The following is a 48,038-nucleotide window of genomic DNA, read 5'->3' as shown; positions in this document are numbered from 1 at the left end:
TGATCCGAGAAACAGCTCCTAACCCGGCTGCGGCGCTTCGCGCGTGGCCGCGCCGAACCCAAAAGCCTCCTCCGTTCTCGACACCATGCTTTACCTTCCGGATGGTAAAGTAGATGTGTGAAAACTAGCTCAAAGCATCGGATTCTGGATGGAGCGCTAGAACTGCTCCGAGCGGAAGGAGGCGGTTCGATCACCCTGGACGCCACGGCCAGGCAGGTCGGCCTGACCAAGCCGGGGTTGATGTACCACTTTCCGACGAAGGAGGCGCTGATGCTGGCTGTCGTCGACCATGTCGCCGAGCGGTGGGAGGCTCTCCTGCGGCATCGCCTGGGCGGGCCTGCCGAGACGGCCTCGCCGTACCAGCGCATCCGCACCTACCTCGAGGTCGCCCTGACGGAACGATTCGACCGCGCCGACTTCGCGATCTTCGCCGACGCGCTGTACCGCGAGGCGCTCACCGACACCTGGAAACGGCGCCTGGCGCCGTGGCTCGCCCTGCCCGACGCTCTGCCGGAACCGGCTCGCGCCCGGCTCACCGCCGCGCGGCTGCTGGCCGACGGCTACTGGACGGCCGCCGCCACCGGCGTGTTCCCCGTCCCGGACCGTGACCGTACGCAGCTGCTCGCGGTCGCGGAAGAACTCCTGAAAGACGAGGCACCATCATGAGGAAATGGCTGCTGCTCACCGCAGCGATCCTGCTCGAAGTCACCGCCACGCTCTCCCTGCGGGCGGCCCTGGACCACCCGGCCTGGTATGCACTCTCCGCCATCGGCTACCTCGGCTCGTTCACCGGCCTCTCCCTCGTACTGCGTGCGGGAATGAGCCTCGGTGTCGCCTACGGCCTCTGGGGCGCCTGCGGCGTCACGCTGACCGCCGTCATGGCCACCCTCATCTTCGGCGATGCCCTGACGGCGTTGATGGGCGTGGGGATCGCCCTGGTCATCTCCGGTGTGCTGTGCGTGGAACTCGGCTCCCAGGCCGCCCACGCCCGCCAAGCCCTCGGGGAAGGGGCGAAGGCATGACCTGGCTGCTCCTGATCTGTTCGATCCTGTCCGAAACCGCCGCCACCCTGTCACTGCGCATGGCCTCCCGCGAGGGAGGCAGCAAGAAGTGGTTCATCGCCGTGGTCGCCGGGTTCCTGGCTGCCTTCGCCTTTCTCACCTTTGCCCTGGACGGGGGACTGGCTCTCGGCGTCGCCTATGGCATCTGGGCCGCCTCCGGTGTGGCGCTGGCCGCAATCGCCTCGCGCATCCTCTTCCATGAGCCTCTCACCAAAGTCATGGGGACGGGCATCGGCTTGATCATCGTCGGCGTCCTGTTCATCGAACTCGGCGCAGCGCACTGACCGGACGCCGACCGGTGACCAGCTCCGTTGAATGTCAGAAGTACCGCCCAGGCCGAGCGGCAGATCGACCGGTTGCCGCTGTACGGGCGAGACCCTGGCACGGGCCGGAACCCGGCTCACCCCCGCCCAGCACCACGCCGGGGAGAGCTGCAACCGTGCCGCTGACGGCGCTGACGGCATTCCGGGCAGTGGCCTCCGCAATGGCCTATTCGCTGAGCCACTTCGCCATCCACCCCTCGTTCTGTGCGGAGATGACCCGTTCGCACTGCTCGACGAAGGCATCGTCGGTGGCGGCGTCGGCTTCCTCGATGCGGCGGGCCGCCAGGCTTTCCAGTTCCGTGGCGGTACGGGAGAATTCGACCTCCTGGTAGGCGTACCGGGAGGCCGCGGCGTGCGCGGTGACCGCGGCGACCACGGTGGTGACCGTCGCGACCCACGCGGTGGCCCAGTCCGACCCGTAGGCGCCGGATGCCCCGCCCAGTACCACGGCGGTGGCGGCCAATACCAGTTCCGCCCGTCGAACCTGGGCGGACCGTCGGCTCATTTGCGCGGCCCGGGGCCGGTAGTATCCCTCAATCTGGCTGGCCACCCGCAGCTCCAGGTAGGACCCGACATCGGTGACGGCGGGCAGCGCGCGCGGGCGCGGGGTGAAGGGGAGGGTGCGGGTGACCAGGTCGGAGGTATCCGTGATGACCCGCTCGGTGCGGTCCAGGAGTACCTGGGGGTTCGCGTCCCGGTAGGGGGCGACGTGGGCGAGGTAGGTATAGATCTCGCTCTTGAGCTCCTCGCTGAGGGAGCGCAGCCTGGTCCAGTCGCGGACCTGTTGGGGGCCCGCCCTCTTGGTGGCCAGCGGCACGAGCCCTACCGTGACGGCCGCCAGGAACGCCAGGGCCTTCCCCGCCTCGTCGCTCCACGCCATGACCTGCGCGGCAGCGGTGCCGGCACATGCCCCCGTCACGCCCAGCACGAGGGCGACCGTCCTGGCCCGCTTGATCGCGCGCTTGGCCTGGTCGGCTGCCTGCGACCAGACGCTTTGGCGGTCCCATATCCGCTGCACGGTTGATTCCCCTGAAGCCCCCACGGGCGAATCTTCTCAGCACTACCGTGGTAAGGGCAGCGCGCACCGACCGATCTGTTAGGAGCGAGATGCCGGAATCACGCCGCACTGAGGGTGCGACGCTGTCCCGATCGAGCCGTCCGCCTCGTAAGGCGGCCGTGATCGAGCAAACTCCTCTACAGGGGCGCCGGTTGAGCGCCCTGGGCTGGGTCGCGCTGACCCTGGGCAGTGGGTGCCTGGGAATCCGCTACGGGAGCGCAACGGCCTGGGGAAGCTGGGGACTGCTGGCGGCCGGTGTGGCCCTGGTGGTAGCCGGGGTGTGGGCGGTACTGCGGGGACGACAGCATCTGACGCCCGTCCTGACCAGCCTCCAGGGCCTTCCCGCGGATGAGCGGGTCGTGTTGTTCCTCCGAGCGTTCTCCGACGACCCCGGGTTTTCCCGGGTGGCCGCACTGCGGTGGTTCCGCCTGCTGTTCACGTCATTACTGCCCACGCCCGCCCACTTGCGCACCGAAGAGGATCAAGTCGGCCGTGCGGTTGCGCCGTTCGGACGGATGGTCGCGCTCGGGCGCCCGTCCGACCGGCTGCCGCGGCTCGGCGCCGAGCGCAGTTACGCCTCGGACGAGACCTGGCGCACCGAGGTGCTCGCCGCGCTCGACCGCGCCGCGCTCGTCCTGCTGGTCGCCGGGGCGGGGCGGAGCCTGGCCTGGGAGGTCGATCAGGTGCTGGGACGCGACGCCCCCACCCGCCTGGTCCTCGTCGTCAGCCGCGACCGGAACCAATACGGTCAGTTCCGGGAGTCGCTGGGGGACCGCTTCCCCAACGGGCTGCCGGACTACCCGTCGGCGCGAATGCGTCACCGCCTCCTGCGGGGGCGCTACGTCCGTGCCGCGATCTGGTTCGACGGTGACTGGACGCCGCACTGGGAGATGCTGGACGGCAGGTTCCCGCTGATCGGACTCGCGCGTCGCACGCAGAGAGCGCTGCCACGCGCACTGCGGACGGTCTACCAGCGGGCCGACGTGCCGGCACGGCTCACGCCCACGACGCCGCGCCCGTGGGCGGTGAAGCTGAGCGTCCCGCTGATCGCCGCGTTCTGGCTGATCCCCCTGGCGTTGCCCGTCCTCGCCGTCATCCTCGCCGATGCCGTCAACGCCGCCCTCAGCGGCCCTTTCGGCGCTCCCGCGGGTACCGGCACGGACGCTTCCGGCGACTCGTTCGCCATCGGCCACAACAACGTCCTCGACCTCCTGTCCACGGCCTGGCCGATGTGGTTGTGGATGGCCGTGGTGGCCGCGTGCGGGTACCGGGTGTGGCGCGGCGGACCCTACGTCATCATGATGGCCCGCATCCAAGGCGTCTTCGTCCCCGTCTACTTGCTGGCATTCATACTGGCGACACTTCCCGCCTACGCCAGGCTGGCGTTCGTCACCTCGGGCCTGCTGGTGCTGGTCGTCCTGAGCATGCCCGTAGCTGCCATGCTGCTCATCCGCCGCGACGTGCGCGATTGGGTCGACTCGCGCCTGTAGCAGGAGAACCGCAAAGTCGCCCAGCCGCCCGTGGTAGGGCGCGGTACCGCAGCACCTCGCGCACCAAGGCCACCGATGCGGTCGACGTGGCCCACCAGCGGACTGCCAACGCGCGGGCATCTTCATCTGGTCCGCAAGCTGATCCGAGAGACACGCCCGAGCCGACCGGGTCGGGAGCGCAGGCCCTTCCGCCGGGGTGCCGAGCACTCCCCACCGAGCAACTCTTCGCGAGAGGCGAATAGTTACCGCTGGCAGCCCAATCCGTCGCCTCCGTACGCGAGACTGCACCTGTCGAGGGAACCCGACGGCGGGCCGGAAGGGCTGCCGTCGACTGCCCCGTGAACCGATCGGCGCTATCAGGGCTGTCCGTGGTCGCGCTCCAGCACGACGACAGGGATCCGCCTGCCTGAAGCCGCTTCGAACTCGGCGAACTTCGGGACGAGCGCCACCTCTTTCGCCCAGAGGTGCTCCCGTTCGACGCCCTCCGCGAGCCGGGCCACGGCCGGCACTCGTTCCGTACCCACCTCAACGGTGACGCGCGGATTCGCCATGAGGTTGCGGTACCAGACCGGATGGCGCGGGCTGCCGCCGTGGGTTCCGAAGACGGCCCAGCCATCACCGACCGGTTGATAGAACAACGGGCTGATCCGCTCGCGCCCCGTCCTGGCTCCGGTGTGGTGCACCAGGATGAGCGGCATACCCTGCTCGCCGAATCCGGGCACCCGGGGCGGGACGGGGCGGCCTGCGGCGAATTCCTCGTCGCTGCTCCAGGGGACGTACCCGGCGTTCGCCCGGAACTCGGCAATGATCCGGTCGTTCCAACTGCCAACAATAGAGGAGGCGTTGTCATCTGCGGGAGTTACGGATGGTTCGGACACGGTATCCCCTTCGCTATCCGGAGCACTCGCTCCGTAAAGTACCACGGCAAACCGGAGCACCTGCTCCGCATCAGCGGGTATGCTCGGACGCATGGCAATGGCTGGACCAGAGAGCACCCCCCGGCGCCGCGCTCCGCGCGCGGACGCGGTCCTCAACCGGGAATCGATCATCGAGGCCGCCTCCCGGGTGCTCGCCGAGCAGGGCACCGCGGTGGACGTGCGCGAGATCGCCCGCCGCAGCGGAGTGGGCATGGGCACCCTCTACCGGCACTTCCCGAAGAAGGAAGATCTCGTCCGGACGGTCCTGCGCAACGACTTCTCCAAGTGGGCGGAGTCCGCACGCCGGGCGGCGATCGACGCCGAGGACCCCTGGGCAGCGCTGGCCGACTTCTACCAGCAGGCCCTGACCGGCTACGCACGCCACTGCGCGATCATGGAGAACTTCGCGCTGACCTGGTCGGACCCGGACCTGGAGGGCATCCACCAACTTCGCCTCGTCATCGAGGCACTGCGCGCCCGCGCCGCGGCCCTGCTGCGCCCCGGCGTGACCACTGACGACCTGCTGCTTCTGCTGGTCTCACTGGGTCATGCCGTCCAGTTCACCGACGAGTGCCGCCCGCACATGTGGCAGAGGCTGCTGCGGATCTCGCTCGACGGCCTGCGCGCCGATCACTGCGAACCGCTGCCCGCCGACACTTCACCGGACAACGGCAGCCAACCGTCCGACAGCCACACCCTCGCCGCCACCTCTCGGACATCGCAGTCCGGGTGAGCAGGTGCCGTGCACTGATGCCGCTCACGACGAGCGCCCCGGGCTGCCGGGCATCGTCGTCGGTTCGGTGGCCGAGGCGGAGCAGTGCCGCTCGCACGCTGTCCGGGCCCACACATTGTCGTGCCGGCTACGTACTCATCAACGGCCCCAGCCACCCCTCAAGAAACGGCTGCCCCTGGCCTTCCGCTACGACAAGTCCGCCACCGTCTACCTGGCCGCACTCCACATCGCGGGCATCTTCATCTGTCCGCAAGCTGATCCGGAAGACACGATCTAGGTGACCAGAGCGTTGCCTCGCCCTGGTTCGTAGCCCCCGACGTGCCGAGCGCAGGCAGTTCGATGCTGCACTTGCCTGGCCATCGGCGGCAAAGCGTCCACCAGCATGAAGAAGGCGGCCAAGAAGACCGCAGGGAAGAAGGCCTCCAGCAGACGAGCCGGGTAGCAAGGCCGGAGCGCCCCACCTTGCAAAAGCGGCGAGGAGGGAGCTACCTGGTGTAGCGGAGGTATACCTTCCAGGCGCTCGCCTTGAAGTGGTATCGGTCGCCGGGCGTCAAGGAGAAGCCGGTCCACCGGCCCTTCCCGCACACCCTCGCGGACAGGTCGCTATCACGCAGCTGGCCATTCTTATACCAGCGAACCATGACCTGGACGCACCATCCGTCATTGGCGTTGTCCTTGACCCAGCCCCTGGCTCCGTATCCGTTGAGCTGGTTGAAGTGATAGACCGCGCTCGGCCGCTTGGCGCTCTCTGCGTTCTCGGCGACCGGTGAAGCAGCAGCAGTTCCGGCTCCCGTTGCGATCACCAGGGCGCTTGCCAACGCCATTCCCCGGACGGCCCTTTTCCACGCATTCATGAGTTGGACTCCTTCGTGCGCCGTATGCCCCAGACGGGTCACAACATCGCTCCTCCCAAGGACTTGGGAGCGTGATCGACTGTAGACGTCAAAGCAGCTCGTATGTAGAGCCGTAGACCGGCGTGCAGGATCGTCTAGGGGCGCACGGTCGGCGTGCAGAAGGAACGAACACGTGCCGCGCTGGGGCTCCGTTCCTAGGTGGCGTCAGAATTCATTGAAGTCTGCTGTTCAGCCCTGCGGTGCGCGACCCGTGGATTCTCCACGCTTCGGTGGGCGGCAGGGGCTGGCATTGGCGGCCGGCCGGCGGAGGACAGCTCGGGCTCAACTGTGCCGAGGCTGATGCCGCGTCGGAGGCGCTGGCCTCGGTTCGTGAAGCGGGACAGATCAAACGACCTCTAAGGGACTCCAGCCGGGCTCGGAGCTACAGACCGCTGATGTCAGGCTGTTGAGGGTCTGCCCGGCGGGGCGTCGTTGGGGCCTGCTGAGGGCGGCGTCGGGCTTTGCGTCAGAAGGCCAGAGGTGTCGCTCTGCTGGAGTGACGGTGCTGATCAGGCCGTAGGTCTGACCTGATCGCCGACCGGCTCGATATCACCGACGCCCGCGGAAAACCACCGACGCCGAAGCGGTCCTGGAACTCCGTGTGCTGATCAGCAACGGCGATCTCGGCACCTGATCACCAGGCTCTCTCAGCAGGATCTACGTTCTCCGCTGATGCTGTCGACGGCGTGATTGGGCGAGCTGTCATGATCCGGTGCGCCAGTGGATTTGCTTGCCACACTGTTTGAGACCGTAGCTCTTCGCGGCGATGTCGAGCCTGTCGAGTGCGGAGTTGGCGTCACGCAGCCGCCCGGTGGCGGGCCGGCGTGAACAGCTCGGGCTCGTCCTCGTCCCGCCACCCCCGCGCGACCAGCCGCTTCAGTTTCGAGCGTGTGGTCTCGATCTTTCCGACCTGCGTGGGCAGGCCGATCCTCGGTACGATCTGCTTGGTCCGCACCGGCCCCGGCGTGTCCGCGACGGCCTCCAGGATGTCCTGGTAGATCCGCGGCAGCACCTCGGCCCCGGCCCAGGGTTGCCACTTGGGTACGGCCGGCACCCCTACCACCCGGCGCTCCACACCCGCGTACGGCGACGTCGGCTCCTCATCGTCTACCGCGTCGGTCTCCGACTCCTCCACCGTCACCGAGGCATTCGCCGACATCTCGGCCATTACCTCGGCCGCCGTCTCCCGGGCGATCCGCAACCGCTCCAGAACCCCTTGGGCGTGCCTAACCGCTCTGACAGGTCGGCGAGTTCGGTCTCGATCTCCCCGACCTGATCATGGGCGGCAGTCTCCCGGGCCTCCAGCTCTTCGAACAGCGAACCCATCGGCCACCCCTCCTCCACCACGGTAGAGACGGCACGACCCGAGCACACCCCGGTAGGCCGTTCGGCAGAACGCTGTCAGGGCGTGCGCAGCTGGGCTGGGAACCCGGTCCAGCGCAGCTCGCTGGGGAGGTGGCTGACGTCGTTGTAGACGAGGACGGTTGCGGGCCGGGCCGGGGCGTAGCGGATCACGGTGAGTGCCGCGTTGCCGTGGTTGAGGCCCATCCAGCGCCAGGGCGGGGCGTCCATCGCGGCGCGGACCAGCCAGGCGATGAGGAACGCATGGGTGACGACGAGCTCGTGGCGGGGTGCATCCCCTTGGTCGACCGGTCCTTGGTCGACCGGTCCGGTGAAGTCCGCTACCGCCCGGCGGGCCAGCTCCGCACCACGCGCACGGTCTTCGGCCGACACCGGGGCCAGGCGCGGCAGCATGGCGTCGGCGATCTCCGAGGGAAGCTCATCTCGCTCCGGTATGTACGGGACGTAGTCCCCGGCCGTCTCGCACTCGCGCAGTGGCACCTGGCCCAGTTGCTCCGCGATCAGCCGGGCCGTCTGTGCCGCGCGGGGCAGCGGACCGTGGTGGACGGCCGTCAGCGGTACGCATTGCAGCCGCTTGCCCAGCAGCTCGGCTTGTCGTCGCCCGGCCTCGGTGAGTCGGCCCTCGTCGGTGGCCTCACCATGACGGGCGAGGTATAGGTATCGATCTTGCATGTCGAGGTGGACGCCTCACGGATAGCTGCCGGTTCCCTCAACCAGAAGTCAAAGGCCAACCTCGGCACTCAGCGGCTCATGTTCACTTCAGAAGAGCCGCACCCTTCGGGGAAAGCGGGCCGGGCACCCGCCGTGCCCAGCCGGCCTGCTCGGCTGTGAGCAGACAACACCGCCGACGGGGGGCGCGATCTGCTGGGCTGGTGGTCCGTCGTCCCGGCACACCGATGGAACGGGCGACGATCAGAAGGTGTCGTGGTCAGTGACCAGCCGCCGCCGGAGCTGCCGACCGAGGACGGACCCAGCATCACCGCGCACGTCACGGCCGCGGGCGCCACTGCGGATTACCTGCGTCAGCTGGCGGCGGCCACCGGCCAGTCGCCGGAGGCAGTCACCATCCAGGGGGTCGCCGGCCAACTCGTCGTCCCCGATACGGCACTGGGGGAAGAACCTGGCGTACCCGACTGGCCCGTCCTGTCCGAAGGCCCGCCGGACCTGAAGGCCCGCCGGACCTGACGGACGTGGTGCATCGGCGCCCCGAGAGCCCGCCCGATCATGCTGAACGACTGCCCTTCGCGCCGGCGTCTCCACACGTCGTCCTGCTGGGCCGCTGAGAACCCGTAGGCACGCACCTGTGCCTCCACGATCACACGATCACCCGTGAGTGGGGTGTTGATCACTTGAGGGTGCCACCGTTTGTCGACACTCACGAGCCGAACTCACGAGCCGATCGGCTACCTCGGGCAGATCGCGGCCTCGATGCGGGCGAGGTGGGCGGCGAGGATCTCTTCGAACGCGGCGCGGCGATCCGCTCCCAGGGGGCGGACGTCGCGGGCGAAGTGGGCCAGGGCGGGGAAGTGTTCGGGGTCGGCGCCGAGTACCGTGACGCGGAAATGCTCCATGCCCTGTTCGTACTCTTCCGGGGTGATGGCGCTGAATCCGGCCTCGGAGGCGATCAGTGCGGCGATGAGGACCGCGAGCCGGTGGTAGCGCGCCGGGATCTCCTCGTCGGGCAGTCCCGACGCGCGCAGGGCCTGCAGCACCTCTTCGGTGACCAGTCGTGAGCCGGCGCCGCCTGACGCGTACCGTCCCCAGACCGCGGCGAGTTGGGGCTGTCGGCCGAACGCCTCTCGCACGCGCAGGGCCAGGGCGGTGATGCGCTGCTTCCAGTCGCCCTCGGGGCGGTAGCCGTCCATGGAGGCCAGGAGGATCCGGTCGGCGACCGCACGCAGCAGTTCCGTCTTGCTGCGGAAGTGCCGGTAGAGGCTGGAGGAATCGGTCCCGAGGGTCGCGGCGAGCTTGCGCACGCTGAACGACTCCGTGTCGCCCGTGCGCAGCAACTCCACGGCCACATCGAGGATTTCCTCGGTCGACCAGCGCTTTCGGCCTGTCATTTCGCCCCTCTCGTCGGACTCAGTCTAACTTATGCACTTGGCAATGCACGCACCGCGTGCATACTGAGGACATGAGCGTGCCGAGCGACCCGGCAGCAGGCGGGCCGACGTGCCACGCATGCCCTGTCACCCGGGTCGGGCCACCGATGCGGAGCTCACCCCGGAGAACACGAAAGGACGCAGGACGTGAAGAACCCACTGGATTCCGCGGCGCTGAACGCCGCCATCGAAGACGTCCACCGCACCGGCATACCGGGCCTGTTCGCCGAGGTGCGAGACGGTGACCAGGTCTGGCGCGGCGCCGCCGGGGCCGCCAATGTCGCCACCGGCCGCCCCGTCACCGCCGACATGCGGCACCGCGTCGGCAGCATCACCAAGACCTTCACCGCCGCCGCGGTCCTGCAGCACGCCGAGAGCGGTCAGATCGGTCTCGACACACCGATCGGCCGGTACCTTCCGAAGCTGGTTCCCGGAGAACGCGGTGACGCGATCACGGTCCGCATGCTGATCAACCACACCAGCGGCCTCGCCGAGTACCTCCCGTACGCCTACCCCTCCCTCAAGGCGTTCCCCGTCGCCGCGGACACCAGGCCGCAGAGCCTGGACGACCGCCGGTATACGCGGTTCGACCCCGTTGAACTGATCGAGATGGGGGTCACCGCACCTGCCGTCGGCACCCCGGGCGGCACTCCTGGGGTGTACTCCAACACCAACTACCTGCTCCTCGCCCAACTCCTGGAAGAGGTGAGCGGCACAACGGCCGAGCTGTGCATCACCCGGAACGTCATCGAGTACGCCGGGCTCCGGGACACCGGATTCCCCGTCGGTCCGTACGTCGAAGGCCCGCACTCGCGGCTCTACGAGGCATGGTTTCGGCATGATCGACCCGCCGCGCGACTACAGCGTCTTCGACATGTCATACGCGGGACCGTCGGCCTCGCTGACATCGACGGTCACCGACCTCAATCGCTTCTTCGGCATGCTGCTGGCCGGGGAGATCGTCAGCCCGTCGTCGCTGGCGCAGATGCAACGCACTGTCCCGGTCGTCTCCCAGGAGGGAAAGACGATCGACTACGGCCTCGGCCTGTACCCGATGGAGGGTCCCGGGCAGGGCACCTTCTGGGGTCATGGCGGCACGGTCTGGGGTGGGGGAGCGCTGGCCATGACCCGTGCCGACGGCAAGCGGCAGATGGCCGTCGCCGTGAACCTGCAGAGGTGGAACAGGTTCGACTCCTCCGGCAAGCCGCAGCCCCATCCCATCGACGACGCGCTTACGGCGCTGTACCGCGTGGCGATGTACGGCTGACCGGGCCGGGCAGGCCGCGGTCCGGCCGCGGATCCGTCCGGCCCGAGGTGTCGCAGCGGCAGCTCGCCGAGCCCTGACCCCGTAGGCAGCCGGGCCAACCAGGCTGGCCCCAAGCCCTACACCTGACCAGATCAACGATCACCGCAGAATGGATGTGTCGGCATGACCGTTACCCCGATCGATCTCTTCGCCTCCTTCCTCCACCTTGATCAAGGCGGCCAGGTGCGCGCCGCACAACCCGTCTTCGACCCCGAACGGGACGGCTGGCAGCTGATGACCTTCCACGTGGAGACCGACGCCGACGTCCACGCCGATCACTGGGAAGTCCACTCCGCCGCGGACGAAGTCGTGTCCTGCCTCAGCGGCGGAATACGTCTCTGCCTCCGCCCGCAGCAGCCGGGCGAGAAGGAGGAGGAGATCAAGCTGACGGCGGGAACGGCGGTCATCGTCCCGCGCGGGCGATGGCACCGCATCGCACTGGACGCCCCCAGCGACATCATGTCCGTCACCCTTCCACGCGGCAGCCGCCTGGAGAAGCGGAGCGAAGCTTAGCCGGGCCCTCACATCCAGCCCGCACATCCGGCCCTCATCCTCAGAGACGCTCGACAGAGGCCGCCGCTCACGTCCGCGCCTACCCGTGGCTCGTCCGTGGCGCCGGGTGCGAGCGCGACCAGACATCGCACAGCGCTGCCCACGATGACCAGTAGCATTCGGGCCCCGGGGCTCACCCCAGGCCGAAGAACATGCCGGCCCGGCCGGAGGCGGCGATAGCGGTAGAAGGCCGCGATGGGCGACGCTGCGCAAGCTTGCCGCCGGCTGTCCAAAGACGACAATGTCCTTCACTTCGACGCCGTAGCCAGAGTCGCCCACCGGGGGAGGGCCGTCGCGTTGGCGAGCTCCGGACCGTGCGTACCCGGGTGGGCGGGGCCGCCCGACGGGACCGTTCGTGCGGTCGTGGGGATGGGCGGCAGCCGGACAGGGCGGTGCGCCGCAGCCCCTCGCCTGCGGCGCACCTGGAGTCCGGGCCGCCAAGGCAGCCCCGCGGGCTCAGTGGCGACCCCAGCGCTTGGTGGCGACACGCGACAGCCTCGCCGTCGACCGTCCGTACGGCGTCGTCACCGCGTGACGATGACCGTCACGACGCCGGTCAGGATCGCCAGGCCGCCCAGGCGGACAAGCAGCGGCTCGCGCAGAGCCGAGTGACGCAACGTCAGGTAGACCAGGCCAGCGAAGACCAGGGCGCCGACCAGGACCAGCAGCAGGACGATGGGCAGGGCGAGCGTGGACACGGAAGTCTCCTCTCGGGAGCGGGCAGCGTCCACCCCTTCAGCTGCGGGGTGGACACCTGACAGGACCCGGAGCATGGAGCTGTGCGGGGTCGGGGCGTTTCTGATGGCTCTTGGGCGGTGTCGCGGAGCCAGATGACGATCGCGGTGGCGGTGAGGGTGCCGTTGAAGATGGAGGCGCGGTTGATGCGGCTGGAGTACGCCGTGTCGCCGCGCAGACGGTCCGGGCGGCTGCGCGGGCGGCCGGGCCCGTGCCGCCGGATCATCAGCCCTTCCAGGTGGCGTTCGAAGAACCGGCGCCGGTTGCTGTACGAACGGTTGAGGTGGACATCGGTGAGCGGGTCGAGTCCGTTGATCAGGTCGGCGACCAGGGGATGGCGTGCCTGCCGGGCGAACGCGGTGAACTGGTCGGATTCTGCGGTGGGTTCGCCTCCGCGGGTGCCCGCCAGGGTGACGTGCCGGCGGCCCTGCTCTACGGGGGCGAGGAAGGCCATGCGCCCTGGGGTGGCCTTGCGCGGATCGGCCTGGAGGCTGCCGACCGGGAAGTTGCCTCCGCCGGCCGGCGCGCGAAACAGCCGGCTGGCGTAGACGAGTCCGGGATCGACCGTCTCCTCGTGGACAGGATCCAGGCCCAGCTCCGTGAGCCAACGCGGTGCACGGGAACCGCGGCCCGTCGCGTCGACTACCAGGTCGGCGAGACGTCTTCGGGTGACCGGCACTCGTGACAGCCGACGGCGGGGCAGGGCTGGCCTGCTCGTCCAGTTCGTCGCGCAGTGGGTGTACCTGCCCGTCTGGGCCGCAGCGTCGCTGGCGCTGTGCGTGGTGGTCGCGCTGGCCTCGGCCGGGTTGAACCCGCCCAAGAGCTGGTTCAACCCCGCCCGCGGGCTGTTGAGCTGGTCCCGGTTGAAGGCCGAATGGTCCCGTGACCCTGAAGCCTGGCGTACGTACGCGGACGACAGACTGACGAGCCGCCTGAGGAAAGCCGAGAGCAACCAAGCGCTCTACACCAGCCATCCCTCGGAAGGGAAGCAGCGGGAGGTGTCCGTCATTCTCCCCGTCAGGTTCTTCCGCGGCGTGGGAGCCGAGCACGCTGTCAGCACGGCGCAGTCCCTGGGGTGGTCGTCCGAAGTGCTGCCGACGGAGCGCGGGCAATGGCACCCGGGCGCCGTGCGGGCCTTTCGCAGCGCGGAACCCGGAGCATCGGCGGATCACGCATAGAGCAGCCGGCCGCTGTTGCTGCCCCACCGGCGGGAGGCCCAGCCCGAAGACCAGACGATGCCGACGCCGGCCATGCGCTTGAGGCAGGCGCCCTGCTCCGAACGCGGGGCCCCGGGCGCCGCAGCACCGCTGGTGCGTTCGACGTCGTAGCGGGCAGCCGGGCAGCCGGGCAGCCGGGCAGCCGGGCAGCCGGGCGGACGTCCGGGGCCGGGGCAGCTGCATTTCGGTGCACGGGCCGGTTGGGCGAGGCGGGGGGGAGAGATCGCGCCGGACGTGGGTCGGCGGGAGCGTCTTGTCGGGGCTGATGGCCTTCTCCCAACATGCCGCAACGGGCCATCAGGTCAACTGATGGCCCGTTGCCGGAAGATGTCCGGTCAGTGCTGGTTCACGTGCATGTCCCGACGGTCTGCTCGGTGGCGGCCCTGTCATGGGGTTCCGGCAGGGTGGAGGAGTCGGCGGTGCGGCGGGGCCGACGGGTCGGACCGGGGCCGAACACCCCGACGGCGAGAGCTACGACGGCGAGCGCGGCGGCACTCCACAGCAGCGGCGTGATGCTGGCCGCTTCCACGATGGTGCCGCCGAGGAAGGCGCCCAGGGCGATGGCGGCGGTGAAGACACCCACGTAGAGGCCGGTGATGTGTTCGATGCGGTGGGGTGCGGACTGGGTCATCCACAGCTGGCCGGCCACCGACAGCCCGCCGTAGGCCAATCCCCACAGGGCGATACTGACGCCGACGACGCCGGTGTTGGCACCGAAGAACGCGAGCAGCACGATCGCCGCGCTGATGCCGACCGCCAGACTCAGCACGGTGGCCCGGGCGCGCCGCGCCGCCAGGGCCCCGGCAGCGAAGTTGCCGACCAGTCCGAAGGCGCCGTACACCAGCAGGAGCAGGGCGATGGCACCAGGTGCCATGCCGGTGCGCTCTTCGAGGACCGGCCGCACATAGGTGTAGGCGGCGAAGTGCGCGGTGACGAGGAACACGATCAGTACCAGCCCGACGGTCACCGAGGCGGTGCGCAGCAGCGGCTCGCGGCGTGTGTGGGTGTCCGCGTCGACCGGGGAGGCCGGGCGGGGAAGGCGGGGCAGCGCCAGCAGTAGTCCGGCGGCGAGGAGGACCGCCGCGGCGGACAGCGAGGCGAACGCGGCACGCCAGCCGAAGGCGTTGCCGACGAAAGTGCCCAGGGGCACGCCGACCACCGAGGCCGCCGCGACCCCGCCGATCGCGAGCGAGACGGCCAGCGCCACGTTGCGGGGTGCCACGAGCCGCGTCGCGACCGCGGACGCCAGGCCCCACACGGCTCCCATGCCGACCCCGATGACGATCCGGGACACGACCAGCAGCCCGAAGCCGTTGGCCGCGGTGGTCAGCGCGTTGCCGGCGGCCAGGACCACCATCGCCACCGCCAGCACCAGGCGCCGGTCGAGCGGACCCACCATGCGCGGGACCAGCGAGGCGGTGACGGCGGTCACCAGGCCGGTGATCGACAAGCTGAACCCCGCGCTCCCCGGGGAGATGCGCAAGCCGTCAGCCATCGGCGTCAGCACGCCGACCGGCAGCATTTCCGATGTCACCACCACGAACGTACTCAACGACAGCACGGCGACCGCCACCCACTGCCACGGCGTGGTGCGAGCCGTATCGATGCCGGTGTCCTTGACCGACGTATCTGAAGCCATGAAGCCAGCCAAACAGCGCACCAGGTGACGATCAACAGCGATTTGTTCAACGATCGATGAGCTAGATTGATGGATCGGCTACCGGAAGGGATGCGATGAACCAGGTCCATGTCCAAGAGATCGAGTGCCTCCTGGCGTTGGCTGAGGAACTGCACTTCGGCCGGACGGCAGCACGGCTGGGCTATTCCCAGAGTCGTGTCAGCCAACTCATTGCCGCCCTCGAACGGCGCGTCGGCGTGCGACTCGTCGAGCGCACCAGCCGGCGCGTGGGACTGACGCGGCTCGGCACACAGTTCGTCGACGAGGTCCGTCCGGCCTACCGGTCCTTGGTGACCGTGCTCGCCCAAGCCCGGGACCGCGCCAGCCGCGGCGCTCTGTGTCAGCTGCGCATCGGCTTCAACGGCAGCATCTACGAAGAGGTCACCGAGGCCTTCCGGCGACTGCGCGCCCAGCACGGGGTCACGATGGCGCTGAGCGAGATCCCTCTGGGCTCGCCCTTCTCTGCCGTGCTCGACAGCCGGCTCGATGCCGCCGTGGTCGAACTCCCGGTCAGGGAAGCCGAACTGACCGTCGGCTTCCGCTTTCCGCCACAGGACCGCCTCCTCGCCGTCGCCTCTTCCCACCCCCTGGCCGACAGCGACCGCGTGCATGTCGAGGCACTGGCCGGCCTGGACATCCTCCACCCCACCGGAGACGCCCCCGACTACTGGATGGCCGCCCGCGTGCCACGCTCCACACCCGCAGGCGCCCCCATCCGCTCCACCAGGGGGATCGCCAGCGTCCAGGAGGGCCTGGCGCTCGTGGCCGCCGACGACCACGCCATGCTGGTCTGCCGCCCCCTGGCCGAGCGTGCCACCCGCAGCGACGTGCGCTACCTCGCGACGGACGGCCTCGACGCCCCGTCGCAGATGGGCCTGATCTGGCGTACCGACCGCGCCACCCCACAACTGGGCACGCTCGCGCAGCTCCTCGATGAGGAGGTCACCCGCGCAGAGTTCCCCAAGCCGCTTCCCGCGTGATCCGACCGAGCGAGCACCGGCCGGAGAGCTCTCTGCACAGGCCCACGTTCCGCCCTTCGGCCCAGCTCTGCCGTGAGGCGTCGCCACCTGACGAAGTGGGGCCCGCGCCTTGCGGCCGCTGACAACGGCCCGGCACGAGTCGGTCTCGTAAGCGCGGGAGACCGTGCCAGGCGGCCTATGAGACCGACCCAGGAGAAGTGTCATCATGCACACGACTTCGCCGGCTTACGGATGGGCGAGCCTCGAAGGCAGCCGGCACGAGCGGGGCCCGGCGGTGCCGGCATGAACCCGGCACCGCGGGCCGCACGGAGAACTGTCCGATCGGGGTGTTCGTCGCCGGTTGCCTCCGCCAAGGGCAGGGCGCTGGTGGACCGCGAGCTCTGCCTGCCCAGGTCCTGGACCGAGGATCCCGACCGGCGCCGTACCGCCCGGATCCCGGAGAAGAAGTCCTTCGCGACCAAGCCGGAACTTGCACGCGCCATGGTCCGGCGGGCCCTGGAATCGGCTCTGCCCATCGCCTGGGTGACCGCCGATGCGGCCTACGGGCAGGAGTGGCACTTCCGGCGGACGCTGGAGGAGGCCGGCGTCGGCTACGTCGTGGCGGTGCCCAAGTCGCAGCAGGCCGAATCGCCCGCAGGAAGCTGGCGCATCGATCACGTACTGACCGGCGCCCCGGCCGAAGCCTGGGAGCGGATCTCCTGCGGCGACGGCGCGAAGGGGCCCCGGGTTTACGACTGGGCGGCAGCCATGCTCCCAACCATCGACGGAACGGCCCCCACCCGCCACCGCTGGGGGGCACTGGCCCGCCGCAGCCTGGCGCGACCGGAGGAGATCGCCCGCTACCTCGTCTTCGCCCCGATACAAGCCACCGTTTCCGAAAAGGGGACGCAGAAACGGTTCGAGCAGCCTCGTTCCCCTCACCGTGGCAGAAGCCCGGCGGCTCCTGGACCTTGCCCGTCCCTTCGTAGTACGCGTACCCCTGGCGGACCGCCATCGAAGCGCTGCCCGCCTGACCGTCGGAGATCGACCGGGTGATCCTCCCGCGGCGCTGGCGCGTCGATGAAGGCCCGGCGCAACGTGCGGGAGTATGAGGGATTGCCGCAGGTCAGCGAGGCACACCTGACATGATCCCTGATCACGCTGATGACTCGCCGCATCACCCAGCGCCAGGGCCAGCCTCGCTGGACCGATGCACGCTCCGGCCGGCAGGCAGGCCAGCGGCATCCGTTGCCGCGGTGATGGGCGGTCAGGTGAGGCATGATCAGTGGATGAGGCGGCATCTGGGACTGGTGACCGTGGTGGTGCGCGACTACGACTCGGCCATCGCGTTCTACGTGAAGGTGCTCGGTTTTGAGCTGCGCGAGGAAACCTGGCTCGGCGAGGGGAAGCGCTGGGTGGTGGTCGCCCCGGCCGGGGCGGAGACGGCGGTGTTGCTCGCACGGGCAGTCACCGCGGAGCAGGAAGGCAGGGTCGGGAACCAGACCGGCGGCCGGGTCGGCATGTTCCTGTACACCGACGACTTCGACGGCGACTACGAACGCCTGCGTGCGGCCGGGATCAGGTTCGAAGAACCCCCTCGCCGCGAGCCCTACGGCACCGTGGCAGTCTTCCAAGACCTGTACGGGAATCGCTGGGACCTGCTCCAGCCGCAGGACAACGACGCCTCCGGCGGCATGCACGGCCAGACCTGATCACTCGCCTCCAGCCTCTGACGTGAACTCAGGTTCTCTGGAGCGCAGGTCGGAAGCCTTTGAAAGGGCGTCGAGAGCCGGCCGTGCTGACGAGCCATCAGCGCCGAGCCGCACATTCGCGAGAACTCGAATCCGTCGCCCAGCGGGTGCAATCTCCTTCCCTGCCCGGGGGCGTTACCGGGCAGGACCAGGGGACTTGCGCGGCTAACTGCCAGATGCCCCATGGTTCGTCCAACCCATTCCTCGCGTGCTGTGGCACGCACCAGAAGCAAAGGCTTGCCATGCCCACCACAAGTAGCGACCCCTCCGACGACCCGCAGGCGCACGGGACGCCGCCGACCGAGCCGGACGCGGTGCCCGCGGAACGCCCGCGCGAGCAGAGCGCCCTCGACTGGGGGAGGATCACCCTGTCCGCACTGTCCTGCACCGCTGGCGTGGCCCTTACCCTGACCGGCCACTCGGAGGCGGGTGTCGTTCTCATCGCCGCCGGATCCGTGGGAGGGGGCGTCCAGGTGCACATCAACGTACGGAAGTAGTGCACGCGGCACAGGGCCCGCGCTCCTGAAACGCCCCTTCGGCGTCGGTGCCGTGGCCCTCTCCACGACACCGACGTCCCCGTTCATGAGCACCTCCTGCACCACTCCAGGGCAAGGCGCGCAACCCCCCGTGTGCGCTCTAAGGTCGAGGCGTGCAGGAGTACGACGACGCGACGGCGACCTGGGGCGACGGGCCCCAGGTCGAGGTGACGCTGCCGTACGGGCAGACCGTACGGGCGGTCATCGTCCGGCGCCGCCGCGACCGCTCCCGGGTGTGGTGGTACGACTGCGAGCTGACGTTGCCCGGACGGGTGGACACTGCGCACAGCCCGAAGGCCGCGACTGTCGACACCGTCGCCGAGGGCGAGCAGCGCATCTGTAGCACCTGCGGCACGTGTCCGTTCCTACCAGTACCGCTGCCATCCGTCCGAGTCCTCGATGTTCGAGCGGTGCATCGGGTTCGCCTGGTGTCCGGGCTGTCGGATCTACTGCGGATCGATGGTGCACATTCCCCGAGAGCAAGTCCTCGTGGATGCTCTGGGACCGCTGCCCCGTGAACGACGCGAGCACCTCCAGCGAAGCGAAACCGCGTTGGTCGGGTACCTGGACAGCCGGGCCCGGGCCGGCAGCGTGCTGCCTGGACAGTGAACCGAGCAGAGAACAGCTGTTTTGGCGTCACCGATCTGGTTCATATCCTCGGGCAGCACCAGGTGCAGCTCGTCGCCCTCAATGACGGCGACGCCCTGAGAGCCATGCGCGATCTTCCGCAGCACTTCGATCGGGTTTAGGGGGCAGGTGTCTTCGTGCAGCCGGTCGTTGGCGAGCCGGAACCAGGGCATCGGCCGCGGCAAGGCATACGGTTGCGGACTCCTCGGCATCGCTCCCGCCCGAAGCGACGCATGAGGAACCGGATGTCGTCTGGTGTGGCGATGAGACGGCACCGTGGGAGGTGCTTCCTCGCTGGGGCGTCGAGGCAGGCGTCATAGTCGGCAGCCGCACGGTGAATGTCTTCCCCGCCGCGACGGCCGGGCGTCGGCCGTGCCTGGTAGCGGACCGGCACCCGACACCATCTCGTCCTGCCTTCCTCGCCAACCGCACGGCACAGGCTCGCTACCGGTGCTGGGCTGACCAGCCGTCTCTGGGCGCTCCCGTACGATGATCCGGAAAGTGATCGACGGGGTGGGGATCCACGCATGGGTGACATCAGCATCAACAGCCATGCTGTTCGGGCGACAGGCGGCGATGTGAGCGCGCTCTCCCGGGAGGCAGCCCGCAAGCTGAACAACTCCCTGGAGGTGAGCCAGACGACGGGTGTAGCGGATTCCGTCTGGGGCTGGGAGTGTGCCGAGCGCCTCTACTCTTGCGCGCTGACGTGGGAGGAGCACATGGCGGATTTGGCGAAGAGGATGGGGGAGCTGGGCGAGCGGCTGCAGGAAAGCGCCGGCAGCTACGACGCACAGGATCAGGAAGCGGCTTCGCGGCTGCGGCACGGCCTGAACGACCTGGGAAAGGCGTGAGTGGCCGGTGGTGAATTACGAGGCTGTGATCAACGCCCGGCCCGAGAAGTGGCACAAGGCCGCCGAAGAGTGGGTGACGCTGGCCAAGCACGCTTTGCGTGCCGCCCAGGACATCCGGGACAACGGCACCACGCCGCTGGCCGACAACTGGACCGACGAGGTGGGCCAGAAGGCCGCGAAGGATCTCGAGAAGCTGGCCGACCAGCTGGAATCGGCCTACGACATCCTGCTCGGCGGCAAGATGCTCTGCGAGGCCGTGGCCGAGAGCATGGAGACCGCGCTGAGCTCGGCGCGCGAGATCAACGAAGTCGCCCAGCGCTACAGCTTGCGTATCGGCGCGGACGGCCTGCCCGAGGGCGCGCCGATGCCCGGTGAGGACCCCGACAAGCTGCACGCGCGTGAGCGCATCGTGGCGCTGCGCGATCATGTGCTGCAGCAGGTCAGCGAGGCCGACAACACGGCCGCAGCGAAGTTTTCCCTGCTGACGGACAAGGTGAACGTCGCCGACCCCGGCGAAGCACTCAAGGTGCAGAACAAGGCGTCCCAGGCGGAGATGGAAATTCTCGGCGCCGAGATTCCCCGTGATGCCGGGCCGATGACCCAGCGCATGTGGTGGAACGGCCTGAGCGAGAAGCAGCGGCACGATCTGATGCTGGCCGACCCGGTCGCCCTGTCGAAACTCGATGGCCTGCCGGAAGGCGTGAAGCGGGAGATGCGCGGCACGGACGGCAAGTTCGACCGGGTCAAGATGGTCGAGTACGCGCTGGAGAACTGGGATCAGAAGGACGACGTCGACTTCGGTAACAACTGCACCAACTTCGTCTCCGAATCCCTGGCCCAGGCGGGGATGAAGGAAAAGGAGTCCATCTGGGGCACCCGGGCCGACGACACATGGATGAAGGGCAACCCGACCGAGATCGACCTGCCCGGCTTCCGCGATGTCGACCGGTCTTTGGGCTTCTCCAAGACGTGGGCGGGTGCGGAGAACCAGCAGAATTTCATGCTCGATCACGGCGGCGAGGAAGTCCCGCGCGATCAGGTCCGTCCCGGCGACATCATCTACTACGAGCAGGCCGGCGACAACGACGAGATCGGCAAGGGCAACACCCACCACGCCGCTGTCGTCACCGGCGTCATGCCGGACGGAGAGATCAAGTACACCCAGCACAGCGATCCGTATCGCAACGTCAGCCTCGACGGACGCCTGCCCAACACGGAAAAGGCCGAAGGCAAGCAGAACGTACGGATCGTCCGACCCCACCCGGACTGGTACTGATGAGCGATCCGCTGAGCGATCCGATACCTCGCACGACGCCGGCTCCCGGCGGCGCCGTCACCGGCCCAGCACGCACTGCCTTGTGGGTACCGGTCCTGGTCGCCCTCGGCATCGCAGGCATCATCGCCCACGACGCGGCCGAGAAGGCTCATCTGAAGGCCGAATGGGCACATTGCGGGGACCTGCCGCTAACCTGGCAGATGTACGTCTCCGCCTACGGGGCACTGGCCTGCGGCCTGGGAGCCGTCGCCCTCCTGGTCCTGCTGGCGCTGCGAGGGGAACGGCACGGCAGCGCACCACTGAGAGGCTGGCGTGGCGGCGTCGCACTGGCCTCCGCTCTCCTGGGGCTTCTGCCACTGCTCGCCGAGGCCATCATCGTGTGGCACCTCTACCAGCCAGCCCCTGGCGGCACCATCAGCTGTGTGTGACTCACCGCCGTACGGCGCTCTGGTGACCTCCCACTCTGCCCACGGACGGGTGAACCAGCCGCCGCATGTCACGGCCACGGGCGCTACCGCGGACAACCGCGTCAGCTGGCAGCGGTCCCCGGCCAGCCCCCGGAAGCTCTCACCGTCCAGTGGGCCGCCGGCCAGGTCCTCGTCCCCGACACGGCACTCGGAGACGACCCAGCAGAGGCGGTGGCGGCGGACAGCGGTACAGCGACCGCCGCGGCCCCGGCGGCGATTCCGACATCGAACTGATGGCCGTCGCAGAATATCGGAAAACTACTGACGGGCCCGGCGATTTATCCACACGACGATGGCTGCCCACAAGACGGTTACACCGACGATGAGTAAGGCAGCCGTTGCCGTTCCCTGATACACGCTCCAGGCCTTGTGCTGCAGATCGGTGCCTATGGCTTCGCCAGGCGTGTTGTTATCGCCGTCGTGATGGCCGCTTTGCATGTGGGTAGAGGCGAACACCCAGCACACACCGCGTACAAGGGAGGTGAAGAGCAGTAAAGCCAAGCCTGTTGTGAACACGGGCCACAGGCGCTTGGGGTGGTCTGTCAATGCATGTTCCTTTCAACACCACGTGATGCGGTGAGAGTTCGATGAGCCGTCCGACCAGGGCGCCAGCACACATGAGGACCGTACCCGTCAGGATCAGCACACCAGGCGTTGGGTAAGTCTCCTGCACAGAGCCGATGAGTGCGGCATTGCCCGCTAGGGCGCGTATCGGGTTGTGATCAATTTGCGGGATGTGCCTTCGCGGCACGGTCCGCTCCGATAGGCCGTCTTGTGTGACACGAGCGCAACTGGCTTACTCGGATTGGGAGTTCATCGAGTCGTACCTGCCGATCGGCGAGTACGGCCCGTACCCTGAGCGGCTGCGGCGGTAGTTCGAGGGTGTGGTCTGGCGGTTCAGGACGGGTGGACAGTGGCGGGAGATGCCGATTGAGTTCGGCGTCTGGGCGACCGTTCACAACCGCTTCCGGCAGTGGCGGGACGCCGGGGTCTTCGGGGCCCTGCTGGAGGGCCTGATCGCGGAGGCCGCGAGACGGGGCGAGGTGGACCTGTCCCTGGTCAGCATCGACTCCACCACCGCGCGCGCCCACCACGACGCGGCCGGGATGCACCTCGACGAAGACGTCCTGGCCGCCTTGGAGAAGGCTGCCGCCGAGACGGAGAAGGCCAGCTCAAAGGGGGTGGCCGTGAAGAGGGAGCCGGGCAGGGCGCCGATTCCGGGCGCGAGGAGCGGCGGTGCGTCCGGCGCCGGCGAAGGCTCCGGCTGAAAGCCGCTCTCCTGGGACGCTCCAGGGGCGGGCAGACCAGCAAGGTCCATCTCGCCGCCGACCGCAGGTGCCGGCCGCTGGCGTTCGTGCTGACCGTGGGCCAGGCGGCGGACGGCCCGCAGTTCATCCCGGTTCTGGAAAAGGTGCGGGTCCGCGGCCCCGCCGGCCGCCCCCGCATCCGGCCGGACGCCGTCGCCGGGGGCAAGGCGTATTCCTTCCGTGGTAACCGGTTCCACCTGCGCAGACGCGGCATAAGGGCAGTGATCCCGGAGAAGAAGGACCAGGCCGCCCACCGGAAGAAGAGGGGCTCCAGGGGCGGCCGGCCCGTCAGCCACGACGCCGGCCTGTCCAAGGAGAGGAACACCGTCGAGCGCCTGATCAACAAGCTCAAGGCCTGGCGAGGCATCGCCACCAGATACGACAAGACCCCGGACAGCTACCTCGCCGGCCTTCACCTGCGCGCCTCAATGATCTGGATCAGAGACCTCATCCGGACCACCGATTGATCACAACCCAATACGCGCCCCAGTACGGTGCACATGCCGGGGTGTGGCGGCGTCTGGGCCGCGCGGCGTGGCAGACGCTGCCCGAGGCGCTTGATAACCCTGATGGCGACCGGCTCCATGCCGAGCAGCTGCGGCTTGCCGAAGAGCGGCGGGCAGCAGAGCGCGAGGCCGGGCGGCCGGTGTGCGGGCGGTGCGGTGCGAAGTTCACCGACGACCGCTGGCAGCAGACCTCGCCGTACAGCCGGCAGGCCGGGGCCGGGGACCGGGCGCCGTGCGGGTCCTGTCACCATCATGATCTCGACTGTGCGCAGGCAGAGCAGGCAGAGCAGGCAGAGCAGGCGGCAGCGGAGGCGGCGCGGACGCCGCGGACGTGGCCGCCCGCGCGGCGGAGGCCGAGGCCAGGAAGGCCACCCGGCGGTTCGGCCTGTGGCGCCGGTAACACCACCGCCTGGACACCCGCCGCGCAACCGGCCCGCCCTGGCCCACTCATCGCTGTGGCGGGGCGGGCCGCTGCCCTCACCGGCGCTCCTGACCGTACGCGTCCGCCGAGTCTCACCCTGCTGCTGCCCATCTGCCCGTCCGTAGGAGGCGGCACCCGGGCGGCCTCCACCCCGGCCCGTCGGAGTGGTACATGTCCGGGGCCCAGGCGGATCAGCCCCGGTAGCGGGCGCGGCCCACCGCGGCGGCCACGGTCAGCGGGACGGTGAGGATCGCAGCCGTCAGGAACATGCCCCGGTAGGCGTGGTCTTCCGCGGGGCCGGCGGCAAAGGCGCTGGCCAGGGCGCTGCCGACGTAGAGTGCCACACCGAACATCGCGACGCCGGTGGCGCGGGCCGCCGGCGACAGCGCGGTGGCCCAGGACTGGATCGTGGAGTGCATGAACGACCAGCCGCCACCGAGCAGCAGAGAGCACCCGATCAGCGCGGGCACCGACTGACTGGCCGCGGCGAGGCCGAACGCCACCGCTATCTGCACCCCGCCGAGCACGATCAGCCGCACCGGCGTCCAGCGCCCGACCAGCCGCTTGACCACCTGGGCCGCGGCCATCGAGCCCACGCCGTACAGCGCGGACACCGCGCCGGCCAGCGTCGCCGAGGCGCCCTGGGCCTCCAGTGCCGGCGCGATGTACGTCAAGAAGCCCAGCAGGGTGGCGCCTTCGAGCATCGCGACGGCCATGACGTACCACTGCCAGCGGGAACTCAATACGATCTTGAACGGGGCGAGCAGCGCACCCGATGCGGCCCGCGGCGGTTCGGGCAGCCGGCGCAGCGCGACGACCAGGTAGACGGCCACCAGGCCGGGCAGGGCGAACACCAGCCGCCAGCTGACGTAGTGCGCCAGCGCCCCGGCTACGACGGTGGCCACGGCGGTGCCCAGCGCGAAGGCGGTCATCAGCTCGCTGAGCGGGCGCTGGCGCACCGCGGCGGGCACTGTGTCCCCGACGTACGTGATGGACGCGGCGATGGACGCGGCGAAGAACGCGCCGGCCGCGACACGGGCCACGATCAGCATCGTCGCGCCGGGCGCGATCACCGAGCAGAGCGCGGCGAGGGCGGCCCCGATCAGCGAGATCCGCATGACGCGCACCCGGCCCAGCCGGTCGCTGGCCAGGCCCCAGACCGGCTGCATCAGACCGTAGGCGAGGAAGTAGCCGCTGGCGGCGAGCATCACCGTGGTCAGCGGGACACCGAGCTGGACGCCGATGAGCAGCAGCATCGGGGTGATGCAGAAACGGTCGAAGTTGCTGACGAAGCCGGCCGTACGCAGCAGGCGCAGGGACGCGGCGGGCAGCGGCGGGGCGGCGGGGCCGGTCTGACCGGTGGGGTCAGCGGATCTGCTGGGCCCGGTGGTAGCGGTCGGCGGGGGAGTGGCAGCGGTGTGCTGTGAGCCGGTGGTATCGGTGGTATCGGTGGTGTCCATGGGGCTCCTATGTCGTGCTTGCCGGCTCTTCCGAACCGGTGGTTCCAGCCCATCACCCCGGCCGGCCGGCGGGGCCCCGTAGCCGATTACCCTTGCTCACACCCTGGGGCGCGGCGCGCTGTCCCAGGACCGGATCGGTGGTTTCAGGAAGGAGTGGCACGTGAACGGGGGCGGACCCAGCGGTCCACGCCGCGAACTGGGCGCGTTCCTGCGGTCCCGCCGCGAGCGGCTGGCACCCGCCGATGTGGGGCTGCCGGGCTCACCGCGGCGCCGTACCCCGGGGCTGCGGCGCGAGGAGGCCGCCGAGCTGGCCGGAGTCAGCAGCTCCTGGTACGCGTGGCTGGAACAGGGCCGGGTGCGCACGTCGGAGCAGGTGCTGCGGTCCGTGGCGCGGGCGCTGCGGCTGAACGCGGACGAGACCGCGCACGTACTGTCGTTCGTGGAGCGCCCGGGCACCGCCGAGCAGCCGCCGGGGTGGGTGTCGCGGAACCTGCTGTCGCTGGTGGAGTCACTGACGCCGAATCCGGCCGTGGTGCTCGACCCGCACTGGGACCTGCTGGCCTGGAACCCGGGCTACACCGCACTGCTCACCGACCTGGCGCGGCTGACGCCCAAGCAGCGCAACCTGTTGTGGCTGGTGTTCCGCTGGCCACCGGCCCGTACGCTGCTGGCCAGTTGGGAGCCGGAGGCACGGAGCCTGCTCGGCCAGTTCCGCGCGAAGGCGGCCCGGCACCCGGAGGACCCCCGGTACGCCGAGATCACCGAGGAGCTGCTGGCCGACCCGGACGCGGCCCACTGGTACGGCCGCCGGGAGACCTCGGCGTTCCACCCCGCCGTACGGCGTTTCCGGCACCCGGTGGCCGGCGATCTGCAGCTGCGCTACGTCAAGCTCGCCGCCGTCGACGAACCCGGCCACCACCTGCTGGCCTACCTTCCCGACAACGACGCGACCAAAGAGGCACTGGGAACGCTCATCGGGTGAGCCGGAGCCGGTCCGCGCGGACCGGCGCCCGGAGGAACGGGAGAGCGAGGCGGGAAGCAGACAGCGGTGACGGCCCGACCGCGCTCGAAGCTGCTGTCGGGCCGCCACCTTCACCTCCACCCGCGCACCGCGCGACGGGTGGGAGCCGGCCACCGGCTCCCCCCTTCTCAGGAAGTCAGCACGGCTTCTCAGGAAGTCAGCACGGCCTTCATCACCGACCCGTCACCGACCGCCGTCAGCGCCTCGACGTGCTGCTCCAGCGGGAACGGCGTCACCAGGCTCGCCAGGTCGAACCGGCTGGTGAGGGCCGGCAGCAGCCGTACGTACTCGACGAGGTGGACGCCGGTGAAGGCCCAGGAACCGACGACGTCGAGCTGCCGGTGGACGATCTGGTGCGGATTGATCAGGGTGTCCCCGGCGTCCGTGTACTGGCCGATGATGAGGTAACTGCCACCCCGGCGGGCCAGGGTGAGGCCCTGCCCGACGGCGGCCGGCACCCCGGCGCACTCGATCACCAGGTCGGCGCCGTCCCCGCCGGCGGCGGCCCGGGCCTCGCGCAGGATCTCCGCGGTGTCGGCGGTGTCGGCGATGTTCAGGTGGACGTCACCGATGCTGGCCGCGGCGGCCCGGTCCAGCCGGCCGGCCGGACCGCCGATGACGACGACCTTGGCAGCCCCGGCCAGCTGCGCGAACGCGGCCGCCGCCAGCCCGACCGGCCCGCTGCCCTGCACCACCAAGGTCTCGCCCAGCCGCACCGGCCGCCTCTCGTACAGCGCGTGCGCCACGGTGGGCCCGGCGCAGGCCAGCGACATGGCGGCGAGCGGGTCGGTGCCGTCGGGCACCTTGACCACGGTGGTGCCGGGCTGCAGCACGATGTGGTCGGCCCAGGCCCCGGAGAGTTCCGGACCGTCGGTCATGGCACGGTTGACGCCGTAGGTTCGGCGCCGCTCGCACAGCGTCGGCTCGCGGTGCAGCCGGCAGGGCGGGCAGACGCCGCAGGCGATGGAGGAGGCCCACATCACCGTGTCACCGGCCGCGAGCGGCGTCCCGGTGGCGTCCTGGTGGGTGCCGGCGCCCAGCTCCCGTACGACCCCCAGCCCTTCGTGGCCGAGGACGAGCGGGAGCGGGATGTCCAGGTGGCCCTGCTGCAGATGCAGATCGGTGCCGCAGACACCGCCGTACCCGCAGGCGACGATCATGCCGCCGTCAGGGGCCGCGGGCAGCGGGAACTCCCGCAGCCGCAGCGGCTGGGCGAACTCCTCCAGAACGACGGCGCGTCCGGTGCGCTGTGTCATGCCATCACCGTGCCCAGGGCCTGGGAGAACGGGGTCGCCAGCGGGCGCAGCGGCTCGGTGTCGCGGCACACGACGTAGTCCGGGCGGGGCCGGCCCGTGGGCCGCGGCAGGTTGGCGGTGTCGTTGTACGTGGCGATCAGCAGCCGGCGGGCGAAGGGCGACATGTTGGGGGAGGAGCCGTGCACGATCTCCGGGGAGAACAGTACGACGGACCCGGCCGGGCCCTTGGGGCTGGTCATACCGCGCCGGTCGACGTGCTCGGCGAGCTGCTGCGGCGACAGGGAGATGTCGTCCGGGTCGAGGTGCTGCTCGGACTTGGCGGCGGCCGAGCGGCCCTCGTGGACCAGGCCGTTGCGGTGCGAGCCGGGCAGGAAGATGACCGGACCGTTGAACTCGGTGACGTCGTCGAGGAAGACACCGATGTTGACCTGGCGCGGAGCGGGCAGGTTGTCGGCGAGCCGCCAGGCGAGGAAGTCCTGGTGCCAGGCCCACTTCTCGCCGCCGAACGCCGGCTTGGCGTTGATCTTGAACTGGTAGATGTAGACGTCCTCGGTGAGCAGCTGCCGGACCGGCTCCAGGATGCGCGGGTCACGGATCAGACCGGCGTACTCGGGCTGCCGCTGGTGCGAGGAGTAGACCGCGCGCACCTCCGTGCCGCCGTCCTCGGTCACCACCTGCGGGCCGGGTACCTTCACGTCGCGTTCCAGCGCCGCGCGAAGCGTCTCCACCTCCTGGGGGTCGAGGAGGGATTCGAGCAGGAGGAAGCCCTGCTCGTGATACTGGTCGGCCTGTTGCTGGGTCAGTCGCATGTGCTTCTTCTCCTGAGAGGTGAGGAAATCCGTCGGGGCGGGCCGGGGCACGAGGGGACCGGTGGTGGGGGATCACCCCGTGAAGTGCCCGCCGTCGACGATGAGGTGCTGTCCGGTGACATAGCCGCTGCGCGCGGTGACCAGGAATTCGAGGGCGTCGGCCATGTCCTCGGCCGAGCCGAGCCGGCCGCCGGGGATGGCGTCCAGGACCGCGGCCAGCCGCTCCGGGTCGTCGAGGCGGTAGCGCTCGGTGACCTCTTCGGTGTCAGTGAATCCGGGCAGCAGGGCGTTCACCCTGATGTGCGGGGCGAGTTCAAGGGCCAGGCACTTGGTGAGCTGGAGCAGGCCCGCCTTGCTCGCGCAGTAGTTGGCGCCGTTCGCACGGGGCCGGATCGCCGTGGTGGAGGCGACATTGACGATGCTGCCGCCCCCGGCCTCCGTCATCGCGGGCGCCAGGGCCTGCGTGAGGTGGAAGGGGCCGGAGAGGTTGGTGGCCAGCACCGTGTCCCAGTCCTCGGCGGCCATCGACAGGAACGGCCGGTCGCGGTTCACCCCGGCGTTGTTGACCAGGACGGACGGGGCGCCGTACGCGTCGGTGATCCCGTCGCAGACCGACCGGATCTCCTCGGGCCGGGTGAGATCGCAGCGCAGCGTCTCGATCCGGCCGTCACCGGCCTTCGCGGTCTCCCGCGCGGCGAGGTCGTCACCCCGGTAGAGGGCGATCACCTGATGGCCGAGGGCGGCGAGCCGCAGGCTCAGCGCCCTCCCGATGCCGCGGGTGCCGCCGCTCACCACGGAGATCGTCATGACAACTCCCTGAAATGTGCTGGGCGGGCGGTCAGTTGGCGACGAGGTCGCCGCGCTTGAGCCCCGAGCCCTCGGGGACCTCGGCCGGGTCGCCGCCCACGCCCGCGATGGTGTTGTGTTCGTCGACGAAGACGACGTTCGGGACGAAGGAGGCGGCCTCGGCGTCCGTCATGGCGGCGTAGGCGATGAGGATGACGAGGTCGCCGGGGCTGATGAGCCGGGCCGCGGCGCCGTTGATGCCGATGACGCCGGAGCCGGCCGGGCCCTCGATGACGTACGTGGACAGCCGGGCGCCGTTGTCGATGTCGACGATGTCGACCTTCTCGCCGGCCATCAGATCGGCGGCCTTCATCAGGTCGCTGTCGACCGTCACCGAGCCGACGTAGTGCAGGTCGGCCTGGGTGACGCTGGCGCGGTGGATCTTCGACTTCATCAGAGTGCGGTACATGCGGAATCCTCACATTCGGTGGGGTGGGTGGTGGTGCGGCGCGGCCCCGGGCGGGGCCGGCGCGGCGCGGCCCAGTCAGGCCGGCCAGGTGGCGTACCGGCGCATGCCGTACAGCAGCGGCGCCTCTTCGGTGGCCGGCGCGTGGGTCCGGGTGGCCAGCACCTCGCCGATCACCATCGTGTGGTCACCGGCGGGGATGAGCCGGGTGACGCGGCACTCGGCGGTGGTGTGCGCGTCCTGGGTCAGCATCGGCAGACCGGTGGCGGGCGCGGGCTGCCAGGGGACGGAGCTGAACCGTTCGGCGGCGGGCCCGGCGAACGCCTCGGCCGCGCGCCGCCCGGCGCCGTGCAGAAGGTTGACGGTGAAGGCCCCGCGGGCGGCGAGGACCGGCAGGGTGCTCCCGTTGTTGCCCGCGCACACCAGCAGCTGCGGCGGATCCAGGGAGACCGAGCACAGGGCGGAGCAGGTGAAGCCGTACGGCGTGCCCTGCACATCGGCGGTGGTGATGACGGCGACGCCGCTGGGGTGGGAGCCCATCAGGGCCCGGAAGGCGTCGCGGGTCACCGTGGGCGCGTTCTGGACGGGCGTCACCATGCGAACGCCTGGGCGTTGTAGAGGTTGACGCCGACCGCGGCCTTGCCCAGGTACTCCAGGCACTCCATCGGCTTGGCGGGCATCACGTGAGCGAACTGGGCCTCACGGATCAGCCGCTCCAACGGGTGACTGCGGCTGACGGCGGCCGAGCCGCACAGCCGCAGCGCGTCCTGGGCGAGCTGCGGGCCGACCTCGCCGACGACGTACTTGGCGGCGTGCACCATGGCGTTGGCCTCCAGACTGCCGCGCTGCGCGGTGACCAGGTCACCGGCCTCGTGCACCAGGGCACGGGCGGCCCGCAGCCGGGCGGACATCCGGCCCAGCTCCTGCTGCACGACGGGCGAGTCCGCGCGGGCGGGGGAGGCGGTGACATGCTCGACCGTGTGCCGGAAGAGGGCTTCGGCGATGCCGAGGTAGGCGCCGGTGTAGCCGGCGACCATCCAGTGCGGTTCGCGTACGACCTTGAACAGGGACATGCCCTCGACGCCGAGGTAGAGACGGGAGCGGGGCACCATGACCTCGTCCAGTGTCATCGGGGCGGTGCTGGTGCCGTACATCGCCGACATGTGCTGCACGGTCTCGAAGCTCACGCCGGGATCGTCGGCGGCGACGACGAAGTGCGAGACCTCGCCGGTGTCCTCGTCGCCGGTCTCGGCGGCCGCCGCGACGACGTAGTAATCGGCGGCGCCCGCCAAGGAGACGAAGGACTTCTTGCCGCTCAGGATGTAGTGCGTGCCGTCCTCGGAGAGCCGGTAACGGGTGCGCATGCCCCGGAGCTTGGCACCGCGGCCGGCTTCGGAGGTGGCGGAGGCGAACAGCTTGCGGCCGTTGACGACCTCGTCCAGCATCCAGGCGCGGAACGCCTCGGCCGCCGGGGGCAGCCGGGTGCCGGCGGCATCGGCGAGCGCGCCGATGACGACGTGGTGCATGTTGAAACCGAGGGCGGCGGCGCCGTGGTGCGAGCCGAGTTCGGCCAGCACCCGCCAGTAGTCACCGAAGCCCAGGCCGGCGCCGCCCGCCTCCTGGGGGACGAGCAGGGCGAGCAGGCCGGACTCGCGCAGGATGCGGTAGGCCTCGTGGCCGGTGTCGCGTCCGGTGTCGGTGCCGGCGGCGAGCGGGGCGATCCGTTCGCCCGTCTCCGCGGCGAGTTTGAGGAGGTCGTCGAGGGGGGTCAGCAACGCCATCGAAATCCTTCAGATCGGTGTGCGGCCGGTCGGGTCACGGCCGGTCAGTTCTCGACAGGCAAGCCGAGTTGCCGTGCGACACCCACCCGCAGCAGGTCGTTCGGACCGGCATAGGTGAGGGCCGCCATGGGGCCGGCCAGGTCGGCGGCGAGGTCGAAGCCGGGGAGGAAGGCCCGGACGCCGGACAGCGCGGTGGCGTGCTCGGTCATCCGTACGTAGTCCTCGGACACGGAGATCTTGGTCAGCGCCGCCTCGGCGGCCAGCTGCCGGGCGGGCGTCCCGGCGTCGAGCCGGGCGGCCATCGCGTAGAGCTGGACGCGGGACCGGTGCAGCGCCAGGGCCATGTCGCTGACCCGGCTCGCGACCTGGTGACTCGCTCCCATCCGGCGGCCGAAGTGGTCGCGGTCCCTGGCCCAGTCGACGGTACGGTCCAGAAGGCGCTGCATCGGGCCGAGGGCGTACCCGAGGATGACGGAACGTTCCCAGGCGGTGGTGGAAGCCATCACCGCCAGCCCGGACCCCTCTTCGCCGAGCAGCGCGCTCTCCGGCAGCCGGGCGTCCTCGAAGAGGAGTTCGCCCATCGGCACGGTGGGCAGCGCGGTCTTGGTGAACGTCTCGCCGCGGCGGACCCCCGGCAGGTCGAGCGGGAAGAGGAAAGCGGACAGCGCGAACGGCGAGCGTCCCTCGGAGGTACGGGCGAAGACGATCGCCCGGTCGGCCACGGGTGCGGCGGTGATGAACGTCTTGGCGCCGTCGAGCACGAAGCCGTCCCCGTCGCGCCGGGCGCGGGTCCGCATGGAGAACGGGTCACTACCGCCGCCGCGTTCGGTCAGCGCGTGGCACAGCAGCTCCCGGCCCTGCTGGGCGTCGGCGACCGCGCGCCAGACGTCCGCGCCGAGGGAGTCCCGCAGCGGGAACTGCATGCCGAAAACCTGCGAGGCCAGCGCGTAACACAGCCCGGGGTCGATGCCGGCCAGCCCGATGCCCTCGATCATGGCGAGCGACCGGGTGACCGGGCCGGGCGCCGTGGCGTCCGGCGAGGCGAGCCGGAGCACCCCGAGGTCGGCCATGGCCCGCCACTGGGTGGTGAAGTCCGCGTCCGCGATCCGCTCGACCACCGGTGCGGCCAGGTCACGGTAGGTGTCGACGAGCTGCTCGGTCTCCGGTGCGCCGGTGCGCAGCGTCGCGGTGGCCACCGCGCTCATTTGCGGCCCTCGCCGGAGAGTTCCTCGATGGCGGCCCACAGGGCCTTCGGCGTACGGAAGTTGGCGGCGACGATCTCGGTGTCGGGCAGGGTGATACCGGCCTCCTTGTGCAGCGCCGCGACGATCTCCATGATCGCCAGTGAGTCGACCAGGCCCATTTCGAGCAGCGGGGTGTCCGCGTCCAGGGAGCCGGCGTCCTCGCCGCGGCCCCAGCTGATGCGGCTGCCGATCAGGGTGCACAGTTCTTCGACGCTGTTCATACGGTGATCTCCTCGGGGAGTACGGGACCGGCGGTGTCATCGGCGGCGGCGCTCAGCGCACGGCGGTCGACCTTGCCGCTGGTGGTGGTGGGCAGGTTGGTGAGCGAAACGATCCGGTCGGGCAGCATCCGCTTGGGCAGCACGTCGCGCAGCGCGGCCAGGACCTCTCGTTCGGTGGCGTCGGTCTGGGCGTAGGCCCAGATCTGGCCGGAGTACGGGCCGTCCTTGGCGACGACCGCGGCGGTGGCCACCTGCGGCAGCTCCAGGACGGCGTTCTCCACGTCCATCAGGTCGATACGGTGACCCCGCCTCTTGGCCTGATGGTCACGCCGCCCGCGCAGGAAGACCCGGCCGTCGGACGTGATCCGGCCGAGGTCGCCGCTGGCGTAGGCGCGGCGGGCCACACCGTCGCGGAAGGTGACGGTGACGGTGGGGTCCTCGGGCGCGTCGCCGCGCAGATAGCCCTGGAAGACGACGGGGCCGGCGATGTGGATCTCGCCCTCGCCGTCGGTGGGCCGGCCGTCCTCGTCGAGTACGTCGATGTGGACGCCGCCGATGCCGCGACCGATGGGCAGCTCCTGGTCGGCGGTCCAGTCGGCCGGCACCCGGTAGTACGTGCAGGCGTTCGTCTCGGTGGGGCCGTACAGGTTGTAGAAGGGCACCCCGTCCAGCAGCCGCAGATAGCGCTCCAGCAGTTCGGGGGCGAACGCCTCGCCGCCGAAGGCCGCGATGCGCAGGGAGGGCGGCGGGGCGTCGGCGATGCCGCCCTGCTGGAGCATGTTGTGGTAAAGGGAGGGCACCGCCATGAAGGCGGTGATGCGCTGCTCGGTCAGCCATCCGACGACATCGCGCGGGAAGGCCCGCAGCACGTCCGGCATCAGGACCGTGCAGGCCCCCGCGGCGGCGGCGCTGAACAGGTCGAAGGTGGTCAGGTCGAAGGTGAGGGCGGCCTGCGAGCCGATCCGGTCCTCCGGAGTGAGGCCGAACTCACCAGCGGCCCAGAGGGCGTAGCGCGCGACGTTCTCGTGCGAGAGCAGAACGCCCTTGGGCCAGCCGGTACTGCCCGAGGTGAAGAGGATGTAGCCGCCGGAGTCGGTGGGCGCGGGCAGCGGCTCGGGCCGCTCCTCGGGAGCCAGGACCCGCAGCCGGTGCAGGCCGTGCTCCAGGGGGGCTTCGTCCGCCGGCGCACCGGAGCGGGCGCGGGTGGCGGCGCGCTGGGCCCCGGCCAGGGCGCGGTCGGTGGTCAGCAGCAGGGACAGCCCCGCGTTATGGATCATGCGGGCCGTACGTTCCGGCGGGTCGGCCACGTCGAGAGGCGCGACCACCGCACCGGCCCGCAGCGCCGCGTACAGAGCGATGACGGTGGCGGGAGTCTTGGGGGCGTAGACACCGACCCGGTCGCCCGGCGCGACGCCGTCGGCGGTCAGCCTGGCCGCCAACGCGTCGACAGCGCTGTCGAGTTGTGCGTACATCCAGCTCTCGCCGCCCCCTTCCAGGGCGGTACGGCCCGGGTGGACCCGGGCGGAGCGGGCCAGCAGGGCGTCCAGGCGTACGGGTGTCCGGGCGGTCATCGGGCAGCCTCCACGGGCAGGCTCTTCTCGGTGTGCTCGGCGAGGAAGCCGCAGACGGTCTCGGTGACGAGCTCCGGGCAGACCAGGTGCGGGTAGTGGTCGCAGCCTTCGGGTACCAGGCGCTGGAACGGGCCGCTGACCGCGCGCTCGACGGCGTCGACCTGTCCCATCGAGCCGTACTCGTCCGCGTCGCCCTGGATCATCAGCACCGGCGCGGTGACGTCGAGGTCGTTCTCGATGGACCAGCTGCGGAAGGCGGGGGAGAGCCAGACCCCGCTCCAGCGGTCGAAGACGCTTCGGGGGTCGTCGTGCACCATGGCCATCTTCTTGGCGAGCGGGCCGGCCTCGTAGGAGGCGCGGGAGTTCTCGATACCGAGGCGGTTCTCCTCCTCGAAGTACATGTGCGGGCCCATCCCGACGACCGCTTCGACGGGGTGCGCCGAGGCGTACAGCAGGGCCATGGAGGCGCCGTCGCTGTGGCCGACCAGGACGGGGCGGTGCATGCCGAGCGCGTCCAGCAGTTCGGGCAGTACGTGCTGGGCGTGCTCGTGCATGTAGCGGGGGGTGCGGGGCTCCGGGTCAGGGCCGCTGCCGCCGTTGCCGTGGCGGGAGTACACCAGCGCGCGGCGCCCGGTCGCGGCGGCCAGCCGCGCGGGAAAGCGTCCCCAGGCGGCGAGGCAGCCGAGCCCGCCGTGCAGGAAGACCAGGGGCGCCAGGCCGGGGTCACCGTCGATGACGACATGTTCAAGAGGACCGTTGCGCAGCTCGATTACCGGCACAGCAAAACCCTTCTCAGTGGTACGACAGAAAACGGGCATTTTGGAGAGCCCGGTCGGCATTGACCCGCGACGACCCGCTCTGACGCGGGCGGAACACAGGACGGGCCGGAAAGGCGGCGACAAAAGTTGAGAAAGCAACTACGAGCGGGCGGCAGTCACCGGCGGGATGGTGTTGCGGCACCGGCGCGCGACGACGCATCGCACCGCATCACGGCGAATCGCCCAGCCGCCGTACCGCACCTTGAACCATCAATGGGTGACGGTCGGCAACTTATTTACGAAAACTTCTCGAAGGCCGCGAAGAAAGGGCGTTCGGGTGCGGGTGCCCGGCAGATGGTCCGCTCGGCCACGAAATTCTTTGCTTCTTCTTTGGGCAATTTTTGCGCTACGCCGATTGACGGCGCACGCCAGTGTTCCCGCACGTTAACCCCCGTTAAGTACATGGCTGCCCGCCGAGGCTACCGGCCTGCGCCCGGGCTTCCCGGGGCGTGCCGTCCGCTCGGCGACACCAAGAAGACTAGGCGCTTTGCCGAGAGTGGAGAAATGCCATTGCTGCGTCACTTATACACTTGGCGAATGAGCATCGACCTGCGTCATTTGCGGTGTTTTCTGGCCGTAGCCGAAGAAAGAGGGTTTACCGCCGCCAGTCATCGTCTGCATCTCACCCAGCCGACCCTGACCCGCAACATCCGGGCCCTTGAGGAGTCCCTGGGGGTACGGCTTTTCGAACGCAGCACACGCAGAACGGAGCTGACCGACAAAGGGAGGACCTTGCAGGAGACCGTCGCCCCGCTGCTGCGCCAGCTCGACTCGGTGCTGCAGGAATTACAGAATGGGGAGAAACTGCGCATCGGGTTCAACTGGGGTCTACCCGAGGGTTTCTCGCGACTCGCCGCCCGGTTCACGGAGGAGACCGGGGTCGAAGTCGCATTCGTCCGCTGCGACACCCCCCATGCCGGACTCGACACCGGCCAGACACATCTGGGCTTGCTGCGCAGCACGCCGCTGCCGAAAGGGCTGCGCAGCGTCCTCCTCTACGAGGAGCCCCGTATCGCGGCCGTCCCCGCGAGCTGGCAGCTGGCCGAACGCACCGCACTCGACTGGGCTGAGCTCGCCGACCTGCCGCTGATCATCAACACCGTCAGCGGCACCACCTTCCCCGACATGTGGCCCGCCGGCCGCCGGCCGGTGGTCGGCGACGAGTGCCGCAACTTCGACGAGTGGCTGGAGCAGGTGGCCGTCGGCCTCGGCGTCGGCACGGCACCGGTCTCCGCCGCCCGCCGCTACACCCACCCCTCCGTCCGCCTCGTCCCACTGACCGGCGCACCCACCGTCCCCGCCTACCTGGCCCATCCCTCGCACGGCGCCCACCCGCAGGCCGCACGCTTCGCCGACCAGGCCTGGCGGGCGGCCGACGAACTGCAGATGTGAGGGCGAAGCCGACTGACGGGTGTGCGGAAATGCCGACAACTTATGTACAGAAGGGGTAGTCCTTCGGCTGGAAGTTCTTCAGGGGGCGATCCGGGGAGTCAAGGAGCTGGGGTGCCGATCGGGCAGAAGGGTGGTGGCGGTCGGTCGGCGGGTGTAGCCGGCTGGTGGCAGGTGAGTTGAAGTCGGCTTGTCGGCTCTGTCGGGGTCTGGTTCCGGGGGGCTGTTCCGTTGTGCGTCCGCATGTCCTGGCCGTGGTGGTCGGATGCAGGTCCGGGAAGACCGGGTGCAGCGTGCTGTGAACGGCTCTCCGCAGGGCGGCGGTGGCGCTAGCGTGGCAGTGGGCCGGACGGTGGCGAGCCGGCCGGCCTGTCGACCGGTGATCGGAGGAAGTCGTGAGCGCACAGCCGGCAGAGCCGCCGCCGGGGCCACAGCGGCCCCGGAGCGCGGCCGAGATCCGACGAGCCCTGCCCGCCGCGATGCGCGAGCAGTTCGACCAGGCGCTCAAGGACGCGGCGTTGCGTGAGCGGGCGCACGTGCTGGGCCTGTGGCGGGGGATCGCGATCGAGGCGGCCGACGGCCGCGGTGACGAGCAGGTGCGGCAGGCCGCGGCCGGGACGCTTCAGGCGTACACGCTGCAGGAATGGGAGCGGCGGAACGGCACCGCCGGGTGAGCGCGTACCGGATCACCTTCAGCGCGCAGGCCCGCGCCGACCTCCTGGCCCTCGGCGAGCTGCTCGCGCAGGAGGTGCTGGTCGGCATCACCGCGGAGCTCGGCACCGATCCGCACGGCGGTACCTCGATCGAGCGGCCGCTGGGCGGGGGACCGTGGGACCGGGTCGCGTTCGTCGCCGGCTGGGCGACGGTGCGCTATCTCGTCTCCGAAGGGCCCGGCATCGACCCTCCGGTGATCACGGTGATCCGCGTCATCCCCTGAACCGTCGGCTTCGGCCGGGCCGGCGGTGCCCGTTCAGCCGGCCGTGCCTGCACGGCCTCTCACTGCCCAGAGCTCGTGGTGCGGGGCCGGGGCTTGCCGCCGGTGGGAGAGTCGACGCCCCGGCAGCGGGGGGGGCCTGATGCCTGCACGTACCAAGGTCGGCAGTGCCAGGCTCCAGCGGTACGAGGAGCTGGTGGCCGGGGACCGGCAGCTCGTGCTGGACGAGACGAAGATCCGGTTCAAAGTGGGGGACGACGCTTTGGAGATCGAGCCGATGCGTCGCCTATACGGGGCTGCGGACGTAGCGGCCGGCGATGTCCACGAAAGCATCATGCGCGGCCACCGCGGTCAAGCGTGCCGAGGTCAGTCCGTCCCTGCTGGACCACGCACCGTGCATCTGGTAGGTCAGCGCGATCATGCGGTCTGCGGCGGCGCGCACGCCCTGATCCTCGATGAGGACGCGCAGCGCGGTCAGCGGGTGGGCGACCAGGGCGCGAGTGTCATGTCCCGTGGTGCGCAGTTCATCGATCCGCTCGTCGCTGGCGCGCTGGAGGACGGCGTCCCCCCGCTTCCAGATCGCCGTGCGGTGGGTGCTGACCGCACAAGCCAGCTCCGTGACCGCCCTGAGCTGTTCGCGGCGGAGGGTCGCATCGTGGGTGGCGCGCACCGCGCGCTCCGCGGCGCGCTCCTGGAATCGGCCGCTGACGACTGAACCCAGCAGGGTGGCGACGATCGCTACGGCGGCAGTGATGAGTGTCGTTAACACCGATGCAGGTCCTCCTCAGCAGAAACTCGGCCGGAACACGGCGCCTGCGGCTGTGAAGGGAACTCCGGTCCGCCCGGTACCGGTATGCTCCGCCCCCCGGCCCGTCCCGCAAAGGCGCACAGACGCGGCGCGCGGAGCACCCGAGAACTCTTCGCATGACCGCTGACGGGCCACTGCGCGCGGAGGGCCCCGTGCGTACGAGGTTCTCCCTCGTGGCGCGCGCGAGAAGTCAACAGAGGTTCGAAGACGGGTTCTTACTGAGGGTTTGGTCCTGTCTCACCGCTTCTTGTTGAGGTTTGGGCGGTGCGTTGGGTCGAGGCGAGAGGGACCGGTGAGCCGGTCGGTGGGAGGCGTGACAGCACAGGCGTGTTTCCTTCCGGCACCTCCTGTCTCCTCCCCGGACGGGGCGGTCGGTGGTCCTGCGCCCCTCGCCAAGCCGACCGCCGCGCGGTACATGCACGAGATGACCCCGCGCGACGGGTACCCCAGCGACCTGTCCGACGACCGCTGGGCACTGATCGAACCCGTGCTCACCGCCTGGCAGGCCCGGCGCCGCCGAGGCGCCCTGGGCTTCGGCCGCCCGCCCGAGCACGACCTGCGCCGCCTCATGGACGCCATCCTCTACGTCGACCGCACCGGCGTCCCCTGGCGCTACCTGCCCCGCGACTTCCCGCGCCACCAGAGCGTCTACGGCTGCTTCGCCCAGTGGCAACGGGACGGCGTCTTCGCCCGGCTCACCGGCCTGCTGCGGCGCCTGGTCCGCGAGGCCGAGGGCCGCGGCGCCGAGCCGTCCGCGTGCGTGCTGGACTCCCAGACCGTCCAGACCTCCGCCGACGTCCACCGCTCCGGCCAGGGCACCGACGCCGGCAAGCGGATCATCGGCCGCAAGCGCCACCTCGGCTGCGACACCCTGGGCCTGCTGCTGACCGTCCTGGTCACCGCCGCCGGCGTGTCCGACACCGCGGCCGGCGCCACCCTGCTGTCCCGCATCGCCGCGGCCCACCCGCGCGTGACCAAGGCCTGGGTGGACGCCGGCTACGGCACCAGCGCCATCGACCACGGCGCCCGGCTCGGCATCGACGTCCAGCCCGTCGCCCGCCCGCCGGGCCGCTGCGGCTTCGTGATCATTCCGCGGCGCTGGACCATCGAGCGCAGCATCGGCTGGCTCGTGCACCACCGCAGACTCGTCCGCGACTACGAAACCCATCCGTACCGCAGCGAAGCCCTGATCCAGCTCGCGATGACCGACCTCATGGCCCGCCGCCTCACCGGCGAAACCACCCCCAACTGGCGCGGAACCTGACCCCCGGAACCAGACACCCACCACAGGACCAAACGCTCAGGAAGCGTCAGCGACCGGGACAAGGTCTGCTCCTACTGCGTCCCGGGCCCGTGCGGAGGCTCTGCGGATGCTGGGGCGTGTGCGTATGGCGGCGGTCCGGCAGGTGGCTCAGGTCGTCACGGCGGAGGATTCGGACGGCTGGTTCCTGCGTACGCAGGGCGATGCAGCCGTTGAAGACCCAGGTTGGCGGAGACGAACGGTAAGCACGGGCCGGGACCCGATCTGGAACCTGACCCCGGCAGGGATGGAGGCTCTGGCTGAAGGCAACGAACTGCCGCCGCGCCCGAGGGCCGGTACCGGGGCCAGGGGGATCAGGGCCGGTTCGGGTCGCACGGTATCGCGGTGACCGAGACGGTCCTCGCCTACGGCGGCCGCCACCATCTGACCGGCTGGCCGGGGCAGTGGACACCCTGGTGAGCACCCAGGCGGTCGGTTCGACAAGGCCGGCGCCGCGTCCTTGCCGTCCGGAACGAGATCAGCGCACATTCGGACACCCTGCCGAACGAGGTCGCCGGACGCGGCACCCGGGCTCAGCTCTTTGAGGTGAATTCCTCGCCCAGGCGGATGTCTTTGTGCAGCACGTCCAGCAACGCGTTGAGGGCGTTCGTTTCAAAGGAACTCAGAGTCCCGATGCCCTTGATCGCGGTGACGCCGCTGGTCCCCAGCTCCACCGGTTGTGCGAAGAACCGAGCGTGGGAGCCGCCGCCTTCGACGTACGCGCATTCCACCACGCCGGCCTCACCCTTCAGCGCGCGCACCAGGGACATCGTGAAGCGGGCTGCGGCATGCGCCACGGACAAGGTCGCCGACCCGCCACCTGCCTTGGCCTCGGCCACCTCCGTACCCGCGTTCTGGACCCTACGGGTCAGGTCGCTGACCTCCGGGTCATCGAACGTCACGTTCAAGATCTGTGAGAGCAGCGGGAGAACGGTGATGCGGGAGTGGCCGCCGATCACAGGCACAGAGACGTCCTCCGGCCGAAGGTTTTTGATCTCGGCGACGAACGTGGTGGCACGCTCGACGTCCACGGTGGTGACGCCGAACAGCTTGTTCTTGTCGTAGACACCGGCGTTGTCCAAGACGGCGGCGGCGATCGGCACGGTGGCGTTCACCGGGCTTGTGACGATCCCGACCAAGGCCGTCGGAGAATGTGTCGCGACCTGCCCGACGAGGCTCGCGACGATCCCCGCGTTCACGTGAAAGATGTCGGAGCGGTCCATGCCCGGCTTGCGTGAGACGCCCGCGCAGATCATCACCACATCCGCGCCCTGCAGGGCAGGGGCGGCGTCCTCCCCCGAGAATCCCTTGACCTTGACCGCGGTGGGTATGTGACTGAGGTCGACAGCAATGCCCGGGGTGACGGGGGCGATGTCATAGAGCGCAAGCTCCGAACCCGCAGGGAGCCGGGTCGTGAGCAGGAGAGCGAGGGGCTGGCCGATACCGCCGGCCGCACCAAGAACTGCAATCTTCAACTTGCGCTCCTCATCTCGATTACCGCTGGCTCGGCAGTCGTGACGCGCAGTGACAGTTCGTCAAGTTAGCAGCTGTTCACGGACTGCGGTACCGCGCGACCACCGAGCGCCCTCGGTGGCCCGCACCGGCTGCTGGACCACGGTCGAACGCGTCGCCCTGACCTACGAGCAGGTCCTCGCCTACGGCCTGCCCGCCGCCGAGGGCAAACAAGGTGACCCGCGCTGGCCGGCCTTCGCCCGCCGCCACGGCCTCGACCCCGCCCGCCCTGTGCAGTGGGAAGTCGAAGCCCTGGCCCCGGAAGAACTTCAGCGCCTGGTCCTGGCAGCCGTCGAACCACACATCGACCGCACCGTCCTGGCCCACCAGATTGCGTACGAAGACGAACAACGCGCCGCCCTGCAACGCTGCGCCCGAAGCTGGCCAGAGGGCCGGGCGGAGGATATTGCGGCAGCCGAGCCCACGGTGACTTCGCCGGTGGTGCACGATCCCGCCGCGGTGGAGCGGTACTGGACGGCGCGGCGGATGCTCGATGCCGAGCCCGCGCCGATGCCGGACTTCGACGAGGAAGAGGAAGACGGCCCGGGGTAAACGAGCCGGGCTGGTGTCGTCACTGGCCCGGACCCGCCCACGGGTGTCTCGTTCATCTTGCCCCATCCGATCGCAGCCCATCGAGGGCCAGGGTTACACCGCCCTCGATCCGCCGCCGGAGAAGCGCACCCGCTGGCGCGTGGGCGTGACGCGGGACGGGCGGCGCTTGGCTCTTGGCTCAGGGGGGCGGAGGTGGCCGCCACGTGCGCGATCTGCCGCCCGGAGGCGGTGTTGCGGACGCTGCCTCGGCTTGTGCAGGGCTCGTTCTGACAGCCGGGAAGGACGGCTGCGAGGGTAGGCAGGCCATCCCGGGATGTCACCGGCGTCCGGCCGCTGCTGCCCGGCCCCGGGCCCCGGCTTGTCCTTCCCGAGGTGGTGAGCAGGTGCGCCGGTTCTGTCCGTGGCCCTTCCACCAGAGTTTTTCCGGTCTCTGAAGCTTGTTGCCCCCTATGCCCATGATGTTCGTTATGGGGTGATGATTTCTAGTCCTGCTGGATTGACATAACCGCATGGATCGAGCCGACTGCCATGCGAGCGCGTCGCATCGTTTCAGCCATCATTGTTTGACTCCTCGGTGTGCCTCCCAAGGTCATGTCTGTCTGTGCAGATCGCGTGGGCGCGTGTGGGCGCAACGGGGCGACTCACGAGTGACGGAACAAGCCAAGTCGCCATCGGTGTGGACAGGTAGTTTCAGGCGCCATTCTGTTAATGCAGCGTAATGCGGCCATGTAATCGATCGACGTGGACTCTCGAAAGTCTATGTAGTGCACATCGAACAATTATGGAGGTGCTGCAAACGGGCAGATGTCCCTTCCTGTGTGCTATCTGGAAGGCAGGCATGGCGATTATCGCGCGCGCTGCGTGGCGTCAACTAACTCACGATGATATCCTCGCGCTCATCGAATGAACGGTGCTGGCCGTCCGCATACCGGGATCCGTATCGGGCAAGGTGGTCCAATACGCCAGCGAGAACTTGCTGGACCATCCGGACAAGGGAGGTCTCAGCCAGGACACCTCGTTCCAGCGGATAGGCTTCGCCTATTCCGAGATCAGCGACGAGGCCTCGCGTGAGCGTTATCACACCGAAGCCCGTGACAACATCCAGCGAATGCGAGAACTGTTCGCGCCGTACGCCTCGCCCAGTGGCGTCTTTCGACTCCTCATCGAAGAGACCTGGAAACCCGGAGCGAGCTTACTGAGCTTAGGCGGGCGAAAGGCGTTCATCGGTATCTGCCGCCACCAGCACAAGGGGGTGGATCTCAACCCTCATACCGATGCTCTGGAACGCAATCTCCCCGCAGTGGATTCCCGCCAACTGGCCGCACGGCTCTCCGCCAACATCTACGTCAACATCCCGCAGACGGGCGGCGAGCTCGAACTATGGGGCACCGAACCGGGCGAGGAGACGTACAACAAGCTCAAGGGCGAACGTGCCTGGGGGCTGGAACGCGACCAGCTGGGCCCACCGAAAGAGGTGATCAAGCCGGCCCCCGGTGACCTGCTGCTGCTCAACCCCCGCCAGATTCACGCCGTGCGGCCGCCCAGCGACGAACCCTGCATCACCCTGGGGCACTTCCTGGGCTACTACGGCAGTGATCGACCGCTGGCCCTGTGGAGCTGAAGCAGCCATGAGCGAATACATCATCGACGGCCGCACCAAGGCGAACTTCGAGGAAGCGGCCAAGAAACTCAGACTCGCCGACACCAAAGCCATCCTGCTGGTGAGCGTCGGCCAGCGCTATCACGAGGGCGACAAACTCCGGGCCACTGTGGAGCTCCTGAACCGCAGCGAATTCAAGCAGGTGACCATAGCGGTCGCTGACACCTTGCAGCGGTCCAACCTTCATGGCCTGTCGCCCGAAGAGGCATACACTCGCTCCCTGCGGGAGGGGGGCGACTGGCTGGAGCGCAACGCCAAAATGCTTGGCCGACTCAGCGTACCCAACGAGGTGCTGCGATGGGACGAAGCGCTGACCGACCCCGACTATGCGGGATTCAGGCAGCGCATAGAGCACGCCTACGAAAACAATCCGCTATACCGGCAGGCGGTGAACGCCACCATCGGAAAGTTCATCAACCGGTTCACGCCGCGCAACCCCGAAGCGGACACCGAGAAGGCGTTCAGGGGGTGCCTGGAATACCTCATCGAAGAGTGCCCCATTATCATGCCGATGTGGGCGCATCAAGGTTATGACTACGTCATCTACCCACAGATGATGACAGCCGCCATGGCCGAAACTCAGCGGCTGTTCGTCGCCGAGGAATACCCAGGAAAGGGCGGCTGGTTGTCCCTGCGGTTTAAGAAGCGGGCTGCCGCTGCCGAGCAAGCCGCCTAAAAGCTTCACATCATCACTATCCGGTACAGAGGACGCGACACTGTGACGTCATCGACCACCGCCCCGAAGACAGCGACGAAGGCCCCACCGGACCGAAAGTGGTGGGCTTTCGCCGGGGTGGGCCTGATCAGCTTCCTCGGCTGCATCGACCTGACCATCGTTAACACAGCCGCTCCGCAGATCCAGGCCGACCTCGGTGCGACCGTCACCGACCTGCAGCTCATCGTCAACATGTTCATCGTCGCCCTGTCCATGTTCATGGTGACCATGGGACGGCTCGCCGATTCCTACGGCCGACGTCGTGTCCTCTATACCGGCACCGTGATCTTCGGACTCGCCTCTCTCGGCGCGGGCTTCGCCGACACCACGGGGTGGCTCATCGCCTTCCGCTTCCTGCAGGGAGCGGCCGGGGCGATCCTGTACACGTCCACCGGAGCCATCGTCCAGAACGCGTTCCCCGAGTCCCAGCGTGGCCGGGCGATCGGTGCTCTCTACGGGGTCAACGGCGTCGGCCTCGCCATCGGGCCAATGCTCGGAGGGGTCATCGTGTCCGCCGCCGGCTGGCACTGGGTGTTCTGGCTCAACGTCCCCCTGGTCGTCCTCGCGCTGGCACTGTGTTCCTTCAGCGTCCGCGAATCCCGGAACGAAGAGAGCATCACCGGCGTGGACTGGCCCGGCCTCATCCTGATCAGTCTCGGGATCCCCGCCCTGGTGCTCGCCTTCACCCTCGGCGGCACCTGGGGCTGGTCGAGCCCGAGCACTTTGGGCCTCCTGGGATTCGCACTCCTCGCACTCCTCGCCTTCTACGCCGTGGAGAAGCGCGCCGCCGACCCCATCATCAGCTTCGGCCTCTTCAAACACCGTGCGTTCCTCGCCGCGATCGTGTCGGACTTCGCCTTAGCGTGCTTCTACACCACCGTCCTCTTCCTGTTGCCCCTCTACCTCGACGAGGTGCGCGGGTACAGCGGCTACGCCACCGGTGCGATGCTCCTGCCATGCACTGCGGTGATGGCGGTACTCTCTCCGTTCGTGGGCCGACTGACCGACCGCTTTGGACCCAGGAAGCTGCTGGTCACCGGGTTCACCGTGTTCACGATCTCGGCACTGCTGTTCACTCGGCTCAGCGCGGATGCCCCGCTCACCCTCATCGTGGCGGCCTTGGTCGCAATGGGCGTGGCCTGGGGCTGTGTACTGGGTCCCGCCACCGTCTCCGCCCTCTCCTCGGTCCCGGAGCGACAGGCCGGGCTCGCCATGGGCTCTTCCTGGACCTTCCACAACCTCGGCGGAGCCATCGGCCTGGCTGTGGGCATCGTCATCTACCGCACACAGGCCAACGCCAGTCTCACCGATGCTCTTTCGGACAAGACCAGCGCCGTCGGCTCCTGGACCCGGGACGCGGTGGCTGACCCTGAACGGGCCGTCACGCTGCTCAAGGAGCACACCTCCCTCAACGGGGGTGAAATCACCGATGTGTTCAACCGAATGTTCACCCACGGTACCCAGTCGGCGATGTGGATGGTGGTCGGCACTTCTCTGGCTGCCCTAATCATCCTCGGCCTGCTGACCCTCACTGAGCGGCGCAAGAAGGCCTGACAGTACACGGGGCGGCCTTCGAGAAGAGGAGGCCGCCCCTGCTGTCGGCCACGCCCGGTGCATCGTTCAGGGCGTGGCCGACCGGTCCTGCCCCGCCCGCCGAGCCGCCCATGCGCGGGCAGTGACCCGGGCTGCGGCCGCCCGCAGGTCAGCTGGCTATGGTCTTCGGGACATCCGGCAGCACCCGGTGGAACTCGGCAGCCAGCAGGTCCAGCAGCATCCCGGACCCCTGCGGTATCCCGGACCCGGCCCTCAGCGGCAGCCGGCGAAAGACGGAAGACCGGGTCAAGAATTCAGTGCGTCTCAGGTCCCGCCTTCTGGGCGCTGTGCGTGGTGCATCGCCCAGAGGCCGGTGATTTCTTCCTGGGGGCAGCCGAGTTGTTCGGCCTGTCTGATGGCGGCCGGCACCTCGTCCCGTAGTCCCGCGTCCGCCAGCATGTGCGCCAGTGCGACGGCCGCCCACGGGTCTCGGGCCGCTATTCCGGAACGCAGCTCGACCCGCGCTTCCAGCGGCCGCCCCAGGTCCTGGAGGAGGTTGGCCAGGTTGAGGTGGGCGTTGACCTCGCCGTGCCGGATCGCCTCTCGGTACTGGGTTTCCGCCTCGTCAAAGCGTCCTTCGTCCTTGAGCCAGTTGGCGAAGTGGAAGTAGGCCTCGTCGTCTTTTTCCACGGCCTCGCGGAACATTCCCTCGGCGCTCAGCTCGGGGTGGCGATCGCCGAATCTCACCAGATAGTGGGCGCAGACGAGCGGGGCTTCCTCCTGGTCGTGCTCCATGGCTTCCCGCACATGCTTCCAGGCGTTCTCGCCGTCTCCCAGCTCGATCTCCACTTGCGCCAGGAAGGGCAGAATGCCGGTGTTGCCGGCCGCCAGGCTCTTGCGCAGCCAGGGCAACGCCTCGGCGTACCGCTCCTCGTCCTGGTAGACCTTGCCCAGGTTGCCGTACGCCAGCGTGTCACCGGACCGGACGGCTTGGAGCAGCACGCGTTCGGCGTCCTCGCTCCGGTCGTCGAACACCGACAGGAAGGTTCCGTAGTCGTTCAACGCACCGTCAAGGCCCTCTTCGACGGCGATGCGGTACCAGCTTTCCGCTTCCCGCTCGTACTCCTCGTCGCCGCTGACTCCGAGAATGTCGGCGAGGGCGAGGGCTACTTCCTTTCCTCCGGCGGCGGCGCAGGCACGCAGAACCTCGACCGCCTCCTCTTCCCTGTGGTCGTCCACGAGCATGTCGACCAGTTGCAGAGCGGCCTTGCCGTCACCGTTCACGGCGGCTTTTCGCAGTCGGTTTCTTGCCACGTCACCCATTCCTTACCGGGCCGTACGCCCCTGCCCGCCCGGCAGGAGGGCCGGGCGGGCAGGGATCTCCATCGTGTCAGTCTTCGGTGCGCCCGGCGGGCTTGTTCATTTCCTGCCGAGTCGCGCCTGGGGAAGTGCTTCTGTCACCGGTATCCGAATCGCCCCATCCGGTAGGAGCGATTGGCGTTCCACGACTTCCAGCCGGGCTGGGACTGCTTCTTCCACCCGCCGTGCCGTCCGGCGTTCTGATGCTTGTCCTTCTTGCTCTTGCTCTTGCCCGTGCGGTGTTCTTTCCTGTTCCTCTGGTTGAGCTTCTTCGTCTTCTTGCCGTTGCGCAGCAGCCACTTGACGCCGACGATCGCCCCTCGGGCGAGGATGCCCCAGAATCGTCCGTCGAGATCCCACTTGTTGACGGGGTCGCCCACCGCGTATTCGTAGGCGTTCGCGCTGCCACCGTATACGGGGTCGCTGGAGAGGAAGCGGCCGGTGGCCGGGTCGTACAGCCGGACGCCCATGAGGGTGAGACCGGTGAGCGTCTCGCCGGAACGCTGCTTGGCGCCCAGCCAGTCGTAGCGGGTGGCGGCCTGCCCGGCACGCGGGTTGCCGTACTCGTCGTGGTCGAGCACGGTGGGCGCCGTGCCGTCCAGCGGCAGCTGGAGGGTGACGTCGCCGTGGATGTTCGTCAGCTGCAGCACCGTCCCACCGGACTTGCCGGTGACGGCGGCGAGGCCGCCGGAGGCGGGCTGGGCGGTGGCGAGTGC

Annotated in this window: 52 protein-coding genes and 4 pseudogenes; 30 read left to right on the top strand and 26 right to left on the bottom strand. The window is 69.3% G+C overall.

What is annotated here, in order from left to right; translation table 11 throughout:
• Positions 1-117: 117 nt before the first annotated feature.
• The 4 genes and pseudogenes from A6A06_RS43895 to A6A06_RS11665 all read left to right on the top strand — a co-directional run.
• Positions 118-270 (top strand): annotated as a pseudogene (locus tag A6A06_RS43895) (TetR/AcrR family transcriptional regulator); the annotation flags it as partial.
• Entirely contained in the window at positions 271-666 is a 396-nt protein-coding gene (locus A6A06_RS11675; RefSeq protein WP_242440694.1) for a TetR/AcrR family transcriptional regulator, read from the top strand.
• Positions 663-1,022, top strand: a complete 360-nt coding sequence (locus tag A6A06_RS11670) for a DMT family transporter (protein WP_073761155.1) — start codon at positions 663-665, stop codon at positions 1,020-1,022. Before A6A06_RS11675 ends, A6A06_RS11670 begins: the two co-directional genes overlap by 4 nt.
• Positions 1,019-1,345, top strand: a complete 327-nt coding sequence (locus tag A6A06_RS11665) for a DMT family transporter (RefSeq protein ID WP_073761154.1) — start codon at positions 1,019-1,021, stop codon at positions 1,343-1,345. Before A6A06_RS11670 ends, A6A06_RS11665 begins: the two co-directional genes overlap by 4 nt.
• A gap of 205 nt (positions 1,346-1,550) precedes the next feature.
• On the opposite strand, the gene A6A06_RS11660 is transcribed toward A6A06_RS11665, so the two are convergent.
• Positions 1,551-2,402, bottom strand: coding sequence for a DUF4231 domain-containing protein (locus tag A6A06_RS11660; RefSeq protein WP_199930834.1), 852 nt, complete (start codon positions 2,400-2,402; stop codon positions 1,551-1,553).
• A gap of 191 nt (positions 2,403-2,593) precedes the next feature.
• Here A6A06_RS11660 and A6A06_RS11655 point away from each other — a divergent pair, with 191 nt between their 5' ends.
• Positions 2,594-3,931: a hypothetical protein gene (locus A6A06_RS11655; protein ID WP_199930833.1), complete on the top strand. Its 1,338-nt coding sequence runs from the start codon at positions 2,594-2,596 to the stop codon at positions 3,929-3,931.
• Positions 3,932-4,287: 356 nt separating this feature from the next.
• Here A6A06_RS11655 and A6A06_RS11650 read toward each other — a convergent pair whose 3' ends face one another.
• Positions 4,288-4,809 (bottom strand): nitroreductase/quinone reductase family protein, encoded by a 522-nt coding sequence (locus A6A06_RS11650; RefSeq protein ID WP_242440693.1) that lies wholly within the window; start codon positions 4,807-4,809, stop codon positions 4,288-4,290.
• Between the two features lie 91 nt (positions 4,810-4,900).
• Here A6A06_RS11650 and A6A06_RS11645 point away from each other — a divergent pair, with 91 nt between their 5' ends.
• Both A6A06_RS11645 and A6A06_RS11640 read left to right on the top strand, forming a co-directional pair.
• A complete protein-coding gene (locus tag A6A06_RS11645) occupies positions 4,901-5,581 on the top strand; it encodes a TetR/AcrR family transcriptional regulator (RefSeq protein ID WP_073761160.1) in 681 nt (226 codons plus the stop codon).
• A gap of 4 nt (positions 5,582-5,585) precedes the next feature.
• On the top strand, positions 5,586-5,858 hold the full coding sequence (locus A6A06_RS11640) for a hypothetical protein (protein WP_073761151.1): 273 nt from the start codon (positions 5,586-5,588) through the stop codon (positions 5,856-5,858).
• A gap of 208 nt (positions 5,859-6,066) precedes the next feature.
• Here the strand turns inward: A6A06_RS11640 and A6A06_RS11635 are convergent, their stop codons facing one another.
• The 3 genes from A6A06_RS11635 to A6A06_RS11625 all read right to left on the bottom strand — a co-directional run bounded on the left by A6A06_RS11635 (position 6,067) and on the right by A6A06_RS11625 (position 8,508).
• Positions 6,067-6,435 (bottom strand): hypothetical protein, encoded by a 369-nt coding sequence (locus A6A06_RS11635; RefSeq protein WP_073761150.1) that lies wholly within the window; start codon positions 6,433-6,435, stop codon positions 6,067-6,069.
• An 835-nt stretch (positions 6,436-7,270) separates the two neighbouring features.
• Complete coding sequence (locus tag A6A06_RS11630; RefSeq protein ID WP_242440692.1) at positions 7,271-7,675, bottom strand: hypothetical protein; 405 nt, start codon at positions 7,673-7,675, stop codon at positions 7,271-7,273.
• Between the two features lie 200 nt (positions 7,676-7,875).
• Positions 7,876-8,508 (bottom strand): histidine phosphatase family protein, encoded by a 633-nt coding sequence (locus A6A06_RS11625; RefSeq protein ID WP_073761148.1) that lies wholly within the window; start codon positions 8,506-8,508, stop codon positions 7,876-7,878.
• 252 nt (positions 8,509-8,760) lie between these two features.
• Here A6A06_RS11625 and A6A06_RS41610 point away from each other — a divergent pair, with 252 nt between their 5' ends.
• Positions 8,761-9,021 (top strand): hypothetical protein, encoded by a 261-nt coding sequence (locus tag A6A06_RS41610; protein WP_199930832.1) that lies wholly within the window; start codon positions 8,761-8,763, stop codon positions 9,019-9,021.
• A 218-nt stretch (positions 9,022-9,239) separates the two neighbouring features.
• On the opposite strand, the gene A6A06_RS11615 is transcribed toward A6A06_RS41610, so the two are convergent.
• Positions 9,240-9,899, bottom strand: coding sequence for a TetR/AcrR family transcriptional regulator (locus tag A6A06_RS11615; protein WP_073761146.1), 660 nt, complete (start codon positions 9,897-9,899; stop codon positions 9,240-9,242).
• A 186-nt stretch (positions 9,900-10,085) separates the two neighbouring features.
• Here A6A06_RS11615 and A6A06_RS11610 point away from each other — a divergent pair.
• Both A6A06_RS11610 and A6A06_RS11605 read left to right on the top strand, forming a co-directional pair.
• Positions 10,086-11,205, top strand: a pseudogene (locus A6A06_RS11610) (serine hydrolase domain-containing protein).
• Positions 11,206-11,367: 162 nt separating this feature from the next.
• A complete protein-coding gene (locus tag A6A06_RS11605; RefSeq protein WP_073761145.1) occupies positions 11,368-11,757 on the top strand; it encodes a cupin domain-containing protein in 390 nt (129 codons plus the stop codon).
• A gap of 563 nt (positions 11,758-12,320) precedes the next feature.
• Here the strand turns inward: A6A06_RS11605 and A6A06_RS41605 are convergent.
• On the bottom strand, positions 12,321-12,494 hold the full coding sequence (locus A6A06_RS41605) for a hypothetical protein (protein ID WP_199930831.1): 174 nt from the start codon (positions 12,492-12,494) through the stop codon (positions 12,321-12,323).
• Between the two features lie 275 nt (positions 12,495-12,769).
• Here A6A06_RS41605 and A6A06_RS41600 point away from each other — a divergent pair, with 275 nt between their 5' ends.
• Both A6A06_RS41600 and A6A06_RS11595 read left to right on the top strand, forming a co-directional pair.
• Positions 12,770-13,216, top strand: coding sequence for a hypothetical protein (locus A6A06_RS41600; RefSeq protein WP_199930830.1), 447 nt, complete (start codon positions 12,770-12,772; stop codon positions 13,214-13,216).
• On the top strand, positions 13,200-13,709 hold the full coding sequence (locus A6A06_RS11595; RefSeq protein WP_073761144.1) for a hypothetical protein: 510 nt from the start codon (positions 13,200-13,202) through the stop codon (positions 13,707-13,709). Before A6A06_RS41600 ends, A6A06_RS11595 begins: the two co-directional genes overlap by 17 nt.
• Before the next feature lie 385 nt (positions 13,710-14,094).
• On the opposite strand, the gene A6A06_RS11590 is transcribed toward A6A06_RS11595, so the two are convergent.
• Positions 14,095-15,387 carry an MFS transporter gene (locus A6A06_RS11590; protein ID WP_079193960.1) on the bottom strand — a complete coding sequence of 431 codons (1,293 nt, stop codon included), beginning with the start codon at positions 15,385-15,387 and terminating at the stop codon, positions 14,095-14,097.
• Between the two features lie 95 nt (positions 15,388-15,482).
• Here A6A06_RS11590 and A6A06_RS11585 point away from each other — a divergent pair, with 95 nt between their 5' ends.
• The 4 genes and pseudogenes from A6A06_RS11585 to A6A06_RS11570 all read left to right on the top strand — a co-directional run bounded on the left by A6A06_RS11585 (position 15,483) and on the right by A6A06_RS11570 (position 18,633).
• Positions 15,483-16,406: a LysR family transcriptional regulator gene (locus tag A6A06_RS11585; RefSeq protein WP_073761143.1), complete on the top strand. Its 924-nt coding sequence runs from the start codon at positions 15,483-15,485 to the stop codon at positions 16,404-16,406.
• 254 nt (positions 16,407-16,660) lie between these two features.
• A pseudogene (locus A6A06_RS11580) lies at positions 16,661-17,374 on the top strand (IS701 family transposase); the annotation flags it as partial.
• Between the two features lie 300 nt (positions 17,375-17,674).
• Positions 17,675-18,097: a VOC family protein gene (locus tag A6A06_RS11575; protein ID WP_073761141.1), complete on the top strand. Its 423-nt coding sequence runs from the start codon at positions 17,675-17,677 to the stop codon at positions 18,095-18,097.
• Between the two features lie 281 nt (positions 18,098-18,378).
• Positions 18,379-18,633: a hypothetical protein gene (locus A6A06_RS11570; protein ID WP_073761140.1), complete on the top strand. Its 255-nt coding sequence runs from the start codon at positions 18,379-18,381 to the stop codon at positions 18,631-18,633.
• 139 nt (positions 18,634-18,772) lie between these two features.
• Here the strand turns inward: A6A06_RS11570 and A6A06_RS41595 are convergent, their stop codons facing one another.
• Positions 18,773-19,009, bottom strand: a complete 237-nt coding sequence (locus A6A06_RS41595; protein ID WP_206780363.1) for a hypothetical protein — start codon at positions 19,007-19,009, stop codon at positions 18,773-18,775.
• Between the two features lie 419 nt (positions 19,010-19,428).
• On the opposite strand from A6A06_RS41595, the gene A6A06_RS43715 reads away from it, so the two are divergent.
• The 4 genes from A6A06_RS43715 (at position 19,429) to A6A06_RS11550 (ending at position 21,854) form a co-directional block, all read left to right on the top strand.
• Positions 19,429-19,536 (top strand): type I-E CRISPR-associated protein Cas6/Cse3/CasE, encoded by a 108-nt coding sequence (locus A6A06_RS43715; RefSeq protein ID WP_338015887.1) that lies wholly within the window; start codon positions 19,429-19,431, stop codon positions 19,534-19,536.
• A gap of 290 nt (positions 19,537-19,826) precedes the next feature.
• The gene (locus A6A06_RS11560; RefSeq protein ID WP_073761138.1) at positions 19,827-20,150 is read left to right on the top strand and encodes a type VII secretion target; all 324 of its coding nucleotides are present in this window, start codon (positions 19,827-19,829) and stop codon (positions 20,148-20,150) included.
• 7 nt (positions 20,151-20,157) lie between these two features.
• Positions 20,158-21,426, top strand: a complete 1,269-nt coding sequence (locus A6A06_RS11555) for an amidase domain-containing protein (RefSeq protein WP_073761137.1) — start codon at positions 20,158-20,160, stop codon at positions 21,424-21,426.
• Positions 21,426-21,854, top strand: a complete 429-nt coding sequence (locus tag A6A06_RS11550; RefSeq protein ID WP_073761136.1) for a hypothetical protein — start codon at positions 21,426-21,428, stop codon at positions 21,852-21,854. Before A6A06_RS11555 ends, A6A06_RS11550 begins: the two co-directional genes overlap by 1 nt.
• Positions 21,855-22,151: 297 nt before the next feature.
• Here the strand turns inward: A6A06_RS11550 and A6A06_RS41585 are convergent, their stop codons facing one another.
• Positions 22,152-22,439, bottom strand: coding sequence for a hypothetical protein (locus A6A06_RS41585; protein ID WP_199930828.1), 288 nt, complete (start codon positions 22,437-22,439; stop codon positions 22,152-22,154).
• Between the two features lie 230 nt (positions 22,440-22,669).
• Between A6A06_RS41585 and A6A06_RS40815 the strand changes: the two are divergent.
• A pseudogene (locus tag A6A06_RS40815) lies at positions 22,670-23,667 on the top strand (IS5 family transposase).
• Between the two features lie 651 nt (positions 23,668-24,318).
• Here A6A06_RS40815 and A6A06_RS11535 read toward each other — a convergent pair.
• Entirely contained in the window at positions 24,319-25,587 is a 1,269-nt protein-coding gene (locus tag A6A06_RS11535; RefSeq protein WP_079193958.1) for an MFS transporter, read from the bottom strand.
• A gap of 160 nt (positions 25,588-25,747) precedes the next feature.
• On the opposite strand from A6A06_RS11535, the gene A6A06_RS11530 reads away from it, so the two are divergent.
• Positions 25,748-26,569 carry a helix-turn-helix domain-containing protein gene (locus tag A6A06_RS11530; protein ID WP_073761135.1) on the top strand — a complete coding sequence of 274 codons (822 nt, stop codon included), beginning with the start codon at positions 25,748-25,750 and terminating at the stop codon, positions 26,567-26,569.
• Positions 26,570-26,757: 188 nt separating this feature from the next.
• On the opposite strand, the gene A6A06_RS11525 is transcribed toward A6A06_RS11530, so the two are convergent.
• The 10 genes from A6A06_RS11525 to A6A06_RS11480 all read right to left on the bottom strand — a co-directional run bounded on the left by A6A06_RS11525 (position 26,758) and on the right by A6A06_RS11480 (position 35,521).
• Entirely contained in the window at positions 26,758-27,864 is a 1,107-nt protein-coding gene (locus A6A06_RS11525) for a zinc-binding dehydrogenase (RefSeq protein ID WP_073761134.1), read from the bottom strand.
• A complete protein-coding gene (locus tag A6A06_RS11520) occupies positions 27,861-28,673 on the bottom strand; it encodes a phytanoyl-CoA dioxygenase family protein (RefSeq protein ID WP_073761133.1) in 813 nt (270 codons plus the stop codon). The genes A6A06_RS11525 and A6A06_RS11520 overlap by 4 nt, the downstream gene beginning before the upstream one ends.
• 72 nt (positions 28,674-28,745) lie before the next feature.
• Complete coding sequence (locus tag A6A06_RS11515) at positions 28,746-29,480, bottom strand: SDR family NAD(P)-dependent oxidoreductase (RefSeq protein ID WP_073761132.1); 735 nt, start codon at positions 29,478-29,480, stop codon at positions 28,746-28,748.
• Positions 29,481-29,511: 31 nt separating this feature from the next.
• Complete coding sequence (gene panD, locus A6A06_RS11510; RefSeq protein WP_073761131.1) at positions 29,512-29,928, bottom strand: aspartate 1-decarboxylase; 417 nt, start codon at positions 29,926-29,928, stop codon at positions 29,512-29,514.
• A gap of 75 nt (positions 29,929-30,003) precedes the next feature.
• Entirely contained in the window at positions 30,004-30,522 is a 519-nt protein-coding gene (locus A6A06_RS11505; RefSeq protein WP_073761130.1) for a flavin reductase family protein, read from the bottom strand.
• Positions 30,516-31,706, bottom strand: a complete 1,191-nt coding sequence (locus tag A6A06_RS11500; protein ID WP_073761129.1) for an acyl-CoA dehydrogenase family protein — start codon at positions 31,704-31,706, stop codon at positions 30,516-30,518. Before A6A06_RS11500 ends, A6A06_RS11505 begins: the two co-directional genes overlap by 7 nt.
• Before the next feature lie 44 nt (positions 31,707-31,750).
• The gene (locus tag A6A06_RS11495) at positions 31,751-32,911 is read right to left on the bottom strand and encodes an acyl-CoA dehydrogenase family protein (protein WP_073761128.1); all 1,161 of its coding nucleotides are present in this window, start codon (positions 32,909-32,911) and stop codon (positions 31,751-31,753) included.
• On the bottom strand, positions 32,908-33,171 hold the full coding sequence (locus tag A6A06_RS11490; protein ID WP_073761127.1) for an acyl carrier protein: 264 nt from the start codon (positions 33,169-33,171) through the stop codon (positions 32,908-32,910). The genes A6A06_RS11495 and A6A06_RS11490 overlap by 4 nt, the downstream gene beginning before the upstream one ends.
• Positions 33,168-34,742 carry an amino acid adenylation domain-containing protein gene (locus A6A06_RS11485; protein WP_073761126.1) on the bottom strand — a complete coding sequence of 525 codons (1,575 nt, stop codon included), beginning with the start codon at positions 34,740-34,742 and terminating at the stop codon, positions 33,168-33,170. Before A6A06_RS11485 ends, A6A06_RS11490 begins: the two co-directional genes overlap by 4 nt.
• The gene (locus A6A06_RS11480) at positions 34,739-35,521 is read right to left on the bottom strand and encodes an alpha/beta fold hydrolase (RefSeq protein WP_073761125.1); all 783 of its coding nucleotides are present in this window, start codon (positions 35,519-35,521) and stop codon (positions 34,739-34,741) included. The genes A6A06_RS11485 and A6A06_RS11480 overlap by 4 nt, the downstream gene beginning before the upstream one ends.
• Before the next feature lie 576 nt (positions 35,522-36,097).
• Between A6A06_RS11480 and A6A06_RS11475 the strand changes: the two genes are divergently transcribed.
• The 3 genes from A6A06_RS11475 to A6A06_RS11465 all read left to right on the top strand — a co-directional run bounded on the left by A6A06_RS11475 (position 36,098) and on the right by A6A06_RS11465 (position 37,886).
• On the top strand, positions 36,098-36,952 hold the full coding sequence (locus tag A6A06_RS11475) for a LysR family transcriptional regulator (protein ID WP_073761124.1): 855 nt from the start codon (positions 36,098-36,100) through the stop codon (positions 36,950-36,952).
• 392 nt (positions 36,953-37,344) lie between these two features.
• Entirely contained in the window at positions 37,345-37,623 is a 279-nt protein-coding gene (locus tag A6A06_RS11470; RefSeq protein ID WP_199930827.1) for a hypothetical protein, read from the top strand.
• Positions 37,593-37,886, top strand: coding sequence for a hypothetical protein (locus A6A06_RS11465; protein WP_199930826.1), 294 nt, complete (start codon positions 37,593-37,595; stop codon positions 37,884-37,886). The genes A6A06_RS11470 and A6A06_RS11465 overlap by 31 nt, the downstream gene beginning before the upstream one ends.
• Before the next feature lie 283 nt (positions 37,887-38,169).
• Here the strand turns inward: A6A06_RS11465 and A6A06_RS11460 are convergent, their stop codons facing one another.
• A complete protein-coding gene (locus tag A6A06_RS11460; RefSeq protein WP_073761121.1) occupies positions 38,170-38,652 on the bottom strand; it encodes a hypothetical protein in 483 nt (160 codons plus the stop codon).
• A gap of 463 nt (positions 38,653-39,115) precedes the next feature.
• Here A6A06_RS11460 and A6A06_RS11455 point away from each other — a divergent pair, with 463 nt between their 5' ends.
• Entirely contained in the window at positions 39,116-39,955 is an 840-nt protein-coding gene (locus A6A06_RS11455; protein WP_073761157.1) for an IS5 family transposase, read from the top strand.
• Between the two features lie 569 nt (positions 39,956-40,524).
• Here A6A06_RS11455 and mdh read toward each other — a convergent pair.
• On the bottom strand, positions 40,525-41,466 hold the full coding sequence (mdh, locus tag A6A06_RS11450; protein WP_073761120.1) for a malate dehydrogenase: 942 nt from the start codon (positions 41,464-41,466) through the stop codon (positions 40,525-40,527).
• 115 nt (positions 41,467-41,581) lie between these two features.
• On the opposite strand from mdh, the gene A6A06_RS11445 reads away from it, so the two are divergent.
• From A6A06_RS11445 to A6A06_RS11430, 4 genes are all read left to right on the top strand, one after another.
• Positions 41,582-42,055 carry a hypothetical protein gene (locus A6A06_RS11445; protein ID WP_073761119.1) on the top strand — a complete coding sequence of 158 codons (474 nt, stop codon included), beginning with the start codon at positions 41,582-41,584 and terminating at the stop codon, positions 42,053-42,055.
• A gap of 910 nt (positions 42,056-42,965) precedes the next feature.
• Positions 42,966-43,676 carry a 2OG-Fe(II) oxygenase gene (locus A6A06_RS11440; RefSeq protein WP_199930825.1) on the top strand — a complete coding sequence of 237 codons (711 nt, stop codon included), beginning with the start codon at positions 42,966-42,968 and terminating at the stop codon, positions 43,674-43,676.
• Between the two features lie 7 nt (positions 43,677-43,683).
• Positions 43,684-44,391, top strand: coding sequence for a tRNA-dependent cyclodipeptide synthase (locus tag A6A06_RS11435; protein WP_079193955.1), 708 nt, complete (start codon positions 43,684-43,686; stop codon positions 44,389-44,391).
• A 42-nt stretch (positions 44,392-44,433) separates the two neighbouring features.
• Positions 44,434-45,984 (top strand): MFS transporter, encoded by a 1,551-nt coding sequence (locus A6A06_RS11430; RefSeq protein WP_242440690.1) that lies wholly within the window; start codon positions 44,434-44,436, stop codon positions 45,982-45,984.
• Between the two features lie 148 nt (positions 45,985-46,132).
• On the opposite strand, the gene A6A06_RS41580 is transcribed toward A6A06_RS11430, so the two are convergent.
• The 3 genes from A6A06_RS41580 to A6A06_RS40805 all read right to left on the bottom strand — a co-directional run.
• Positions 46,133-46,273, bottom strand: a complete 141-nt coding sequence (locus tag A6A06_RS41580; protein WP_199930824.1) for a hypothetical protein — start codon at positions 46,271-46,273, stop codon at positions 46,133-46,135.
• Between the two features lie 14 nt (positions 46,274-46,287).
• Entirely contained in the window at positions 46,288-47,277 is a 990-nt protein-coding gene (locus tag A6A06_RS11425) for a tetratricopeptide repeat protein (RefSeq protein WP_199930823.1), read from the bottom strand.
• 143 nt (positions 47,278-47,420) lie between these two features.
• Positions 47,421-48,038: RHS repeat-associated core domain-containing protein (locus A6A06_RS40805; protein ID WP_199930822.1), on the bottom strand; the 618-nt coding region annotated here is incomplete at its 5' end.

The sequence above is a fragment of the Streptomyces sp. CB02923 genome (assembly GCF_001905005.1).
Lineage (GTDB): Bacteria > Actinomycetota > Actinomycetes > Streptomycetales > Streptomycetaceae > Streptomyces.
Note: the sequence above shows the minus strand (reverse complement) of the source record. Positions and strands in the feature narration are given on the sequence as shown.

Excerpts from the sequence above, each read along its gene's own strand:
- A6A06_RS11675 (WP_242440694.1), top strand. The coding sequence starts at position 271 with ATGCTGGCTGTCGTCGACCATGTCGCCGAGCGGTGGGAGGCTCTCCTG.
- A6A06_RS11670 (WP_073761155.1), top strand. The coding sequence starts at position 663 with ATGAGGAAATGGCTGCTGCTCACCGCAGCGATCCTGCTCGAAGTCACC.
- A6A06_RS11665 (WP_073761154.1), top strand. The coding sequence starts at position 1,019 with ATGACCTGGCTGCTCCTGATCTGTTCGATCCTGTCCGAAACCGCCGCC.
- A6A06_RS11645 (WP_073761160.1), top strand. The coding sequence starts at position 4,901 with ATGGCAATGGCTGGACCAGAGAGCACCCCCCGGCGCCGCGCTCCGCGC.
- A6A06_RS11635 (WP_073761150.1), bottom strand. The coding sequence starts at position 6,435 with ATGAATGCGTGGAAAAGGGCCGTCCGGGGAATGGCGTTGGCAAGCGCC.
- A6A06_RS11625 (WP_073761148.1), bottom strand. The coding sequence starts at position 8,508 with ATGCAAGATCGATACCTATACCTCGCCCGTCATGGTGAGGCCACCGAC.
- A6A06_RS11615 (WP_073761146.1), bottom strand. The coding sequence starts at position 9,899 with ATGACAGGCCGAAAGCGCTGGTCGACCGAGGAAATCCTCGATGTGGCC.
- A6A06_RS11605 (WP_073761145.1), top strand. The coding sequence starts at position 11,368 with ATGACCGTTACCCCGATCGATCTCTTCGCCTCCTTCCTCCACCTTGAT.
- A6A06_RS11590 (WP_079193960.1), bottom strand. The coding sequence starts at position 15,387 with ATGGCTTCAGATACGTCGGTCAAGGACACCGGCATCGATACGGCTCGC.
- A6A06_RS11585 (WP_073761143.1), top strand. The coding sequence starts at position 15,483 with ATGAACCAGGTCCATGTCCAAGAGATCGAGTGCCTCCTGGCGTTGGCT.
- A6A06_RS11575 (WP_073761141.1), top strand. The coding sequence starts at position 17,675 with ATGAGGCGGCATCTGGGACTGGTGACCGTGGTGGTGCGCGACTACGAC.
- A6A06_RS11570 (WP_073761140.1), top strand. The coding sequence starts at position 18,379 with ATGCCCACCACAAGTAGCGACCCCTCCGACGACCCGCAGGCGCACGGG.
- A6A06_RS41595 (WP_206780363.1), bottom strand. The coding sequence starts at position 19,009 with ATGCGCTGCTCGCCCTCGGCGACGGTGTCGACAGTCGCGGCCTTCGGG.
- A6A06_RS11560 (WP_073761138.1), top strand. The coding sequence starts at position 19,827 with ATGGGTGACATCAGCATCAACAGCCATGCTGTTCGGGCGACAGGCGGC.
- A6A06_RS11550 (WP_073761136.1), top strand. The coding sequence starts at position 21,426 with ATGAGCGATCCGCTGAGCGATCCGATACCTCGCACGACGCCGGCTCCC.
- A6A06_RS11535 (WP_079193958.1), bottom strand. The coding sequence starts at position 25,587 with ATGGACACCACCGATACCACCGATACCACCGGCTCACAGCACACCGCT.
- A6A06_RS11525 (WP_073761134.1), bottom strand. The coding sequence starts at position 27,864 with ATGACACAGCGCACCGGACGCGCCGTCGTTCTGGAGGAGTTCGCCCAG.
- A6A06_RS11520 (WP_073761133.1), bottom strand. The coding sequence starts at position 28,673 with ATGCGACTGACCCAGCAACAGGCCGACCAGTATCACGAGCAGGGCTTC.
- A6A06_RS11515 (WP_073761132.1), bottom strand. The coding sequence starts at position 29,480 with ATGACGATCTCCGTGGTGAGCGGCGGCACCCGCGGCATCGGGAGGGCG.
- panD (WP_073761131.1), bottom strand. The coding sequence starts at position 29,928 with ATGTACCGCACTCTGATGAAGTCGAAGATCCACCGCGCCAGCGTCACC.
- A6A06_RS11505 (WP_073761130.1), bottom strand. The coding sequence starts at position 30,522 with ATGGTGACGCCCGTCCAGAACGCGCCCACGGTGACCCGCGACGCCTTC.
- A6A06_RS11500 (WP_073761129.1), bottom strand. The coding sequence starts at position 31,706 with ATGGCGTTGCTGACCCCCCTCGACGACCTCCTCAAACTCGCCGCGGAG.
- A6A06_RS11495 (WP_073761128.1), bottom strand. The coding sequence starts at position 32,911 with ATGAGCGCGGTGGCCACCGCGACGCTGCGCACCGGCGCACCGGAGACC.
- A6A06_RS11490 (WP_073761127.1), bottom strand. The coding sequence starts at position 33,171 with ATGAACAGCGTCGAAGAACTGTGCACCCTGATCGGCAGCCGCATCAGC.
- A6A06_RS11485 (WP_073761126.1), bottom strand. The coding sequence starts at position 34,742 with ATGACCGCCCGGACACCCGTACGCCTGGACGCCCTGCTGGCCCGCTCC.
- A6A06_RS11475 (WP_073761124.1), top strand. The coding sequence starts at position 36,098 with ATGAGCATCGACCTGCGTCATTTGCGGTGTTTTCTGGCCGTAGCCGAA.
- A6A06_RS11465 (WP_199930826.1), top strand. The coding sequence starts at position 37,593 with ATGGGAGCGGCGGAACGGCACCGCCGGGTGAGCGCGTACCGGATCACC.
- A6A06_RS11455 (WP_073761157.1), top strand. The coding sequence starts at position 39,116 with ATGACCCCGCGCGACGGGTACCCCAGCGACCTGTCCGACGACCGCTGG.
- A6A06_RS11435 (WP_079193955.1), top strand. The coding sequence starts at position 43,684 with ATGAGCGAATACATCATCGACGGCCGCACCAAGGCGAACTTCGAGGAA.